The following is a 57,671-nucleotide window of genomic DNA, read 5'->3' on the forward strand; positions in this document are numbered from 1 at the left end:
AGGATAGGTAATTCAAAGAAAGTCTTCAGCTTTATTAGAGACTGGGTGAACAGGAAACTCAGAAGACACATGATGAGAAAGAAACAGAAGAAAGGCTTCGGCTGGAAGAGGTGGAGTAAGGAGGAGTTACTCAAGATCACTGGAATCTACAATGATTACAGAATAAGGTATCTCCGACAGAAAGCACTCCCGGCACGATAGGTCACATAAGCCTTGAGGTGAAGCACACAGGAAAGCCGTATGCGGGAAATCCGCACGTACGGTTTGAGGTGGCAGGAGATGGAAACGGATGAGATGACCCGCTTGAGGGGGACACTCTCCCGAAAGGGGAGTAAACAGCCTGGCCTCACAAGGTCTGTACTTACACCGCGCCATCTCTTGACCCTACCGCTCTTAAGATCGGTGGAGCGTGGAGCTGAGAGAAAGAACATCATCGAGACGTTCGCTTCGCTCACGAGATGACGAGAAGCGAAAATAGAGACTGACAAATCTCTTCATGTCTGTCCCATTTTTCGCGTCCGCCCTCTCTTCTCTCTCTTCCCAAGGAGGGCTATTGAAAAAATGGAGTCTGTCCCTATTTTTACTTAAAATGGAGTCCCTGTTTTTGGTAACAAAAATGGAGTCTGTCCCCATTTTTCATTATGAATGTCACCTGATTAGTAGTTTTTTCCTTATTAATATGATAAGGTCCCTATTTTCCGACCATAAGGAGTCCAACCCAAAAAAAGGATCCAAACTATAAACGTGTTATCATATGGGCGAAAATGTGCTAAAATCCTTTTGTTAGCTATTTATGGAGTTGTGATGATTATGAAAAAGAATACAGAAAAGAGAATAAAGCCAATAAGCCTTTCAGTAGAGCTGAAGGGTTCTTATGCTCAGAAGTTAATTAGGGATGTGAAAAAAAATCCCACGGCAAGTTCTATGAAGAAGAATGTCGCTGCCTCTAGTCTTTTGGAGGAGTTAAGAAGATAGTGAGTTCTTCAAGGATTAGTGTTGAACAGATCAAAGACGAACTTCAATTGGTTAGGTTCAGTGACAGATTTAGGATAAATGATTTCGTCTCAGGCATTGAGGAATATGACCTATTCATAAAGAAGTATGCGAAAGAATATGACGATAAAGCAATATCGGCTACGCATCTTCTAGTAAGCAAGAAAAATGCTGACATCATTTCTTATATGACCCTCTCTTCTGCTTCGATAGGCGTAACTCCTGAAGAAAGAAAGAATTCTGATATTGAAGAAATTTTTTTCAATTCCTTTCCAGCAATAAAGGTTGGAAAACTAGCTGTTGACAGTAATTACCGAACGAAATACAAAGGGATTGGTTCTCTCATGATTACTTTGGCCAGAGGCTTTGCAGTTGATTCAGTCAGATTCGGAATTGCTTGTAGATTCATAGTAGTTGATGCAGATGTTGAGAATGATCCTGAAGTTGTAGAGTTTTACCGAAAAAATGGCTTCTTAGCTAACGAGCGTTACTCTGGAAAGAGTCAAAAAACTGTCAGCATGCGCCTTGATGTATTTCTGCAATAATCTTCATATGATTTCATCGTTGGCCATCATGACAAAGCAAAAAGCTCGCATTCTTTGGTGACACAATAACCTTTCAACTACTTGCTTTCAATTATGCCAATATGAAACTGGTCGAAATCCAGCTAAGAACTGCCTAAAGTCGTGGAAAAATGGTCAGTCCTTGACCGTTCAAGGACATGAATTGGTCCACCGATTAGACTAAAAACCAGATCCCCAATCAGGTCCAGGATGACGAAGCGACCTATTTCCAAGAGTCTCTACTGGAAAGACTGAATAGGGAGTACGCGAAAAATCACGACCTGTATGAAAATGTTCGGTTACTCCGTAAGTGTTGCTTCCCGTCATGCTGAATTTGATTCAGCATCTGCGCCTTCATTGATTGTAAGTAACAGACGAAAATGGTGACTGACGATTCTCATGACGTCTGTACCGTTTTTCGCTATACAGTCGGCTCGTGATGGCCTCGTCCTGTTACCCCGTAGTGCTCTTATACTGTCATCCCGTAGTGCTCTTATACGGGATCTCGTTCTAGCAAAAATGGAGTCCCTATTTTTGCAATTAGTCCTTCGTCCCAGATCGTAAACCCGTCCTCCGATAAGATCAAAGACCAGGTCCTGACCAAGAGCACGTCAGGATGACCAATTGAGTTAGTTCATGCAACCTAACGTCCTGCCCCTAGAAAGGTTCTCCCTGCTGGCGAAGCCAGCCTTACGTCCCCGGATGGTTTTCCTGAAATTATTCTAGTCGTGATTGTGCTCTTATTTGTTTATAAACGCTTACCAACCACCAATAACGTACCACCAACAACGGCTCTGAAAAAACGAGTCTGTCCCTATTTTTGTACCCCCCTATTTTTGTACCCTATTTTTGATATAAGCTTAAGAACAAGAACCCGCTGAACGCTGTGAAGAGCCGTCCTTAGTCCTTCGTCCCAGATCATGGACCCGTCCTCCGATAAGATCAAAGACCAGATCCTGACCAAGAGCACGTCAGGATGACCAATTGAGTTAGTTCATGCAACCTAACGTCCTGCCCCTAGAAAGCTTCTCCCTCCTGGCGAAGCCAGCCATGCGTCCCCGGATGGTTTTCCTGAAATTATTCTAGTCGTGATTGTGCTCTTATTTGTTTATAAACGCTTACCAACCACCAATAACGTACCACCAACAACGGCTCTGAAAAAACGAGTCTGTCCCTATTTTTCCCATTTTTTTGCGTTCCTAAAAATGGAGTCAAAAATGGAGTCTGTCCCTATTTTTTTGGGGAGAACTTCAATGAAGGAGCAACCATGGAAGAAAGCTTAGAACGATACCGCCAGACTTATGGTTACTATCCTGAAGTGGTGCTGGTGGACAAACTGTATCGTAACCGTGAGAACATACGTTATTGCCAGGAAAGAGGGATAAGGATTACCGGTCCGAGACTGGGAAGGAAGAACCCACAGATACAGAAAGAAGAGAGAAAGATCATGATACAAGATGCAAGAGTGAGGAACGCAGTTGAAGGCAAGATTGGAGAAGGAAAGCGGAAATATGGACTGGGGCTTATCCGGGGAAAGCTGAAAGAAACAAGCGAAACCATGATCGCTTTTACGATGATTGCAATGAACCTTGCCCGCTGGTTGAGGGGCTTTTTTTTTCATTTTTCCGATGGCTATTCTGGGAAGAAATCGGAGCAATTTCGAGGGTGTTCTACGTCAAAATCCACATATTGTGAGTCAACTACTACTCTCTTGAACATGACGACCTCTTTAACTGGAACAAGGTAGCAGTTTTTCAGGAAGCCCTAAGTAATGGATCTTGCTCCCGCTCTACGCCCTCGATCCTAAACCAACGAAGAACCTAGTCGCGAAGCGTCGGAACGAGGAACTGCTCCTGTTCCTAAAAATGGAGTCTGTCCCCGTTTTTCCTATGGCAACCGCAAAGCGGTTCGTGTCGTGTTTCTTAAGCTGCCACTATGGTAGAATAATTTGGATAGAACACTAGGCAAATATTTATAATTACATAGTGTTCTATCCACTTGACTTTGTCACGACCCAGAGTGCAAAATCAGTCATAGAGCAAAAGTTGGAAAGAAAAAATGCCAAATTGCCACCACGAACAGAAGCGACTTAAATCTTATCTAAATCAAAGAACGAGTTCAGATTGTTCCGTCACATTGTTGGGAGGCTTAATTCTAAAGAGCCTCACCAACTTATTCCCAAGCGGATCCCCCTTTGTCTTCAAAAAATAGTCCTTATGATTTGTAGAAAAACCCATCACCTGTAGTGATTTGAGAGATTCCTTCAGTTTTTGAGGAGATGCATCAATCCCATTCTTTTTTGCTTTAATCTCCAATGAGCGTTCCATTAGAAAAGCCAGAAAGCACAACACAAAAAAATAATGGAGTCCCTATTTTCCTAGATAGCTGCCTCAAAGAGGATTATCCGACTGAGAATAGATGGGACTATGCTGTTTTTATCGACATTGATGCTGTTCTGAAAACAGCATTCATAGAGATTCATCCAGCAAATGAATCCGAGGTCGATGAGGTGATCATAAAGGCGCGATGGATGAAGCAATGGATCATGGATAATCAGATCAGAGTCATCACTGAGAACCGGAAGTTTTTCTGGGTTTCATCTGGGAACGTAAAGATCACCAAGAACTCACAGAAAATACGTCTTCTACACAAACAAGGAATCGAAGGCCCACAAGAACATTTGGTTGTTGACAAAGAAATGAGATTCTAATGCCCCATCCGATTATCCCGTGTCAGCCCGAAGTAATTCTATACGGGACACCGTTCTTTAAGTAATGGATCTTGCTCCCGCTCTACGCCCTCGATCCTAAACCAACGAAGAACCTAGTCGCGAAGCGTCGGAACGAGGAACCGCTCTTCTCCCGCTCTTCCAAGGACGGCTCTTGGAAAAATGGAGTCTGTCCCTATTTTTGTGTCGCCAAATCGAATAGCTCTTTGCTTTTCGCTTCCAAAAGTTCTTTCACTTCTTTCCAGCTTAAGTCTGCTTGTAATGGATCCGGGGAGTCCTCAACGTCATCGAAAAAAGTTACAGCCCGTATTATGTGGTACAGATCGACTTCTCTACCATACTTCTTGACAAAAGCGCGAAGAACTCTTTCCGGAGACTCTCTCTTCAGAATTCCAGCGAAATCGAAGTAATCTTTCTTCTCTGCTCTTGCAGCGATAGCGCTCAGCTTCATAGCGGCGATATCGATTACCGAAGCCACATCAAGCGACTTATACTTATTGAAAGGCTCAACTAAGTCGTAATGATATTCAAAAAAGCTCGCACGAACACTCTCGATCTCAGCTTCAAGTGTACCTGTCTGTATCCTTACACTCTCTATAGAAACGCCCAACTGCTTCAAATACTCCAGCAGCGCTTCTGGCCTATAAGACTCAGCTGTGAAGAAATCCAGATCGAAACTCACTCGATGTCCATAGTACATCGCCAGAGCTGTGCCCCGTGCAAGATAGAAATCGGGGAGTTTACTTTCAAGGATATTTAGAAGATTCAGAGTCTGTGATGAAAGTCTGTCGGTGCTAAGCATCTGGCTATCTCCGATTTAGGAATATCCAAAATAAGGCTCCAGAAATTGGCGGTTGGTCTGCCAATTATTCTGCTTCTTCTAACAACCTGCGCAATCTCTTGCGAATCATATTCAGAAATAAGATTGAGAACATCCTCCATCGTCCCGTATTCGAGAACCCTAGAGATAATGAAGAACTTGTCCTCTTCTCTGTCCAGTTTCTTGATATCCACATCCCAAAAACACGTAGTCCTCAACTTCAAAGCCATACACTTCACCATATCAATTTTATCATCTGAAGCCTGATAAACCTTGCTTCTTACTTACGAACCCCTCCTATGATGATCTCTCATAACTGTCATCCCGTGATGCTCTAATACGGGATCTCGCATCTAGAAGCCGCTGTACGCTGGGAAGAAGAGTCGCAAGTTGTCAGTTCCAAGTTGCAAGACTACAAATGCAATTGGGGCAGACCAGTTTCTAAGATCTCTTTTTCGCGTTACAAATCGAGATCCTGACCAGGAGCATTGTCAGAATGACGTGAAGGGTCTCGTCATCCCGTAGAGCCTGCCCTGAAAATCTCCTGTTCAGGGGTTCTGTTTGGGGTCTCCTGTTAAGGGCCTTTGCACGGGATCTCCCATCTAAGATCCGCTGCGCGCTTAATAGCGAAGACCCGCTGAACGCTGGGAAGAGCAAAACCTAGATCCCGGATCGCTGTCTAAGATGACGTCTTCTCTGCACTTATAATCCTGAATGGTTTAGAGTCACTTTTGTTCGCTAAACCCTAGACCCAAGACCCCAGAACCGTTGTCAATTTTGTCATGAACTTGTTTCAGCATCTCGCTCTTCAATACTCCGTTCTGATAAACCGCTTTCATCAACCCGATCTTTCTAACCCGCACTCTGTTACCCGCTCCTAATAACCCGTATTTCTTAACCCGCTCTTTTAACCCGATCCTTCGTTTTCCAGCGTACAGCCTTCAGCGTGTCTTATCCAAGCGGCCGTTTGCAAAAGAAGCGGGCTTTGCGCCTGTGAGATGGCTTCCCCCTCTTCGGGCGAACAGCCGTTCGCCCCTACAGAATCACCTAAGATTGTCATCCCGTAGTGTTCCTGTACGGGATCTCATCTCTTCAGTCTCTCCTTCTCTCTTATTCTCTCGCGCTCCTTAACCAAGGACGAAGAACCTGGACGCGTAGCGTCGGAACGAAGAACCGCTCTTTACAACAACAGTTCCTAAGGCTCTTGCCAGACCCTAGACCCCACAACCCTAGACCCGGCTCATACGTTCTTTTCGGCAAACGGAGAACCGTTGACGGTTGACCTGAGAGGCTTCCTGCGAAGCAGCCTCACTTCCGCTTCGGATCTTTCGAAGGACGGGTCCACGGTCTTGGACGAAGGACCAAGGACGTTTCTTTACGGCGACCAGCGTCTCTTATCCAAGCGGCTCTTTCGCCGCGAAGCGGCCATCGCGACCCGGCTCATTTTACGACGACGACGTTATCATTGTGCTTGACATGGATCACCTAAAAATATAACATATTTATACTATATGCCAACGGATGTCAAGTAACGGAGAGGAGATCAAGTGAGATTAGAACTTTTTTTGAAGAATCACCGGTCTTCACGACTCATGAACTAAAAGAATTTCTGAAGAAGAACGAAGCGAAGAGTCTTGAGCACTACAGCGTTCTTCTGAATTATCACGTTAAGAGAGGCCGTGTCCTCAAAATCTGTCGTGGTCTCTACGCAGTGGTACCCCTAAACCAGAAGGCAGAACAATTCACCCCTGATTCATTTCTCATTGCAGGGAAGAGAACAGAGGATGCGATTCTTGCCTATCATACGGCTCAGGAATTCAGTGGGAATACCTACTCGCTTTTCAGTACCAGAACATTCTTGACTATGAAGAGTGTGCATCCTTTAGTATTCAGGGAAATCGAATACATACCGACTCACCCCTCTCAGAACCTGCTTCGCTCAGACAACTACTTCCTACTCACGGAACAAGTGGATATAAAGGGTATAAACGTTCTTATAACCAGTAGAGAAAGAACCTTTGTAGATATGCTCGATAGACCCAATCTATGTGGCGGAATTGAAGAGGTCTGGCGTTCCCTCAAAATGACCGAGTATCTAAACACCGAAAACCTGCTGAAGTATCTGAGAGCGCTTGACAACTCTACCACGAGCGCCAAAGTAGGCTTCTTCTTACAAAGACATCCGAAAATCACAAACAATGACCAGACTCTATTGAGAGAACTGAAAAAAATGATCCCAGTTTCGCTGCATTACTTTGATCGATCACGAGTTGACAAAGCCAGGTTGGTAAAGGAATGGAATCTCGTGATTCCTGAATACATATTGAATGAAAGATGGGAAGAGCAATGAGAATGTCCAGGGAGACTCTGTCCAGATTATCCGGTCAGACGGGTTATCGGCAGGAGATTATTGAGAAAGTCTCTCTACTGCTTTCATGGCTTGATCGCGCATCAAATATCGATCGTCTTACAGGAAGTTTCGCTCTAAAGGGGGGAACGGCAATTAATCTATTCTTCTAGGAAATTCCAAGATTGTCGGTAGATATAGATATCAACTATATTGGATCACCCACTCGAGAAGAACTCGACCGTGACAGAAACGGTTTTGAGAACATCATAGAATCAGTATGCCACGAAGAGAGCCTGTCCATAAGAAACAAAAGGGATTCAGAAGCGGCCACTTCTTATTCATTGAGGTACGTAAGCTCCCTATCTTCTGGAGGAAACCTGTCTATTGACATAAACTACATGATGAGGGTTCCACTGTTTGAAATAGAAACAATGGATTCAAGGCAACTAGGTAGTCAAATAGCCCGCAGAGTTCCATTAATAAACAAGCTGGAAGTTTTCGCCTCGAAAATCGCGGCCTGTTTTTCGCGAGAAACAAGCAGAGACCTTTATGATGTATATTTGCTCCATAAGCAAATAGACACCCTTGATCTTGAAAAACTCCGGCTTGCCTTTACGGTTTTTGGGGGGTTGAATCGAAAGAACTGGCTCGAAATAGACGAAAAATCACTTCGAGTAAACAAGAATGATCTGAAAAAACGATTGTTGCCACTTCTAAGAGGTACACTTGACAAAGAAGAACTCGACACTCTCGCCAGTGATATCGAAAGATCATGCCAGAAAGTAGCCTCCTTTTTGTTGCCTCTGAAAGACAATGAAAGAGAATTCTTAAGAATACTAAACGAAAAAGGCGAAATCAGACCAGAAATCATTACCGATGACAAAGAATTGGTAGATAGAATCAAGAAGCAGCCTATGCTCAAATGGAAAGCACTGAATGTTAGGCAAACTCTTCAAGGCTGATCAAAGAAGTCTCGTAAACTGCAACACCCTTTTACTGTCATCCCGTAGTGCTCTATGTTCATAAAACATTGGAGAAAGAGCATCGAGAGTTTGCTTCGCTCACGAGAAACCGAGAGCGAAAATAGTGACTGATCGTTTCCTAACGTCTATTCCATTCCTCACTCCATGGATCGAGATCCTGGCCAGAAGCTCTCCAGAATGACCCGAAACGGTATCGTGCAATAATTCACCATGCAGTCATCCCGTGATGCTTTTGCATGGGATCTCGCAGCTAAGAACCGCTGCACGCTTAAGAACGAAAACCCGCTGATCGCTGAACGCTTGGAAAAGCCTAGAAAGAATATGTTCGAGCGTTCGCTGCACTCACGAGAAGACGAGATCCTAGATCCGGCTTTTTCCTTCTTGTCGGACGACGGTGGACCCTTGACGGTTGACCTGAGAAGTAGTTGTCATCCCATAATTTCCCCACACCGTCATCCCGTGATGCTTTTGCACGGGATCTCGTCCTAAGAACCGCTCTAAGCTTATAACCAAGGACCCGCTGAACGCTGTAAAAAACCGAGAAAGAGCATTTTGAGAGGCTCGCTGCGCTCACGAGAAGACGGGATCCTAGATCCGGCTTTCGTTCTTATCGGAGGACGGTGGACCTTTAACGGTCACCGTGCTTCTTCATCGCACAGCGTTTCTTGTCCAAGCGGCTCTTTCCCCGCGAAGCGGGCATTGCGACCGCCGATGCTCTTCGGCTCATTGCGCCTTGCAACTTCTTGTTGGCGGACGGAGAACCGTTGACGGCAGACCTGCTCTGACTAACGAATGTCTACGTTACCAGAATGAAAATAATCGAGTCTGTACCCAAAGGTCCGTTATCTTCTTTTCTCTTTGCATTGCTATCCTGAAAGAAGAACGATGTTACGGCAATGTAAATACTGGAGTCTGTCCCGAAAAGTGGGAGTCTGTCCCGAAAAGTGCTACTTGCGACAGCCGAACTGCTACTCGAGAGATTCTAGCGCTCTAATTGCCTTTTGAAGGCTAGCCGAACACCCTGCGGCCCGCTGCGGATTCCAGAACTCTAAGACATACTTAGCCAATGACGAATTGTATGCTGGACCAACTGTCACATGCTTTCCAGCTGAGGGAAGTATGTCTTCTTTCAAAGATCTCTTTTTGCTTCTCTTAACGAGGCTCAAAAGCTTTTCCTTCGGATCCAGCAATATATCAGGATCTTTGGGCACAAGGCGCTCACTAATTCCCAAAAAATCTGAAAACGAGCCTCTGTCAGCCATCAGCCAGCTCTCAGTTTCATGTACGGCTATTCTAAAAACAAAGCGACCTGTACAAGGAATGAACCCAAGCCAATTCAGGACTCTTGACGGAGCACATATCTCGTTATCGAGATCAGCCAATACAACGAATGGAATTTGTTGCGAAGCTTTCCAAAACCTTTTAACATTACTCTTGATGTATCCAAACCCACCATTCTTGTATACTGTCTTTACAGTCAAATCAGGCCTTACCTCGGAAAGAATTTTTCTGACGGTATACTCACTCAATACATCTTCCACTACTAGACAAATATACATATCACTGCTCCTACAAGACTTCTAGTTCACGAATATCCTTTGGAATAGTGTGAGGCGCCACAATTTCACCAACACTCATACCCGCTTCAAGAAGGGGAGCTGCTTCGTTGATTGAAGTTGCGACTCTTACTTCCGTTCCCTCTGGAGATGGTGCAAGAAGAAGAACCTCTTCGAGTGCAATACCTTTATTCATAAGCAAGTCCATGCTATGCGTACTCAATAAAACCTGACGACTCTTGCTCTTTTGAAGTTTATACATTAGCTCTGGAAGCAGCTGAATAAGTGCCTTATGAAGAGATAGTTCTGGTTCCTCAAGAAGGAGCAATGAATTGTCTTCAAGAATTACCCAGAGGAGTCCAATTAGGCGGAGCGTTCCATCGGAAAACTGATCTTCACGCTGTTTTGCACCGTGGCCTCTCCAATGTTCATACCTTGCTTCCAAATGGGGTTTCCCCATCTTATCAATCACAAATGAAAGATCTTTGAGCTGAGGCACTGCCTTCTTAAGGAGCTCTTCAACTTTTTCTAGTCGAGAACTTCTCGTCTTCTCCGGAGTCTCGGCGAGTCTCTTTACGAAAGTCTGGCCAAAAGGGTCTCCAGGCAAAGCATAACCCGAAAATGTAGTGGCGAATCGTATGAACTGAGGGACGAGATGAAGATACTGAACTCGCTGAAGAAACTCAGACACCTCCCTGAAGTCCCTATTTGCACTAATCTGTTCAAGGTTGGTCTGTGTTAGTCTTTGAGGGTCTTCTTTATCTCCTTCATTGGGTCTGTCGAGAATGAGTATGTTATCTTTCCAAACTCTCTCATGAGTCAATACTTGTAGTCGCTTACCACCTGTCTCACGAGTAATGCCTAGCGAGTATCGCCACTTCTCTTCTTTTCTTTGATCATCTGAAAGAGTGATCGAAATTTGGACATCTGAGCTTCTGCGCGCTGACAGACATCTAACTTTCGAAATGCCTCCTCGATTGGTCAATGCCTCCTGCAGGCCTCCCCCAGACTTTGCTATGTCTCTCAGAAATCTAAGCACATCGAGGAAATTGGATTTTCCCGATGCGTTGGGCCCGACAAGAAAAACTCTTCTGGTAAGATCCACATCGATCTCCCGGAAATTTCTCCAGTTCCTGACGGATAGATGCGAAACAAGCACTGAAATCCCTCCAATTCAGAAAAAGCTCAAGAAAATTATATCATCGCATTACTTTGTCATATTGTAGCAAATGGAGACCTTACTTATTATAGGCTATCCAATTTGTGTCTAGCTCGGTGGCGGATTCATTCTCCTAAGAGCATTCAAGAACGGCCATCTTGCTCCAACTACCCTCTTATCTGCAAAGCCTATGCAATTTCCTACCTGTCCACAAGAACACCTTTGCTAATCGAACCGTGATACTTATATTCTGCAGTAAAAAGAATACAGCATCCAAGTGTTCACTCTTGGATGCTTCATCCTCACCACTTCATTTCTTCTTATTCTACTATTCCTCATTTGCTTGTCCAATTCCCCTCGGGGTGAAAAAGGCAAAGAGATACGTCTTCTTGTATCACTTTTGTCTTCATCTCTCTTTGCATTGCTCTCCTGAATGAAGAACTATATTAGGCACATGTAAACAAACGAGTCCCGAACAGACACGTCTCGCCCTCCTTGAGTAAGAAAGAAGAACAAGGATATAAAGTGTCGAAGAATCGTTTTCCCCAGCGTACAGCCTTCAGCGTTTATAATCCAAGCGGTTCTTTCCCCGCGAAGCGGGCATTGCGTCCTGGCATGTTCTTCGCCAGCCTTGCGTCCACTGATGCACCTCAGTGCATTGCGACCGCCGATGCTTTTCGGCGCCTTGCGTCTTGCATGCAACTCTCTTATCAGTGGACGGAGAACCGTTGACGGCAGACCTGTTCTAAATGAATGAAGAACTACGTTACTGGAATGCAAATAATGGAGTCTGTCACGAAAGGTCGAACAACCCTCTTCCCCGGGTAACGGATTCCCTTATTCTTATGCGATACATATCATTCTTGCAGGTCCTTGTTCTCTTAATTTGGAAAGCATGGAAAATCTGCTAAAGTATAAATAGAACTATTTCTTGATCCGATACGTAAAACATAACATATCGGGTAAGGTAGGTGTATTGGAATGAGAATAGACATTCTAGACAAATTAGCCAAAAAAGGTGATGTGTTTAGTATAAACGATATAGCTAACGAATTCAATATTCAAAGAAATGTCCTTTGGGTAATGCTTTCTAGGCTGGAGAAAGGAGGCTGGATAAAAAGAATCGAGAGAGGAAAGTATCTGATAATACCTTTGGGAAGAGAAAAGGACAGATATACTGTAAATGAATTCCTTATTGGTTCATTGCTCGTAGACCCATATGCGATAGCGTATTGGTCTGCTTTGAACCATTATAGATTAACTGAACAGATACCAAACACCGTATTCATTGAAACAACTTCAAGAAAGGACATACAGGAAAAGAGAATCTTGGGTGTTAAATACAAGATAGTAAGAATAAAAGAACACAAATTCTTCGGCATAGGAAATACCTGGATCGATTACGATCAAATAAACATAACAGATAAAGAAAAAACAATAGTAGACTGTCTGGACAAACCGCAATACTGTGGTGGCATTGTAGAAGTGGCAAAAGCCATAAAAAGTGGAGAATATGATAAATACCGACTTGTTCAATACACAAAGAAAATCAATAATACAGGTGTCTTTCGGAGATTGGGTTATTTGTGTGATTATCTAGATGTAGATATAAACCTACCCGCAATCAATACAAGAAGCTATCTATATCTTGATCCAACAATGACACATGAAGGGCCAAAGGATTCAAAATGGATGCTCATAGTAAATCTGGATGAAAAAATACTGGGAGATTTGGAATGATTAGGCCACAAGAAATAGAAGAAAAATCTGCTCAATTGGGAGTACCAATTTCGGCCATAGAAAGAGATTATGTGCAGAATTGGATACTGAAGCATTTAAGAGCAATTGATATGGTTCTAAAGGGGGGCACAGGTATTAGAAAAGTCTACTTTGAGAATTATCGATTTTCGGATGATCTAGATTTTACTTTGCTAAATGAAGTAGAGATTGATGAACTCAATGAACAAATCACTAATGCTGCAGAAAGAACACAAGAGGAAAGTGGAATAAGTATCATTATCGCCCTCTCTCTTTTCTCTCGGGTTCATTAAGTAAGAAAAAAGATGCTAGGCGTGAAGTGTCGAAGAATCGTTCTTCCCAGCGTACAGCCTTCAGCGTTTGTTGTCCAAGCGGCTCTTTCCCCGCGAAGCGGCCATTGCGACCGCCGATGCTCTTCGGCGCATTGCGTCCTGCAACTTCTAGTCGGAGAACGGAGAACCGTTGATGTCGGACCTGTTCTAATTGAATGAAGAACTACGTTACTGAAATGTAAATAATGGAGTCTGTCCCGAAAGGTACGCGAAAGGTACGAGAAAGCCTTTGCGAAGTGACGAAGGAAAGCGGCTGTAGAACTCACGATATCTTCGACCTCACATTTTCTATGTGAGCACTCTTTGTGTAACTGTCGGCGTGAGTGAACCCCATTAACTTCACGTAGAGCCTGTCGACCTGTTCAGGATCAAATACATTCGGAGAACTCATCATGTCAAGCTTCACGTTTCTCAATAGACTGTCTCTCTTCATAACAAATACATTTGGCAAATTGACATTCACTTTTTTCAAGGTGCATCGCTCACTGAAAACTATATAAGACCTGTATAGTTCTGGACTTCCCAGCCCGGTCGCATGCTTCAGGGCCGTTATGTGTCCATTATTTTGCCACACTGGATTGTAGAAGTGATTCTTCTGCTTGTTCTCCAGGACATGAGTCCAGTTTCTTCCCTTTTCATCGCCAAAAATCCAGCCGCTGTAATTCTTCGATTCAAAAACATAAATCCCGGTTTCAGCTATCATCAGAATATCTATCTCCGTAGTCGATCCGTCTGACTTCCGAAGATAGACGTTCGTCAGCAGACGGTGATGTCTTTCAAGTTTCTTGAGCCCGGAAAAGATAAGAAACTCACCGTAATTCCCCTTATCGAAGAGAATCTGCAGAAAGGAGTTGCCGCTCGCATCCTTATACGAAGATTGTTTTTTGCAAGAGCGAATTCCCTGTTTTTGCAAGAATTCCAAAGAACTTTCCACCCGGGAAATTTTGTTAATGAGTTTTCATTAGCGAATTCCTAATTCTAAAGCTCTGACCTTCGAACAACAACAAATGACTGTGGTGAACAAGACGATCAATCATTGCCGAAGTCATCTGTTCATCGTAGAAGATATGGACCCACTTGCTGAACTCAAGATTTGTTGTGATTATCACGCTCCTTTGTTCATAGCATTCTGAGATAACTTGAAACAACAACTTCGATCCATCACGATCAAGAGGCACATAGCCCCACTCATCACAGATAATCAGATCGGCCTTCATTAGAGTTTTCATGAAGGCGTTTAGTTCTGACTTCTTCTGTGCTTCAGAAAGGCGATTTACCAGCGCGGCAGTTCTGAAGAAACGAACCACCTTGTCCTGTTTGCAGGCTTCCAAACCGATTGCCTGAGCAAGGTGAGTCTTTCCAGTACCAACGTTTCCGTACAGAATCAAATTCTTCTTCTCGTCTACGAAAGAAGCTTTCTTCAGTTCTTCTGGACTTAAGTCCTGAGGTAGTCGTATCTCTTCGAACGAGAAATCTTCGAATGTCTTCATGGCATAGAAGCCCGCCTGTTTTACCAGGCGGTTCTTCCTTGAGGTCTCACGGTTATCCAGAGCAATCTGCAGTATTTTCATAAGGTATTCCTGGTTGTTGTCTGCTTCTACCTCTTCAAATACATCCACTATCTTCCTTCCAAGGCGTAGCTTCTTGCAGCAGTACGCAATATGCTCTTTCATGATTGGCTACTCCTTCCCAGGAATAGATCATAGTCAAGTGCTTTGTTCTTAAGAGGCGGGAGTTCTGGTATGTCACTCGGGAGTAAAACAGGACTGAACTCGAAGCTTTCCGTGTTGAGACGCCGGAATATAGCAAGGACACTATCGCTGTCTTTTGCTCCTCTCTCTAGAGCTGCAAGGAAGGCTTCTACTGCACTCAAAAAGCCTTTATCTTCGCTCAGTTCTGCAAGGATCTTGAGAGTCTCTTTCTTGCTTGAACGATCACTCTGCTCAAGAAACTCTTGTAGTGGAGAAGGAAGCAGTCCGTATATACCCGTGTATTTCAGTGCCGCGGGTCTCCTGGATAATTGGGTGAGATAAGGTATCCAGTTCATGGATTCTCTCTTCATCTGTCCATACAGTCTGGGATGAGTGATTATCTCTTTGTAGTCCCTGTCCATTACGATAACTTCATGAGCGGTCAATCTTGCCCATATCTCGGTCTTTGCATATTTTGGAGCGCTTGAATATGTATGCCTTCCTTTCTCAAGGGTGAACTTCGCGTGAGCATCTGTGCGAACGGCCAAGAGGATCGATTCATCGTACTTGTTTGGCGGAAGAGTTAGAAGCTTTGTCCTGTCTTCTTCAAATCGCTCTCTTATCATGCCTGGCTTCGAATAGTGCGGCCTTTCCATATCATGATCACATCGAGTGAGGAGCTCTTTGTTGAAGGCCGTTAGGTCACTTATCTCTGGAACAGGAACTAGCAGGTTTCTCCTATGGTATCCCACTTTACTTTCGACGCTGCCTTTCTCATTCCCGCTCTGAGGATTACAAAAGACTGCTTCGAATCCATAGTGATTCTTGAATCTGAGAAAGTGTTCTGAAAGGACCCGGTCTCCTTCCTTCAGTATTTTGCTGACCATGGATGAGGCGTTGTCAAACCATATTCGGTTGGGAACACCCCCTATGTGGTTGAAGACATTCATGAGTCCTTCCATTAGGCATTGCTGGTTCTCTCCCTTGAAGAGTTGAAGATATCCCCCGTTGCTGTAGGGAAAGGAGACATTCAGAGTATATCCGTGACAGCGAACCCCGTTTTCCAGAAAGTCAGCTTCTCCAAAGTCTACCTGTGCTTCACCGGGTTTGTGTTCCAAAGCGAAGTAAAACTCTTTGTTCTGGCCATAAAGTTCTTTCCTCTTCTGTGCCACGTATGTTGCCACAAGACGATATGAACAGTCAAAGGAACCACCGTGTTTTTCCTGAAGCCTTTTGAATACTCTTAAAGCCGTATGTCGCTGTTTCCTTCTTTCAAGTTTGTCTTGCTCAAGCCAACAGTCAATCTCTTCTTTGAAAGGATCGAGCTTCGACTTAGCTGTTTTCTTCGTCTGTGGTGGCTGTGTATTGAAATCATCCTTCAGAATGTACTTCTTCACTGTCTTCACATCCGTCCCTGTTTCTCTTGCAATCTCCACAATTCGCTTTCCTTCATTAAAATATTTGCTTCTGATAGAATTGATCTTAGCCATTGCAACCATCCTCCTTTGTTCCTCCCCTTTATAGTGTCGTAACTACAAGGGTAGGTAATTCCGGGGGAAGTTGCAATGGCTCTTGCATTAACAGGGAATTTTCCCTGCAATTGCAGGGAATCACTCACTGCAATTACCGGTACTTATATTCTGCAGCAAACACACTAACCTTCTTCAAGGTGCAACGCTCACTGAAGACTATATATGACCTGTATAGTTCTGGACTTCCCAGCCCAGTCGCATGCTTCAGGGCCGTTATGTGGCCATTGTTTTGCCACACAGGATTGTAGAAGTGATTCTTTTGCTTGTTCTCCAGGACCTGAGTCCAGTTTCTTCCCTTTTCATCGCCAAAGATCCAGCCGCTGTAATTCTTCGATTCAAAAACATAAATCCCGGTTTCAGCTATCATCAGAATATCTATCTCCGTAGTCGATCCGTCCGACCTTCGAAGATAGACGTTCGTCAGCAGCCGGTGATGTTTTTCCAGTTTCTCGAGCCTGGAAAAGATAAGAAACTCGCCGTAGTTTCCCTTATCGAAAAGAATCTGCAGAAAGGAGTTCCCGCTCGCATCCTTATACGAAGATTTCCTGTACTTAAGATAGATGCTCAACAGATAAAGAACTGCGAAGCCAATTGCCAGAAGTACGATTACTGAAAGAAACGCACTTAAGGTCATTCATTACCTCCCCTGGGATACCCACAAAGACAATCGATACTCCATTCATACGAAAAAAAATCGACTCGCTTAGTCGAGCAGATTCCCCAGAAGAAAAAAGAAAGAAAACCAACAACAGAATTCTACCATTTGAAATTGCTGAACTTACAACTGCTCTAAGCATCACAGTAATGTCAGAAATGGAGGCAATCCCGAAGGTCCATACGGGATCTTCTCGCAGAACCGAGGACGGAAAACTGATCCAATTTAAAGAGAACTACGTTACCGGAATGTAAATAATGGAGTCTGTCCCAAAAAGTAATCGATCCTTATGTGCCTGAATTCATCTGGGAAGGAAAGACCGTTAAGACTGTCAACCTCACAGAAGAGCTAATAAAAGAGTCGGATGCGGTAATAATAACGACGGCGCATAAGAAGCTCATCAACTATCCGATGATCGTAAAGAACGCAAAATACATATTCGACACGAAAAACGTTCTCAGCAAAATGGGGATTGAAGGCGAAAATATTGAAGTTCTTTAGTACCGTTGCGTGTTGTACGTTGTTGGTTGTTGGAAGATCATTGGAGTTTAGGATAATCGGTAAGAAAACTCACATATCTAAGTAGATAACTTACGATAGACAAGGTTTTTGGAGGTTTGAACGAGATCATACAAAGAATTGAACGCATGGAAACTCAGTATGGAACTGGCTAAGAAGATCTACGACATCACTGCTACTTTTTCGGCAAGGGAAATGTGCGGATTTTCTTCTCAGATGCAGCGAGCTGCTGTGTCGGTTCCTACGAATATTGCCGAAGGTTCGGAGAGATATTCGAGGAATGTGTGCAGTTCATCTATCTTTCGCGAGGATCTCTACTTCAATTGGAAACCCAGCTTGAACTATCTAGAATGCTTGGTTAGTTAGATGAAGAGAGATGCAACGAGATTTCTAAACTAGTCACGAGAGTTCACAAGATAATCAACGGCTTAATCTTTCCACTTAAGAACCCACGCACAACCAACAACCTACAACATCGGAAGGATGGTTTTATGAAAAAACTATGTGCAGCCCTTATTGGACGCGGAAGAATAGGAACGAAGAAACATATAGAGGCCTTTCCAGCGAACAGTGATTTGACAGATCTCGTTGCTGTTTGCGATCTCGTGCCAGAAAAGGCCGAAAGAGCCACAGAAGAATAGATGAAGAGACGAGAGGCCTCGCTTGCTCACGGAGATGGAGAGAGAATAGCAGAGAAAGACGCGATGAGGAATGACCGAAAAAGATTCTCAACAACCTCTCCAGCTGCCGAGCCTAATCTTTGGCCTCCACGCGTAATCTACGACTAGAAAGAGCGCTTCTCGTCTCAGATCGATTTCGTCACTATTGCCACTGAGAGCGGGAATCACTACAAGAACACAATTAACTTTCTCTCTGCTGGCTAAAAACGTTCTCGTCAAGAAGCTGATGGCCTTATCCACAGATCACATGGATGAATTGATAAGTCTTGTAAAAGAGAATAAACTGAAGCTCGGCGCCTGGTTCGAGAATAGATTCAACCCTCCCGTGCATGAATTGAGAAAAGCGATCGAAGCCAGTAAGTCGGAAAGATCTTCTCAGTAACTGCAGGAATACTCTGGGAAAGAAACGTGGGCTACTACAAGCAGGCTAAGTGCAGAGGAACCTAAGAAATAGACGGCGCAACGCTCATGAACCACTCTTCTCATAGCCCTTCTCCAGTGGATGGCGGGAGGCAAAGTCCAAGAAATATATGCAATGACTGAAACTACAAGCACCCTTATGTAGAGACAGAGGATTTTAGGGCTGCGATCGTTAGATTCAAGAACGGCTCTATTGGTATAATTTATGGAACGGCAAACGTATATACGAGGATTTTGGAAGAGACCCTCTTGGGTTTCGGTGAAAAGGGAACGGTCGTATTAGGTGGGTTGGCCGTGAACAAAATCAAAACCTGGAAGTTCGAAGGTGAGGCATCACACCTCATGGATTTGCCAAATCCCGATACTGTGTATGGTTCGGGTCACTTAACGGCTTTTAACGATTTCGCGTGAGCGGTTATCGATGATCGGGAACCCTTCGTCAATGTGGAAGAAGGCAAGAAATCCGTAGAGATCATTCTTGGTATTTAAGTCAGCTAGAGAGTGTGTACCTGCAAAACTTTTGTTAATCAGCTTCTCAACAATGGATCTGTTGTGCAAAGATGAACAATGTCTACGGAAATTGCAATGAGATGCGATTTTAGACAATGAATCGACTCCTATGAAAAACCAGTTGAAATGATCCGGGGAAGAGGAAACTTGACAATCATCTCACAATACCTTGCTCAAATCAAAGGAAAGCAAGACTTACGGTCATGATCTCAGAGCACTGGGGAACATTATCCTCAAAATCGCATTCTCCATGTTGTCAAAGATGAAAGAATACGATGAAACCTTGTTCCTCAATGCCAAAGGAATTAAAACCACTCAACAAAATAATACAATAATTCCTGAGGCTTTCACAAATCCTGAATACTCCCAGGATGCTCATCCATCCTTAGCTGCCACTAAGGATGTGGTCGAGAACTTGAATGTCACCTGAGTAGTAGTTTTTTCCTTATGAATATGATAAGGTCCCCAAAGGTCTTCCCAAAGGTCTTTATAAAGGTACAGAAAGTCTCTGGGATCTACAAAACCTCTAAACTAGGAAGACATGTGAAATTCTCACTGGGCAGTTTCTCGACGATGGAGATGATGAAAGAGCATATATGACAAATTTGCACACTCATACGGATCCTTGTCTTGGTCTTCGCTTGCGAGAGAATACGCTAAAGACATTACTCATATAGCCTGTAATAGTTTTCATGACTTCATTTGACACGATTCTAGATAGCAAGTAGAAAGAAACAGCGAAAGCAATAAAACCAATTAAGAGTTGTATAAATAGATTATCAAATGATAAATACAGTAGCATAGAAAAACTTCCAACTACTATTGAGCTTAAAGCAATGCCAGAAAAGAAAGAGAAAAGCGGAAACACATCGGAGAACCGCCGGCCCTTTGTTATATTTTTTGCTTGTATGATTTGAAGCATCATGAGTATAAACGTCGATAAGACAGTCGCCAGTGAAGCTCCAATATAACCCATGATCTTCACTAGCAGGATATCTAGGACCAAATTGACTCCAGCAGAAAGAGTGGTGTTAAAGAGGTAAAGTCTTGTTTTTCCTGATGCGACGAAAAGTGCGGAGTAAGAGAAGATTCTTATTACTCCCATCGATTGATAGATCATGAATACTGGTATAGCAGCAAGATACTTATCAGAGTACAAAGTGATTACTATTGGTCTGGCAAAGAACACCATTACGCTTGTGATGGAGATCATTATCGGAATCAGAGTTTTGCCAGCCCTAATCCAATCTGTTCGAATATCTTCGAATCTTTCTTCAGAGAATGCTTTCGACAGTCGAGGTGTTATGACAGTAAATAGCGAAGCCGTTATCAGTCCAATAAAAGGTATTTCATAAGCTCCGTTAACAAAAACCGCGAATTCCTCGGTTGTCAACATAGATCCGACAACAAATTTGTCGGTATATAGCATTATTGATCCAACTATGGCTGATAACCCCATCGGTAAGGAAAACTTCATTATGGTACTTACCTGCTTCCAACTAATCTTGCTGAAGCTGAATATTTCTCCGCTATTCAGCAAACCTATCAGTAAATCAATTAGCGGTCTGATCAAGAGGGCGAAAACATATGCTTCAAGAGAAGCTTTGACGAAGACAAGAATAATCAGCAGACCTAGCCACGCAATATTGGGAACAATTGAGAATAACACAATTGCTTTTCTGTTCTTTCTGACAACAAACAAATTGGGAAATATTTGAATGAAAAGAGATAGAGCCACACTTAATGTAAGCAGATACTCGTATCTAAAAAGTGCATCATTACCAAAAAGCCGGGATACAGAAAAACCTATTAGCGGGGTTGCCAACAAAAGAACTATACCCACCGTTGATAATGACGCTGCAATATTTGTCATCCACGAAATCTCTTCATCTCTATTCTTAGCTCTTGGAAGAAAGTAAGTTATTGCTGCAGGAAACCCGAGTGTAAGTATGCTCGTTAGAAAAGTGGTGACAACAATCCACTGCCTATACAACCCATAGTCTTTTACGTCGAGGAATCTAGAAAGAAGAGCTACAGCGAATAATCCAGAAAGACCGGAAATCAGTCGTGCCACAAAGAGGACTATGCTATCCTTCTTAAGGCTCAATGTTGTCACCAAGATTCCTGATTACTCTTGCAGGATTGCCTGCTATTATGCAGTTTCCTTCAACGAAGCTTCTTGTAACAACACTTCCAGCTCCAACAATAGTATGGGGACCCAAAACTACTCCAGGAAGAATAACTGAATTCATGCCTATCCAGCAACCCTCGCCAAGAACAACATCTTTGCCGGGAAGATGCTTATCAAGATCAAGAGGATCATGATTAGCAGTGATTATACCAACGTTTGGAGCAATGTAAGTTCCTCTTCCCATCACTATCTTTGCTGAGAAATTCTGAAAGTAGTTTCCAAAACCCTGAAAGTTATTTAGATCATCTGGGTGGAATGCGATATTAACCGCACTGCTAACACGAATTTGTGGAGAAACCGGCCAGGGAATGTTACGGTTGAATTTATGAATCTTCTGCCACCAAATTCCTTTCCAGGCCCACAACCATCCCGCCGCACTTTCTTCGAACCACTTGCCAGATAGATATTTTCTCTTGTAGAAAAGAGGTATTACAAGGCGTGATACGGCTACAAACACACTCTTCAAGAAATTCCGTATAGCTCTCTTCAAAATAACCTCTCCCATATCTCCTGCAGTATTTTCCTGCCACACGGCCTTGTCCGTAGCAGTGTGAAGACTCAAATAAATGTATGATACCCCATCTAAGGCTGATATGTGTTAAATGAACGTCCTTATCAAGTCTGTTGTAAACCCCGGCACTTTAGCCGGGGATTTTTGCTGTTTATTCACTTTTCTTGCTGAGTTTGGATGCTGTCTCGTTCGGAAAACGGAACGTGAAATACACTGGTTTTGTTTGTGTTCTTTTCGCGCATAGACATTGCGTTTCTCAATGTTATCTGCAAATAACAATTACTTCACCAGCACCTTCAACGCCGTCTTCCAAAGGCCTCTGTTAAGAAACATTACGACGAGGTCTATCAGGACATCCAGGATGAAGTCGAAGAATTCCGGATCGATCTTCCATTGCTCATCTGGAAGCGCGTCCTTTATCATCTGCTTCACTTTCTCTTTCTTCTCCGGTCCGTTGCCGGGGGATTCTACGTAACTTGCGAAGACTGTGATTAGGGATAGTAACTCTTTTATCCACGACATATTATCACTCCTTTGAGCGTGAGTAGATGTTAGAGGCCAGAGGTGAGAGGTATGAAGATCAAGAGCTATAATAGAGGATCACAGTCACTGTTATAGGAGGTATCTATGTTTGGAAACTTCAGAAAACTGCAGCTGTGGAAATCTTCTATGAATCTGACGACTGAGATCTACAAGCTAACCAGAAACTTCCCCGACCATGAACGCTACGGATTGTCGTCTCAAATGCAAAGGGCCTCGGTATCTATCCCTTCCAACATCGCAGAGGGGTTTGGAAGAGAGTCTACGAAAGAGCTTCTGAGATTTCTCTACACTGCCAGGGGTTCTCTGATGGAGCTTTCTACACAGCTCGAAATCTGCAACAATCTGGGCTACCTTTCAGAGGAAGAACACTCTTCTATACAGAGGCTTGCAGACGAGGTCAACAGGCTCCTAAATGGTCTCATATTCTCGAAGAAGAAGCTCAGATCTTCATCCGGTACTTAGAAAAGGGGACGGGGTAAGAACCCCATCCCTTTCTAACCTCATACCTCTATCCACTTACATCTATATGAGGTTAAACAACTCATTCTTCTGAGTGTCGATCACTGCTGCATAGTCTACCGCATAGCTTGAAGGGATCACCTTCAGAGTTATGAGGTTTCCCATAACAGTCTCGACCTCAGCCTGAGTCAGAGTCTCCTTAGGCTCCTTAATGTAGAAGCCCTTCGACTTCTTAGCGGTTGAATCGTACCATCTAACGCTCAGGTTTCTCATTTGAGTTCCTCCTTTCAAATTGTACGGGGCTGCGGGTTGGGGGTTGCGGGTAGGTAAACCATTTCAACCCGAACCTCACTCTTTAACCGCTACCCCGGACTATCTGCTCTTACGGACCTGCTACCTGCCATCCGCTACCGCGGTTGTCAGTCAATCGGTCCGAGGGTCTGGGTTTCGATCAGTCTAATGTCGGCGATGATGTAATTGGTGAGGCTTGCGATGTTATAGGCTGCATCGTACGCCTCCTGAGCAGTCATTGCCGAATCGACCTTGAGAGTCTGTCTAGAGAGGACTGGTTTGTCGTCCTCAATGACGCCGGTATCCCAGGTGATCGAGAGTGACTTCTCGGTACCAACTACCATCACAGTTGCTCCTAATCCCATCAAAATTCCTCCTTTTCCTGGAGGCGGGGTCAGAGGTAGGGGGTTTGAGGTATGAAAGATCTTACCCACCCGCTACCGCGTACCCGCAACCTCCGTTTTCTTCTTCGTGGCCACGTGAAATGAATATATACCACCGGATCAAAAAACACCAAGCTCAGGTGAAAAACACCTGAGTTTGGCTCTGGAATAACGGCTATGTATAATCAAAATAGAGAAGCAAAGGCTCTTTTATTCCGATTGAAAGCTATCGCATTCATGTGTGAGCATTATGAAAAAACGAAAGAAAAAAGGCGATTTGAAAAGAAAGAGAACCTAATATAAAGAATGATTTGAATAATCAAATCTATTTGCCGATAATTGGGAATAATAAAAAATAATCGCTCCCGGTTTCTCAATACTGAAAAGCTCATGAACAGTTCTTGACAGCGTTTATGAGGGTGATATAGAATATATACAACCAGTTTTGATTGACTTGCGGAGCCGATGGAGGTTTTTCAAAATATGGATGGTTTTGGAAATACTGTTTTTCACTTTTGTTCTCTTTGTTTAGGAATTTCTTTCTTCAAGAACTCATCTTCAGGTCTGTCGCCTTAATGAAGGCATGATAATTTTCCACTGAACGGGAAGAGTCTGCGCAAGTTTAGCTAAAGCTACAGCGTTCAAACAGCTCAATTTTGTTCACAAGAATATGAAAGTTAATCTAGAGTATATCCAGGGCTTCATAGCCGTCCCATTCAGACAATTCAGTTCTGAATAAACTAAATCCATGGAGAGAGGAGGTGATTTATGGGCAACCTGCGCGATGAGAGAATCATGAGAGAGCTCAGCCAGAGGGAGCTCGGGGAGGTGATAGGCAAGGACCAGAAGTACATCTCCGAGGTCGAGCTGGGAAGGATAATTCCCGGTTTCAGGAACGCGGATACTCTGGCCCGTTTTCTGGGCGTTCCGGTGGAGAGGATCTTTCCCTGCTTCACAAGGACTTCGAGATTTCCCGGCTATAAGGATCTCATGTATCTCTACAGTCTCGGTTACGACATCGCCGTATATGAGAACGCCATGAGAGAACTGACAACAAAGGAGGCGCAAAATGACGGATGAAAAAGGTCATCGGTCAACGGTCCACCGTCCTCGGAGAAGACCGGTTGCAAGTTGAAAGATCCAAGCTGCAAGCGACTGGGTTCCGTTGCAACTAATAACTTGGAACTTGGAACTGAATTCAAGAAAGGAAGGTGATTCGCCATGAATCCGGCAGTAAAAAACGAGAACGGATCTCCTGCCAGAGACCCGCTCTCAACACAAAAAGCAAACGTGGAACATCTAAATATTATCACTTCCAGAAAGTTGGTTGGTAATCCCACTTACTCTTTCTGTAAAAGTGATATTACTTCGGAAGGAAAATCAGTTTCAACAGAGTGCAGGTCCGGAAGAACCGGTTCTGCATTCTCGGAGAAACTAGCTCTTGAGAAATCCCAAAGTAGAGAACGGCTGACGGAGAACGGTCGCCCGTTCCCACTATCCTACTCCCGAATCAAGTCCTTCGTAGAATGTCCTCACAGGTTCTATCTCCGCTATTTCGAGGGACTTCCCGAAGCTCAGGGAGAGGGAAGAAAACACAACGGCCTAATCCTGAGGGCGATGTTCAATTCTTATCTCGGTAATTCTCCCACTCCTCTCCTCTTTGGAGAGAACCTGAAGAAGGATCTCGACCAGATAGAGTTCGGCGTTCAATTCCTCAAGAGCAAAGATGTTGTAGCTATCAATATTCCTTTCGCGCTGGATAGATTCTCCAATCCCGTGCCATTTAATGAACCCGAAGTGGTGTTTAGGGGAAGAGCGCAGTGTCTTTACACTGCGCCGGGGTCGGGGGCAGGTGGTAGCGGGTTCGTAAGATCAAAATCCAGTTCAAATGGAGAATGTGATGATAAGGCAGCGTCTTCCGATGTCCGTTCACCGTTCGCCGAAAAAGCTGTAAAAAGCCTTGAATCTGCCTTTCTCCGTCTTTCGGAGGACGGAGGACCGGGGACGGTCAACCCGGCTCTTGTTCTCTGCCACTTCAAGGCAGGATTTGGAGATCCCGACTGGGAGAGGCTCTTTATCTACGCCTGGGCTCTCTCGAGACAGGGATACGAGATAGGAAGGATAGAGTGGGTCTCTCTTTCTGCGGGAGCCTCGATTTCTAAAGAGGTGACAAAGGAAAACCTCGAAGAGGCCGGGATAAATCTCTACGCCTGGATAAGCCAGATCCTTCAGAGCGACTTCAAACCGGAAGCGGGAGACCATTGTTCTTACTGTCTTTATCATTCCTTCTGTCCCTTAATGGAGAAGCTTGGAGAGGATCTCATGATAACGGATAGTGATTCATTGAAGAGTACTCTTCAGAAGACAGTAGCCTTTCAGGAAGGGGCGAAGAAGATGAAGAAGCTCGCGGATGAATTCATAGACAGGGAAGGAATAGGAAAGGTAGAGCTTCAGGGCTACGAGTATGCCAGTGATGAGGCTCCGACTCAGATAAGGCTTCTGGATAGAGAGGCGGCTCTGGATACCGTCGTAGGCCTCCCCGACCCATTCAAATTCATCACATTCAGAAACTTGTCAGAGCTGGTCGACTATCTTCCCGAAGATGCATATGAGAAGAAAGAAAAGCTCAAACCGGTGAGGAGATTCAAAAAGGCTTAGAAAAGATGTAAGAGGCCAGAGGGAAGAGGTAAGAAGAGCAATTAGATCCTGCCTTTCTAACCTCTAGCCTCATACCTCTCACATCTGTCCGATCTTTGACTGGAGGTTTTAGTGTGAATTACATAGAACTAATAAACAACTTCTGGATAGCAAATAAGATATACAAGTTCAACTCTCTTGAGACTTCTTTATATTTCTTCGTTCTCGACTACGCGAATAACGCGAGATGGCCAGAGAGTTTCGTTCTTCCGAACGGGATAGTTCAGAGCGTATATGGATGCACAAAGGGACAGCTCGCAAGAGCGAGAAGAAGATTGTGCAAGGCGGGACTCATTTCCTATGAATCGGGCGACAGATTCAACCCCGGAAAATACTCGATTTTCGCGTTCCCGATGGATACCCGACACGTACCTGATGCGTCCCTGACAGATACCCCGACGCGTGCCGAGAATCAGATTCCAAAGGCCGCAGATGACGAGGAACTGAATGCTCTCGACCAAAGCACGGCTGATCGCGATGAGAGCCCGACGAGTCCCCGATGCGTTCCCGATGCGTTCTCGACTGATCCCAATAATATAAACAAAACTAAACCAAAGAAAACTAAAGAAGAAAGTACACAATTACCTAACGGTAATTCGTCAGTGAGACTGACGGGCGAGAGTGAGATTTCCGGTGGATTGTCGGCTCTTTCCGGTGTCGAAGAGAAATCAGAAGAGGAAACGGATCGAGAAGAGCAGACGACATTTTATGTGAAAGCTGAGTCGTACGATGAAAAGGGAGTCGCCTCTTTTTGCGGAGCCCAAACGGACGACGACTCTCCGCCTTTCACATCGGATGAATCTCAGTTCCAGCGGAGATCGGCCGACTTTTGCGTGCCGTACGAGAAGATCCGTCAGGCCTTCATTGACCTCTGCCCCTCTCTTCCTGCCCCAAAGGAATCGGCAAAATGGTCGGGTTCGAGAAAGAGAAACGTCCGGGCTCGCTGGAAGCAGTATCCCTCGATAGAGTTCTGGGAAGACTACTTCAACAGGGTGGAAGAATCTGAGTTTCTCTCCGGGAGAGTCACGAGATGGAGGGCAGACTTCGACTGGCTCATGAAGCCCTCTAATTTCGAGAAGGTCCTCGAGGGGAAGTACTCCAACAGGGGAGACAGGATGGCAGACGTTCTGAGGGACTTCGTGGGAGTTGGATTAGATGGACAGAAACACATTCGCTGAGGGACTGGCGGTGCTGATGATGGCCTTCCCCGGATTCACTCTCGACAGACCGGCGGCAGAGCTCTGGTACAAGATGCTCTCCGACATCTCCGATACGGCCTTCTCGGCAGCTGTACACAGATTGGTAATGACGACCCATAGACCCCCGACGATTGCCGCGATAAGAAAGGCCGCTCTCGATGAGACAAAGAATTCGTTGACCGCTGAAGACGCATGGCAGATAGTCATAGGGGACGTGCACAAACACGGAATCTACAAAGAACAATTCTACGACGATCCAAGGCTCGAGAATGCGAAAAGGACAATAGGATGGCAGGAGTTATGCGACATGACGGGTGAATCAAGAAGGGTAGTGAGGGCTCAGTTCATAAGGGCATATGAATCATACGATTTCAAGGAGGATGACAAGGCGCTTAACGGAAAGAAAGAGGAAGTGAACAACGAGCTTCTCTCGAAACTCTTCGGCGGTGTCTTGCCTGGAGCTAAGAGCAGTTCAAGGAGCCGCTGAGAGAATAAAACACGCTTGGCTAGAAAACGCTGAACGCTGGAAAGTGTAAGGCGGCAAGAATAGAGGTCATCCGTCAACGGTCCACCGTCCTCGGGGTAAAACAAATTTCAAAAATACTGAGATTTATGGAGGTATGAAATGTCGTTCGGTTTCAAGAATCTGGAAGTTTGGAAAGTGAGCAAGTCATTCGCGAAGGATGTGTATGAATTGACTTCATCCTTTCCTTCAGATGAGAAGTTTGGTCTTGTCGCTCAGTTAAGAAGGGCAGCGATTTCAGTTATGTCGAACATCGCTGAAGGAGGAGGGAGGAAACACAAGAAGGAGTTTGATCATTTTCTCTATCTTGCGCGCGGTTCGTTGAACGAGACAGTGGCTCAGATGGAGATTTCTTTTGAGTTTGGCTATGTGAATCGAGATCAGCTTTATCTAATCGAGAGGAAGGCTGAAAGCATTAATAGAATGCTTTGGAAACTCTCCAAGTCTCTTGAAAAAACGGAGGACCGATGACGGCTGACGGAGGACCGCTATTCCAGCGTACAGCGGATCTTATGCTTGCAACTGATTGTTATCTTGTATCTAACAACTTGGAACTTGGAACTGATCTTGAAGGAGGAAAACATGGAAGAATTCGGAAGAAGATTGAAGGAAAGAATGATAGACAAGAATATGACTGAAGCCGAGCTGGCTCAGAAAACCGAACTCTGGCCTTCGATACTCACTTCGTACCTGAAGGGAGAAAGGTTCCCGGGGTACTACACCCTGCTAAGGATAGCTGACGCGTTGGACGTCTCAATCGATTTTCTTCTCGGTTTGAGGGACGAGCCCGAGCTCCATCCCGTTGTCGATAAAGCCTTTTCCGCGAAAAAGAAGTCAAGAGAAGAAGACCTCATAAGGATCACAAACAAGTACATAGGACAGATGAAATTCAAAGAGGCTAGAGCCTTCTATTTGGAACTCATGAAAGGCGAAAAAAAGCTCTCGGGATATGCCTTGTATGACGCGGCAAGACTGACGGCCTTTTTCGGAGAAAGGGAGAAGGCATTGGAGATGCTGAAAAAATTCTGCGAGAAAAACCCGGATGAAACCTGCGGCTTCTGCTCCATGGCCAACATAGAAAGATCAATGGGAAGGCTCGAAGCGGCCTCGGGAAATTACAAATGGGTTCTGAAAATGGAGCCGAAGCACTTCTGGGCGACTCTCCAGCTGGGAGAGATGGCTTTTAACGAAGAAAAGCTTACCGAGGCCTACTTCTGGTTCGACAAACTCACTAGGGATCATCCCCTAGACCCGACTGGATACTTCCAGTTGAGCAAGGTACTTTCAAAGATGGAGAGGCCTTCTGCAAGCAGGCAGAACTTCCTCGCGGGAGTTATGCTGAACTTCTCCATGGAGATCCCTAAAGTGGTAGACATAACGACAAAGGTGATGTATGACAACCTTGGAGATTCCTCTAAGACAGAGGACCTGATCGAAGCCGTCGAGTTAATACGAAAGAACGCCGACAGGCTCGAAGCCGAAAGGAAGAATGGATACCGCGAAGGTACTTCCTTTGGAGAGATTCTCCATATGCACAGAAAATTTCTCTCGTCTTCAAATAATTTGACGGACGAAGACTCATTAAATGATGAATTCGAAGAAGAGAGCACCGAGGCTCGGCTCTGATCTAAGCGATATTCGAGACTAGAAAGGATAAGAGAGGTGAAGAACATGATGATGATTATGAGACTGAACGAAATAAGAAGGCACCAGTTTCTCGAAGAAACTGAAAAGGCTAAGGAGCTTTATCTCAAGACGATTACGGAAATAGGATTGAAAGAAGATCCTAACTGGGAACTCGAGGAAGAGCCGCTGGACGAGTTCAAGTATGAGAGCGAATACCTGGTGCTAGGCAGGATTGCCGAAGATTTCGGTGATCTCCATATAGCGAAAAGGCTCTTCGAGGAATGTTACAGGAGATGGCCAGACGATATGAGAAGCGTGAAGGATCTCGCAAGAGTATACAGGAAGCTGAACCTTCCGAACAAGAGCGAGATGATGTATAGGCTCGCTCTCTCATATGATAACGACGACCGCAACACTTTAAGGGAAATGAGCGAACTTTACCTCGAACTGAACAGACCGCTTGATGCCCTTGCATGGCTTCAGAGAGCGCTGCTTCTCGATCCTCTGGAGGCGGAGAATTACCTTCTCGTCGCCAAAGCGCTGAAGAAGATTGACAAGGTCGAAGAGAGTATTAGGATGTTTCGCGCTGCGGCAATTCTGGATGTCCGACGATATGAAGCGACCCTGAGAGGAAAGATAACAGAGGCTTACGCTGAAGAGATCGGAGATGCTGAGGAGCTGAACGATATCTACGAAGTGAATGAAGAGATCATGGAATGGACAAAGAAATCAATGAAGTACTTCCACAGCAGGAAAGGGGCGAAGGAGCAGCAAAACGCCAGGGGATCGGGTGAATGATGGAGGGCGTTAGGAAAAGAAAACACGCTTTTCTAAGAAAAGCTGGGTAGAGCAAAGAGCCGCTGAACGCTTAAGACCAAGGACCCGCTGAACGTTGGGCGAAGGAATTCGTCATCTGAACTTGATTCAGAATCTCTCGTTTTTTCACTTTGGCAAGAACGAAGAACAGATCCTTGCACTTTAACGAAAAACGGTTTCGCGGATCTTTGGACGGCGAACCGTTGACTGACAACTATTTTTTCTATGGAGGTGAATGAAATGTCTGAATACAGGTGGCCGATAGAGAAACTGAACGATATTCTTCAACCTATGAGAGAAACGGACCTTATCGTAATAGGTTCGAGGCCCTCTCAGGGAAAGACTACACTGATGCTGAACATGGCCTACAGGTTCGCAAGGGATGGAATAAGGACCGCATACATAACACTTGAGAGAAGTACACTAGAACTAAAGGAAAGGTTTGTTTCGAGTCACTTCAGAGACTATGACGATGCGGAGCGCTTGAAAAAAGAGCTGAACGAGATACCGCTATTCTTTTTTGATCTTAGAGACTGGGCGATAGACGAGGTTGCGTATGAAATCGAGGAGGAGAAGGAATCACTCAATTTCGACGTCTGCTTTGTCGATTACCTGCAGCTGATTTGCGAGAGAGAGGGAGAGGTCGACTGGTTCAAAGAACTCGCCTTACTTCTCGAAATTCCGATCATTCTTGGAAGCCAGATGAAGAGGACGGTTCTGGATAATCCCGGCAACGTTCCTCAAGAGAAGGACTTTCGTGACGGTGAAGAGATAACCGCCTGCGCGGATACGATAATCATGCTTCATCACGAGCGTTCCTACGACGACAATGCTCCGAAAGAAGAGCTGCGGGTAATCGTTTCCAGAGACAGAGGAAAACCCGTGAACCGGGAAACAGTCCTTCACTTCGACTGGGAAAGGGCTATGCTTATGGAAGAAAAGCAAGAATCAATACCTAGGTAGTTTGGAGGGTGTTTGTGCTTGGATCAAGTTTTAATCAACGAAGGCTTCGAAGAACGGAGCAACCTCCAAAGTGACGGTTCATTGTCCTAGCACCATGGTATCGGGTTTTTTCCAGAGCTGAGCGTGGCTTAGCAAGCGTCCAGCAGATCTGTCCGGAGAACGGTGGACTTTTGACGGGCAACGATTTCTTCTGCTCGCAACTTACAACATAGAACTTAGAACTGCACTACTCACACACCCTAACGGCAGGAAGGAAGAGACAACCTTCCTGCTTCTTTTCTTGAAAAAAGAATGATTTCAGCGCATGGTTAGTTGTCTTTCAAAAGATCGCTGTTTAGTGAAGATAGAGAGCAAATCGAAATTGGCAGGAATATTTCAAATACCAAGTTTACTGAGGAGACGGTTTAAGGAAAGTCGTCCTTCATTGATCCTTCCAGGTCATGGACCGGTTCACCGATAGGATCAACGATCAGATCCTGAACAGGAGCGCTTCAGGATGACGAAGAGGGTTGATTCTCACAGCATAATGTCCATACCCAATAAAAGTTCTTCCCCTGGCAAAGCTAGCCTTGCGTCCCCGGATGCTTTTCAGGGCATTATGTCTTTATGAGTTGCTACTTCAAGAGAGAAGCCGTCTGGAAGAATTTCACTGTTCTCGTTCTCACTCTCGAGCTTTTCAAAATAGCATTTCCAATTGTCATACTCTGCAGGATCCATTCTTTGCTGCGATCTCTCTAGCTGCCATTTATAAGCTGGTTTTCTCTCTGATTTGGAACCGTTATGATACTTATACTCAACCGGCGCGCAAGCCATGAATCTCAGATAATCTTGATTTTCGTAGAACGAAACAAAAGACCTTTGCTTAGAACCATCGATCTTGTTATCCGCATACCAGACGGCCATCATTCCAATCTGTTCATTTACCATCGTCTTGAACCTGAAAAGGCTTTCATTGCCAGAGTAGATTGCTTCGTATTTTGGCCCCAAGAAGCCTTTGCTCAGGTTCCCATTCACGAAATACTCTATCGGAACAACAGTATAGAGTAGGTCAAACATCTCCCACTTTCTCATGAATTTCTCGAGGTCAAAATCACCGTTGACAATGAATAATTCAACAACGTTTGCTGATCCAATATCAATTACAGTGTAATTCTTCTTCGCTCTGAACTTTCTAAGCTGGGTGCTTTCCCTCGAGACTCCGATCTTAAGAAACGGTATTGGGAATTCGGGGCTGGATATTGGGTCTGCCATCTTCACAATGGGGAAATCATAGTACTCGTGAGGCTCAGCGAGTCTTTTGAAGTGAAGCTTTGAAGGTTCATCGCCTTTTCTGTTATGATATGTAATCTCCCAGTCCTTCAGATGAAAGTTCTCATCATGTGGCTTCCAAAAGCATTTCTTGTTCATACGGTACATTCGCAGCTCATAGTCATTACCAACCACGCTGATCTTGAAATCATATTCGCTCCCGGCTGGAAATGGGATGATTCTCAGAAGATCAAAGTCCTTATATCGAATGCAAACTCTATTAGCCATACTAGTAACTCCTTGAAAAATACCTCAAATAAGCTTCCCATAAACGTCTTACGCTTAAAAGGGATCGCCGTTTCGAACACCAAGAGCAATTAACCGACTTGCCATTGTTACACCTTCTCAAGATAGAGAGGATTCATGATTCAGGCGAGGTCCTAATCAAAACTATGCTGCAACTATGAACTTCTTCCGCGTGACCAAGAAACTTGTAATACTGATTACTTTGTTTCAGAGAGCTATTATGGTATACCTAAACCATCTACAACTGAAAACCCACGATGATTTCTGCTATTTTCTTTCCAGCTCTTCCATCTCCATAAAGGTTTGCTGGAGCATTAGCTGGAGCTTCGTGACTGAAAGCTTTGTCAATGATCAGATCTTTATCAGCATCCACAAGAACATTCCAGTCCGCTTCAACAAGTTCTATCCAACCGGTATCGGGCATCATTACCAGAGCCGGTACCCCGGCAAAATAAGCTTCTTTCTGGAGACCGCCGCTGTCGGTGATTACCTTCTTCGAGCCGATGAGCAATGACATCATATCGCTGTATGGAAGTGGATCAAGTATCGTGATGTCTTTTGTCAGATCTTCATAACCATTCACAGATATTGCCTTTCTTGTTCTGGGATGAATCGGCAAGACGACTTTGATCTTTTTGCTCACTTCATTCATAGCTTCGAGGATATTTTTCAGCCTTGATCTATCATCTGTGTTGAAATCGCGATGCAGCGTTGCCAGAATATACTTTTCTCTGACTAACGAGTAATTGGACAGAGTCTTGCTGATATCGAGACTCTCTCTCATCTTTACGAAGAGATCGTACATTACATCGCCGACGAAGTGAACGCCTTTGGTTATTCCCTCTTTCTCTAGATTATCAACAGCTTTCTCTGTTGGACAGAATAGAAGCGAAGAGATATGGTCGGTAACGACCCTGTTTATCTCCTCAGGCATATCCTTAGGGTGTTGCCTCAGTCCGGCTTCGACATGAGCTACTGGAATCTTCAATTTGGAACCGACAAGCGCTCCTGCAACAGTCGCATTTGTATCGCCATAGACCATTATCATATCTGGCCTTTCTTTCAGAACAACTTCTTCGAGCCTGAGCATCGTTGTTGCAGTCTGATAAGCATGAGAACCAGAACCTACTCCTAAGTTGTAATCGGGAGTCTTGATACTCAAACCTTCTATAAAAACATCTGACATGTTCGCATCATAATGCTGGCCGGTATTGACAAGCACTTCATCAATACCTGCTTTTCTAAGTTCTGCTCCTACGATCGCTTCTTTAATGAATTGCGGACGAGCTCCAATCAGAGATAGTATGCAGATAATTACAGGCCTCCTTTCGATTGTTCTTCAATCCATCGTATCTCATTATCAATTCGTTCATCCCAAGTGCCCAATTTACTAAGAATTAGATTTCTTGCTGCCGTTCCTAGAGCAGTTTTTACATCAGGATTGTCGATCAAGTATTCTATAGCAGTAGCAGCTTCGTCGCTATCTTCGACAAGTTTTGCTGATTTCTTATCAAAAAAAACTGTTGTCATACCGTTATTTCTTAATACTGGAGTTAGTCCGTAGAGACACGCTTCAAACGTTGTGTTACCTAACTGGCCTAAGTCCATCATTGATATATATATATCTGATAGTCCTAGCCACAATCCCATTGTAGATCTATTGACAGATCCTATGAAAGCAGCTTCATTTCCAACAGAATCCTTTACTCTATCTTTCATAGAATTTAGCAAGGGGCCATTTCCAACGAAGAGAAAGAATACATCCTTTCTCTTTCTATCTAGAACAAGTGTTTCTAGCGTTTTAATCGCGAGATCATTTCGCTTCCATTCGGCAAATCGATTTGTGGAAATCACTACCGTCACCCCGTCAGTTCTGAGTTTGGAGATGAATTCATACATCTGAAGATGCTCGTTACTCAAAGAATCTTCAGGAACAACATGTTTCTTCGAGAAATCCTCTACACCATTCTTGGAGAAAAAGAGACTTCTGTAATCAAATCTCATTGCTTGAATTAACGAGTCCCCTCTGGTACCGTCATCAGTAATTACTATTAGAGGTCGACGCCTCTGTGAATTTCGAGAAAGTCTCACAAATGATAAGTACTCAAACAAATGCTTAAGAATTGAAGATAGTTCAACTTCTCCTTTCTCATTCGACATAAGATTCACTCCCATGAATCTCCAAATCTGGGGAATTTCTGAGCATTTTTTTGCAGCTTCAATTCCCATAGGTGAAACCGCATATATCAAGGCTGGATTATAGACAGCCGACAATTCAGCAAGCATTGACGATGCTTTCTCATGCCATTGGGTCTTTTCTCTTAGCCACAACAACTTATTCGCACGCCGTTCATATATTGACTTGAATGCGTCAAATTCCTCTGACTTATCATATCGCCGGATCGCAAACTGATATATCTTAATGCCATCATGATCAAAGACTACTTCTTCAGTATTTGAGCCAATTACTAGCTTGACATTATACCCATTACGAAGGAATCCTTGCATTGTATAATATAAAGTTGGCATCCCCACGTGTTTTCCATCTGTCCAGAGCCAAGGACTAATGAATATGACTTCTTTCTTCAAAATGTCTCTCCTATGATAATTGCTGACCTGCCTTAGTATCTTTGTTTTCGGCCAGTGTAATCGCTAGAAACATTGACACTCCCATCATATTATAAAGCCAACCTATGTCTCCGAGGAAAAATCCGAGGCCTAGCCACATAAGAAAAACATATAGACTCTTTCGACACATGTGAAGGGCACAAGACAGAAGTGCAATCCATGTGAAAAAACCCGCTATACCTATATTGGAGAGGAGGCTGGGTAAAAAGCCATGCGCATTTGTTGAACCCAGCCCGATCCCAAAGATGGGACGTTCTAAAAACTGCTTAAGAGAACTTTGTATGCTATAAAAACGAACTGATTCAGACCCTAATGATGGTCCAACTCCAAGCAAACCTGCAGCTCTAGACACGTAATAATTGAGCAAAGGAATATAGTCCAAAAGTACCCTGATAAGACCTGTTACCACGAGCAACACAACTCCAACACGAAGCAGACTTTTGAGTTTCCCGTATCTTGATGTTACGATGAACCTGTAAAACCTCAAAACGAACCAGTAAGCTACTATCATAAACCCTGCCAAAGATCCACTAAGCAGAAGAATCACGACTGATGATATCTGCAAAACCAGAAACATGATGCTCTGTGAAGTGCTTAGTACAAGAACTGTCAACCCAGGAATGAAACTCATAGCAAAATGTGAAGGCTCTTTCATGAATGCCTGCAAAACGTAACTTCCCGCCCTAACGGCAATTCCGTGAAACTGAGAAGCCCCGCTGCCAAAGAGATTTAGACACAATGTTTGTAAAGCAGGCCTATGTAGAAATTGCTTCAATGCTAGATCGATAAAACCCAATGCGGTTTGAATTGTTGTAATCATTATAATAGCTCTAACAAGTTCTTTTCTTTCGCGGTTTTTGTTTGTGAAATCAGCCAAAGCAACCATTACCAAAACAAAAAGGACAACGCAAAGCAATCTTTCGCTGTTCTTCGAGGAAAACTTCACAGGCTCAAGAACGAAAGCTCCCGCATAGAGAGAATCCCAATTACCGCTAATCGGCATAACCAAAGTATTCAATGGTTCCATTACAAGAAAATATTGGCCAAAAGCTATGGCAGCAAGAAACAGCATTGCTCTCAAAAGAAGATTGCTATTTATCCTACCGAAGCCCCCGGAAACGAGCCATGTAGCTATGAAGCAGATCATTAGAATCTCCTCATATTCTAGAACTACGGAACCTACTTTTATGAAGTATCCGCTATTTACAAGAAGTGCAAACGCAAGACTATCTAAAAGAAAGTAGAAGGACACTCTTCTGAGATCCTTCAAATAGAACAGTTGAAGACATACGATTATAGCCACCAAGAACGTGCCAGGTTTGACCATTGCTTTCCCTTCCTGTGCTAGAATTTGACGACCAGAAGCATCTACATACCTTGTGTTAGTCTATTCGTATAACCCGCATGGAATGTTGCTTCTTCCGATTCTGCAAATGACGGCCATAATGAGACTGATTAATTGCTTCCAACCGTCTGAATTATCTTGATTTAGAGGATCATACTGTACTCTTTTGCCCTCGAAACAGCGGACAACTGCTTCCAACCATTCTTCAACATCCTCTTCTAAGAACGTCGCTCCACTATAGCTTTTAAGAACATCATGTGAATATACTTTGTCGAGTACAAGAACTTGTTTTCCCAATGAAGCGGCCTCTATTAATGGCAATCCAAAGGTCTCAAGTTTTGATGGGAAGAGAACTATGTCTGATTGAATATACTCTCTAAGCATTTCATCTTTGCTTAGGTAGCCCTTCCACTCAATTCTCTCATCAACAGAAAGTTTTTTGGACAGACGATAATAGTATTTCGTTATTCTATTATCATCAGGATTGCAGGTGAATGCGAGTGTAATCCTAGGATATAGCTCTGGCTTTTTCTTTTTTATTGTCGATAGTACTTTGATAAGCAACTCATGATTTTTGTACGAAGCACTTGCAACTGCCGGATAGAAAAGATAGTAACTCTTGTTGTTTACGCACCGCAATTCTTCTCCAGCTAATGGTTCAATATTTGGCCTAATGACATGAATCTGGTTCTTTGAAATCCTTAGTTTCTTGCTCACTGCTTCTTTCATCCAGTTACTTTGAACAACAATAGTTGAATCTCTCTTTATTGACCACATCATCCATTTTTCGATTCCCCAAGTGTACAACCTAGTCTTCCATTCAAACCACTTGAAATCATTGAAATCACCATAAGGTAGAGATTGATGAATATAAATTATCTGGCAAATTTTAAGGTAACGAAAACCCACACTCATTAATGATACAGCTAACAAGGGCTTAATATGACGGTCTTGCAGCCACTTACAAATGCCGTATGTATCCCACCAGATACGCTTTCTCCATTTTTTCGCGTTTACCTTTACTATTTCAATGTGCTCACTATTGAATTCATTAACAAGATCGTTTGAGACAAATACAATCCATCTATATGATTTTGCCATTTCATTGTTTTTAAGTTCAGTTAGAAATTGTCTAAGAATAGACAGTGCTCCACTCGTAGAAGCTGCAACGTCATTAACAATTATTGTCTTCAAATTAACTATTAATCCTCCTTTAGCAAAGCCCTAGACTGTCAATCAAGAACCGACTCTGAATTATTCTGAACCTTTTTCGTGAAACATTTTATCCAGACAATACCCAGACATAGCATCATTTATCGCCATGATTTGGCAACCATATTATGGGTACTATCGATCATCTAATCTCAATAGTATTCGATCACAAATACATTTCTGGCTAAACTACGCCTGCAATATCAAGATAAACCTTGTCTCCTTCCCTTCGAAGTACTTTAATTGCTTCAAGGAGATCTAGTATTCCTTTTGAGTCCATTAAGTTGCTCGGATAAGCAATCCTGATTGTATTGTCGGTTTTGTATTTCTCAATTTTCTGCCTTATTTCTTCCTCAGTAGCAAAAACCTCATCCTCTACACCATTCTCGCAAACAAAGATCTTTTCATCAGGAGCAAGACCCTCAAACATACACCGCAAAGAAGGACCCAAAATTATTGTCCCTGCTAGGTCTCTCAAGCTTTTATCAACGATTCTTTTCTTCCATCCTCTAAGTCCATTATACATAGTTCGGAAATATCCCCCATGGATGTGGATATAGCGCGGGATCTTTCTAATGCGTGCCGCCCACATGAATGGAGTGTATTTCATGTAACCAAAAACGCTTTGACCAGGTGTAATGTAGACTACTTCCAGATCCTTCGAAAAGAGAATCTTGAAGCTTCCTTTAAACAATTGGACTAAGGAAAACAGTGACTTTCGCCATGTAAATTTCCCCTCATCTGCAAAATTGCCCATTCTTTTCAAGATATTAGTATTGAGCCAATGAACGTTATTTTTCTTTGACATTCCTTCCCAGAGCATATTATTCGCATTTGTCATTCCATTGACTGGTGGAGGAAACGGCCCAATAATATGCACATTCAATACAAGTACCTCCCTTAAGGAAGAAATCTAGTCTATTGCGTTTTTTGAATTCGTCAAAGCTTGTCACACCACCCGAAATGTGGTCGAAAGCGTTCAATAAATCTCTCGTAATTTGTTTCTTTGAATCCATCTTTACTATCCAATGCAGTTATTCTTATGCTATCTGATAGAAATCTGGTTAAGGGTAAAGAGCTCATGGAAAAGGCATGCCTAATTGTTGGAATCTTAGAAGGATCGAAACCCATCAATATAGCACCCGTGAAATCAAGAACAGCGGGATTAACAGAGAAGAGGAGCACTCCGAAAGGTTTTGGTGTTGGTTCCATTGGTCCATCATCTTCTCCAGCGATAATGCCATCGCTAATGCAGACGTACTTCTGCCTTTGAACTGTTTCGGAAAGTGATCCGTCAAGTCTCGAATAAAGAAACGCTCTCTGGATATCTAGAGTCATTCGCCAGACAGTATCGTTACCCCACCAATTACCACCTCTTATTGTCTTGCTTGAATCACCAAATACTTCTTTTCCAAGTTTCTTTAGCAAAGTAAGAGGTATGTTCATTGGATATGGAACAAGAGTCACAAACCTTCTGTATAAACTAACACTTTTTCTCTCGATGCTAACCTTGGTGGTTTTTTCTGGGAATTCATCTCCTCCATCTTCTGGTGAGCCTTCTCTGTGATGGGGCAAATAGTTTTTGTCACCGTTTATTCCCACAAAGTTTTTCAGAGCAAGGGTTATTCCTCCCTTTTTGTGAGTCTTAATCTTCGAAATATTTACAACCATGTCTGCTGACAAAACGGATCTGCTTAACAAATACTCGTGAATTCCGCTCTTGTGATGTTTTCTCAGTTCTTCGACATCGTAATCAGCACCATAAAGATTAGTGCAGTCCTGGTCAGCAAATAGACTTTTGTCGCCAAGATTCACAATGGAATACCCTTTAGGGTCTCCACTCAGTTTCGTTCGCTTGACTACAGTTCCATTGACCAACTTCCATTCCTCTCTTCTAAGGTCAAGGAATGTGAAGCTGATTTTCGGAAAGAGTGAACGCAGGTCATCAAGATAGTTCATCAACTTTGTGTTTCGAAGGATTGCTTGCATAGATGAATCAGTTTGGGGAGCATCGGCAATAACTATTTTCCCGCCTCTTCCTAGACTTTCTGCTACTAAGTATGCAGTGGCCGCAATTATCGAAGGATGTGTAAGAACTGACTCCCACTCCCCTTTGATCTTGAGGTTCTCTTCTTTCACAAAGTTGGGTTTAATCAGAACGGTCATACCCGGCTCAACAATGCCTAAAAAAGGGTTTTGATATTCAGTTCCCAACACCTCTGACAGGCCACTTCTTAGACCCTTCATAAGTTCCGAATTTTTCCAGTCAGATGGGTACTTGGAATCTAGATTCCCTATCACCACGCTTCTCGGATTGTCAATTATATCCATCGAAATCTCCCCGAACAAAAGAAATCACGCCTCTAATCTTACCGGAACGGTCCTGCTCCAGATGTTTAACTTCTTCAAATGTGACTTCTGTTGAATCACCAAGCCGATCCTTTATTTCACTTTCAATTTTTTGTCTTGAATCGAAACGTTTCCCGTTAAGGACGTACTTTATGAGAAGCTTTCCAAACTCTTTCTGAACAATCTGAGCACCAGCCAGATCCTCAGCATCCTTGAATATATGATCTAGCCTACCGACAGGTCTTTTGTCCTTAGTATAAATAATGTCGTCTCTGCGACCAATTATCCTCTTTATAAAAGCCCCTGGCCTTCCGCAACCACAAGGCCTGTCATCAATCTCTACAAAGTCATCGGTCTTGTATCTTATTAGGAAGATCGAATCGTTCAAGAAACTAGTACCCAAGATGTGAGCCATGGAACTCTCTTGCGACTCGCCAAGCGGCTCAAACTCAGCGTATGAATATTCATAAGCATTGTGGTACGAGCCTTCACTACACTGATAAACTAGCGCTGACTGCTCACCATTTGTGTAAGAATCATACACTTTGCAGCCGAAGGCTTTTTCAAGAGATTCACGTTGCCACTCATAAAGGCTTTCAGAAGAGGGAAAAACCGCCTTCAATCTAATCTCTTCGCCTACACTGAGCATGTAATTTGAAATCACTGTAATAGCTGAAGGATATCCTACAATGAAATCGTACTCTCCATTCTTGAGTTCTTCAATGTAATGGGGAAGATAGTCTTCACGAAAATGGAAAATCGAAAACAGAGTCTGATTCATTGGTTCATTAAACCTCCAAAATGGTGGTGAAACCTGTTCAAAAGGAACGATCTTGTTTCCATTGAACGTACCATACTTAGATCCAAAAGTCACAGCGTGATACCTTCTAAACCAAATGAAAGCAAACTCAGCAGCAATAGCGTCATTTGACCATGGAAAGCGAAACCCAGCTCCAGTTGTTCCGCTGGTGTGAACCATTTCATAGTCCTTCTTCCCTTGCTTTCTATTTAGGAAGGCCCTCTTATTCTTAAGAACAAGCTGTTTATCAATCTTTGGGAGCGATTTTAAAAAGATTTCAGGATCCCTTTTGATGCACTTCAGTGGATCTATACAAATCTTTTTCATTTCTTGTTCCCAGAAATCACTGCACAAAAAAGCTTTCATAAGATATTCCTCAAGCTTACTTCTTCTATACTCCTTCAAAGACTCAGATGACCATCTTGCTGAGTTACTGAGTAATGTTGCCCAGTGAAGAAACCTGGTGTTGAAATAACGGCTTCTCATTCTTCGCTTTCCTTCTAATGAAACAACCATGTTTTGCAATCTGAGGGGCAGCACTGAATACAGATTCATCGAGATTCAGGTCTCCCAACAGTCATTAAAGAAGCTAGGCTAGTCTCGATGTCTTGAGAAATGTCAGATCTTTCTGATTTATCCAACTGCATTGTTTTCGCCATTGAGTAATACTCCTCAACAAATCCCTTGTCCTGTTCCATTTTTCTAAGTTTCTTCTTCTTGTTTCCATATACAGTTGCAGATACAAAGTTGTCTATCTCGCCGACATTTCCGTTGCAAAATACAGTTACCCTTTCTTTTGGGAAGGATTTTGAACCCATGGCTGTGTATATTATGTTGGCTACCGATCCGTTCTTGAATGTCACGTTTATGGATACATTATCGGAACTAGAGTAATAATCAGTGTTCCCTATAATAGCGGCAGTGTTCACTGATTCTGGTAATGAGCCAGTCAGGAAAACTGCGAGATCGATGAAGTGGCACACCTCGCCGATTATTCTTCCACCTCCGACTTCCGGGTCTTGCGTCCAGTGTTCTTTGGGAATATATCCCGCGTTTACTGTGTATTGAATAATGCAGGGATATTTGTTGGTACTCATATTTTCTTTTATGAACTTGGCAAACGGTGAATGCCTTCTGTTAAAACCTACAAAGACATGCTGGTTGTTTCTTTCATAAGCTGCCTTGACTTCTTCAAGTTGTTCCATCGTTATCGCCAGAGGCTTTTCAACATACACATGCTTCCCGGCATCAAGAGCCTCTACAGTGAATTTGGCATGAGTATTGTGAGGAGTGGCGACAACAATAAGATCGATATCTTTGTCTTCCAAAAGCTTTTTATAATCTGTTGTCGAGTACTTGAATCCAGTATTCTTGATAACCTGGCCTGCTGTTGTACCGGATGTCGTTGCCAAGCCAACAAACTCATATTCTGGAATCTTCGACATATTTGGGATTATTACGGCTCTCGCAAAGTTACCTGCCCCAATTAATCCGACACCGATTCTTCCTGTCGTTTTCTTGAAAGTCTTTGATTTGGAAAGCGCAATAGTCCTGTTTGTCTTTTCTGCTCTATCTGGATATTTTATTAGTACTCCTACATATTTCTCATTATTAGGATTATCCGTTATAAGTTCATATGCTTTCTCAGCGTTTGTAATCTCAAATTCATGGGTGATTAGTTCATTGACAGTAATTCTCCGACTGGATAGCATATGGATGAACTCTTCCATGTTTCTCTTCTCAGTCCATTTCACGTAACCAATAGGATAGTCTATTCCCTTTTCTTCGTAATTAGGATCATATCTCCCAGGGCCGTATGAACGAGAAAGCCTGAAAGAAAGCTCCTTCTGATAGAAAGGTCTTCTTGGTATATTCATCTCGGTTACACCAACCATAGATATAATAGCCCTGTCACGCGCTATTTCTGCTGCGAACTCAACAGGTTGATTTGAATTAGCAGCTGCAGTAATAACTACCGAGTCGGCTCCATGTCCAGTTACTGCCATTATTTCATCGACCGCATTATCGGAACCGCTATTAACAAAGGCGTCAATGTATCTATCTTTTTCAGTAAGTGCGAGATTGGCTTTAGATGAATCGATGTCTACTCCAATAACCTTGCAACCGGCCGCTTTAAGAATTCTTACTGCCAACTGACCGAGTAATCCGAGTCCGATAACTGCGACCCAATCACCAAAGCTCACTTCTGCCTGCCTTATTCCTTGCATAGCGATTGCTCCAAGAGTTACAAAGGCCGCTTCCCTTACGTCAGCAAACTCCTTCGGGATCTTGACTAACAGATTCTTAGGAACATAGCACACTTCGGAATGATTGGCTGTTTGACCAGCGCAGGCTACTATATCGCCGATTGCTATATCGCTCATATTGGAGCCAACCTCTATTACCTTGCCAACCATACTATAACCAAGTGGTAAAGGTTCGTCCAGTTTTCCAAAAGCCGCTTTGACAGTTGTCAACACACCATCTGTTTTCATCTTGTCGAGAACTTTCTTTACCTGATCGGGTCTCTCTTTTGCTTTTCCTATCAAGCCCTTCTTGCCAAAATCCATGAGCATTCTTTCGGTGCCGGCTGAGACTAAAGAGTAGAGTGTCTCGACAAGAACACCATCTTTCTTGCAAGCTGGAGCTGGGACTTCCTGTATAAGAGGCTTTCCTGTTTTAACGTCCATGAAGACTTCTTTCACTTCATCTCACCAACCGCATCGAAGAATGGTTTTTGTTTTATTCTGTCCTTGTATCCGTCTTTGAACTGATTGTGTGGCACTGCATAAACTAGATAATCAGAATGATCGATCAGTTCATCTAATTTCAGGTTTGCTATTGAGTTTATCTCAGACTGTTCTGAATTAGGTTCACATGCAATTACATTATACCCGAGTTTCTTAAGTTCTTTGGCGATTTCAAGTGCCGGGCTTTCTCTCAGGTCGTCAATATTCGATTTGTATGCAAGGCCAAGTACTCCTACAGTTATCTTCTTGCCTAAGAATGTTTTCTGGATATCCTCAACTACTTTCTTTACTATCCATTTTGGTTTGTAATCGTTCGTCTCTCTCGCAGTCCTAATTAGTCTAGCAGTCTTCGGGAATTTCTCAACAATGAACCAGGGATCGACCGCAAGACAGTGACCACCGACACCGGCTCCTGGGCTGAGTATATTCACTCTCGGGTGCTTATTTGCCAGTTGAACGAGTTCCCATACATCTATTCCCAGTTCATCGCATATCATGCTCAGTTCATTTGCAAAGGCTATGTTTATATCTCTGAAGGTGTTTTCTACAAGTTTGCACATCTCGGCAGTAATGGTATCTGTAAGGTAGATATTGCCTCCGGTGACTATGGAAGAGTACAGTTCTTTTGCCAATTCTCCTGCCTTCTTGTTTGAAACTCCAATTATCCTGTCATTGTTTCTCAGTTCATGGAGTATCTTTCCCGGAAGGACTCTTTCGGGACAATGAGCTACAAGAAAGTCTTCGTTTATCTTTAGGCCGGACTCTTCTTCGAGAGTCTTTCCCATTATGTCATCTGTAGTTCTTGGAGGGACTGTTGATTCGAGGATAACAAGATCGCCTCTCTTCAAGACTTTTCCGACTTCTCTCGATGCTGACTCAACATAAGAGAGATCGGCGAACTTTTCTTCGTGATCTTCTTTGAAAGGTGTGGGAACACAGATGATAAATACATCCGATTCTTCAAGAGTGTCTGTTGGAATCAGATTGCCTGAATCAAGGACACTTTTGAACAAACCCTGGAGATCAGGCTCGACTATGTGTATCTTTCCTCTCTTGAGAGTGTCTATCACTCTCTTGTTCACGTCAAAACCTTTTACATTGTAGCTAGCAGCGGCGAACATCGTTGCCGTTGGCAGTCCTATGTAGCCCATACCTATGATTGAGATTTTTGTGGATCTATTTATTGTATCCATTGTATCCTCCGACTCTATTTGAACTGGAATTCTGCTTCAATATTTATCTCTTTCCGCGAGCACTTCTGTATTTCAATTTGCAGAGTTTTTTTGCTAGAAAGATTGCCATAGCGTTCTGAAAATGGCGTATCAAAGATCTTGGTTATTAAGGTTTCGTTAGTGTTTAGTCGCACACTTCCCAGCAAACCTTCTTTATTCAAGATACTGAACTCGTTTTCTCCGGTCTTCTCCAGAGAAAGCTCAGGTGAGAAATGCCAGAATACCTTTATCGTACCTGTCCCTTTCCCTTCGATGCAGTCGTTGACCATTAGTGTCTTCAGATCTGAGGAACCAAATATCCTTCTGCTATGAACTAGGTCAATACGCCTGTATCCATCATGCGTTCCAAAAAACTCGAAACCCTTGGAGTTCTCGTCAAGATTCCACTCCGTCACTCTGGCTGGCTTATGCCATCTGAAGGTTGTCCATTGTTTTGTTTGATCTAAATCGTTGATGCTGATCGTGTTATGAGCAGCAGTGCTTCTGAAATATCTCCTTTGCTCAGGTACGTTGTTGTATCTGTATGTTCCACTATCTATTAGTACGTTTTGACCGTTTATTGAAAGTTCTATATGAAACAGATCTGAGTGTGCATGCCAGTTGTGCGGTCCAAACTTCACCACAAAATAGCTATCGTCTCGATTCCAACCGGTTCGATATGCAAAAAAACCGCCTTCTTTGAAGAGATAACTTTTCTTTGGTTCAAGTTCTTTGAGACTTGCCCATTTTGAAGCAGCATCCTTTACGAGCAACTCCGCCTCTGTAGACAACTCTTCAGCTCCCATTTTGAAATCCGGCCGGTCGAATATCACTGCCAGAACTGATAGGACTGCTTTGTAATCGCCATTTAATACATCGTTGTGCAGTCTAAAAACACAGCCTAAGTCATCATCACCGATTGATGACCAAGAACCGTCGGGCTTTTTAAGAGCCAATACGAAATCTCCAGCCTTTTCGAGCACAGGTGCTTCAATACCGAGGAAGAGATTAGCCAAAAGAACAAACTCAAGAGAAAACTTATGATACCTAACTGATTGTTCAACATTAACACCATCCGTATAGAACTGTTTTTTCATTTCTTTCTCAACTCTCTTTGAGAGTTTAACAGCATCCTTTCTATTCATCATTGTCGAAAGAATGGCAAGGGCAGTCAGTTCTCCGAGATAGTGATTGTTTCTGATCGCATTTTTCGATAACCAAAGCATTTTCTTGAGATACAGATAGTGATTGTACAGGTGGTCTTCGAGTTTCTTCTTACCAGTAATACTAAAGATTAAGCTCAGGTTTACGGCTCTTATAGCTACATCTAGACCAACGGCCCACGCCAGGCCATTAGGATATGGGTTCTGATCTAGCCATTTGATAACTTTTTCAATGACCTCGCTTCTTTCTGTTTCACTTTCCTTGACTAAAACTGCGGGTAACAACTGCCAACCCCTTGCGATTTCCCAGAAATCTTTCGGATCAAAGCCCTTCCAGGATGCTTTCCAAAAGGGAACAGAAGATTGTGAAGCATTATCAAGGCTTTCATCAGTAATTTGCGTTCCAAATACCCATGAGTTGCCACTAATTTGTTTCAACGAATCTCTATTTTTCAGCTCATGAATCTCCAGCTTCTCAAAATGCGGTTCATTGGTATTACTGTACTTACGATATATTACAGAGTAAACACCTGTTTTTCTGAATACCTTATCGATAGCCTTTGCTGAAAGAGTTCTTATCATTCAACTGATTCCTCAATTTCGTCTGCGAATCGATTACTAAGAACACTCCTCAAATATTTTTCTTTTAGTTTTTCGGTACTTTCAAGTCCATTCAGTTTTCGTGGATTTTTAAGCGCCTCATGAAGAACATCGAGTGATGCCAGAAGGGAATGTACATCTCCCGGTTCAAACGCAAGATACGGCCCCTGAAGCTCATTCATGATCTCTTTTGCTACTCCTTGAAGACCGTATAGAACTGGTTTGCCCGTGGCAACGTATTCAAATATCTTAGATGGGATTGTCTTCTTAAACATTTCTATGTTCTTCAAATGCACGAAAAACGCATCAGTTTCTGCATAGTATTTAGCCAATTCCTCACGACGTACTGGTTCGATGAGTTCAATATTGTGAATACGTGATTCTCTGATTGCAGACACAATCTTTGCCTTCTCAGATCCGTCACCAATTAATCTGAATCTGAAATTACCATTACACTTTTCTGCGGCCCTTAATAACACTTCGAGATTTTGTGCTATTCCTAAATTCCCAGCATAGGTGATTGTAAACGGTTCTTTTGCGACTTTCCTGCCAGTGTTCTGTAGCTCACTGAAAAGCTCATCGTCGATTCCGTTTGTTATCAACACGGGAGACTTATTTGAGATTTCTTTAATATGTTCCTCGAAGGCTGGAGAATTAACAATTATTCTGGTTGACTGTTGATAGCATTTCTCTTCAACTCGCTTGAGAGTCTTATAGACGAAGGACCTTCTCGTTGCAATGTTAAGGTCAATCATCACATCAGGCCAAAGATCCCTGATGTCAAGAACAAAAGGTTTCTTACCTTGCTTTGCTGCCTTCGCCGCGGCATAAGCAACAAGAAGCTGAGGTGATGTCGCAACTATTACATCACAATCTTTCGCTAGTTTTTTTGCTTCTTTCGTCGCTTTTCTGAAAAAACCAAAGTAGCTCAATCCTCTTTGAAGGAGATCCTGCTTTTGCTGAGGGACAGGAATCCTGATTATTCTCTCACGGCTCGAGTTGTCCCCTGAACTGTCCTTTCCGATAGAATCATATCTGTTTGGTGTACCAGAAATCACAAACACCTCATGACTTCGCGAGATTAAGGTACTTACAAGAGCCTTCATTCTGAATGATCCTGCACCTAGATCCGGAGGATAGTTTTGGGTAATAACTAGAATTCTCAATCTACTTACTTCCCCTCATTCCGAGCATTGTCTCAATCGTTTTTAAGGTGATCTCAAGATCAAGTCTGAAGCTCTGGTTTTTTATGTAGTATAGATCGTATTCTGTCTTTCTCTTGTAATCCTCCATAGTCGATGTGTGTGGATAATTTATTTGCGCCCAGCCGGTGATTCCAGGTTTAAGCCTATATCTATATGAATAGTAAGGTATGCTCTTCAGCGCCTTGTTATGATAGTTTTCCATTTCAGGCCTTGGTCCAATGATTGACATGTTCCCTTGGAATACGTTAAAGAACTGAGGAATTTCATCTAAGCGGGTCTTTCTAATGAACTTCCCGATCTTTGTCACTCTACCGCCAATAGTCTCGTTTGGATCTTCAAGTTTGTTCAGATCTTCTTCGGAAACGTTTGTAAGGCTTCTGAACTTCTTGAACGTAAAAGGTTTCATGTGAAGCCCTATTCTCTTTTGCTTAAATACAAGGGGCCATCCAGACTCTATAGGAATAGCTACAGAAAGGAATAGCAATAACGGAGAAGTAATAGTCAAACCGATTGCCGAAAGTATCAAATCAAAGACTCTCTTTTTCTGAGAAATGTGGATATCAGTAAATGCCACGTCATAGTAATCTCTGAAAATGTCTATCAGCTCGAGTGGAATACGTTTTAGCGAGCTTTCAACTACAATCGGTAAGTACTCTATAGTGTAACCATTTGCTTCACCTTGGCCCAAAGGATCTTCGACACTTCTGGCCAACTTTGGATCGCCTATGAGTATCGCATCGAAGGGCTTCACATCTTCGAAAGAGATAGCCTCTGTGAGCGTCGCTACCGATGGGTTCATGTAGGAATAGATTTCGATCTTGCCCATCGAGGCCTTTTTGACTTCTTCGAGTATCGGGCCGAGCTCTTCTTCTCTGCCTATTACTAGATATCTTCTCGGCGGGAGATGCTTTATCGTGTATCTCATAAGCACGCATGATAGGAAGGGGAAGATTAATCCTGAGACGGCTGCTGTCACGAAGAATGTAAGCCTAGGGAGGCGCGGGGTGAAGAAGACTATCGGGATGAGAGCAAAGAGAACCCCGAGAACTGTGCCAGAGATATATGAGACGATGCATGAGTTTAGAGAGTAGGTCGTTAAATTATCGAAGCCTCTGAAGGCGTATATGCCGAGCATGATAGCTACATTGAGTATAAGAGCTTGAAAGGCAAATCTGGGAGTCCATGTGAGTGTAAGTGACTGGATGAAGAAAAGGGCAGCGAACAGAAAAGAAGCGACAAGGTACTTCAGTCTTGCTATTCTTCTTGACACAAGTACCCCCTCCTGATTTTATTTAATCTAGTGATTAAATACGGTAAACAAGAAGAACGAGGATTTCTCATTGTTCGCCTTACGTGTTGTTAATACTCGGTTTGCAAGCTATTCGATTTGCCTTACGTATGTTAACATTTCACAATCTTATTCGCAAGTAATTCGACATCCGTTTATCGCTGATTAGGTTCATTTATTATCCTTGACAATCAATTATAGATTCTATCCGTAGATGAGTCAATATTGTGGCAGAGAAGGGAATGTAAAGATTCTTGTGGAGATGACGCAAGGCTGCCTTTGGCGGGAAGCATCTCAAGTCCACCGTCAACGGTCCGCCGTCCTCCGCACGTCAGTTGCAAGTTCCATGATGCATGTCATAAAAGCAAAAGCTAAAAAAACTGTTCTTCCAGTACGCGAAAAATGGGACAGACCAAAGGAAGCGGTCAGTCCCTATTTTCGCTTCTCGTCTTCTCGTGAGCGAAGCGAACGTCTCCACAGTGCTCTTTCTCGATCGAATGGTCTTAGCGGTGAACGGGTTCATGATCTTGAACGGTCAACGGCGAATCATGTTTTAGAGCGTTCAACGGGTCTTCGTTTTTAAGCGTACAGCGGTTCTTCCAGCGATCAGCGGGTCCTTGTTCTTAAGCGTTCAGCGGTTGCTAAGTGCGAGATCCCGTGCAGGTGCATCACGGGATGACTGAAGAGGCGCTCATCAGGGCAACCTCAAGGGATGACACTCCTTCGCGTCATCCTGGCGTGCTTCAGGCCAGGATCTCGTTCTTGAACCGAGAACGAGAGAACGAGAAGACGCTTTGAGTTTGAGATGAAGCTTGGCGCTAAGAGCGGTCATTGGTGATACGTGGTTGGTGGTTGGCCAAGAACAAGAGCTAAAGTTCCTATCAAGTAAACAATAGCGAAATCCGGTTTGTCAAAACCAACTCAGTTCGTCGGCCTGACAATTTTCTGGGAAGGGTATGCCATGCTCTGGCAATATGACCTTGACCAAGAACAAATAACAGATCCTCGCTTTGGAACGAAGAACAGATCTTTCCTCTTGAACGGTCAACGGCGAACCATGTTTTAGAGCGTTCAGCGGAACTTCTGGCGCTCAGCGGGTTCACCGCTTTTGAGCGTACAGCGGCCTTTTCGGTGAACGGGTTCATGATCTTGAACGGTCAACGGTGAACCATGTTTTTAAGCGTTTAGCGGTTCTTCTGTCGACCCGCGAAAACTGGATCTTCCGGTTCACGACTATGCTCAGTAGTCTCTCGTAGCGAAATGCTTCTCATGTAGGCTTATTTCCCGGCCTACTTATCTTATAGTTTGGGAAGACCTCACTCCATTTTTCTGTTGTCAGCACAAGTACGTCATCAATGTACTTGATTTTCCACGGGACTTCCGTTTCTTTGTTCAATCTCTGTCTTAGACGATCCTGAAACCCTAAGATGAGCGCAGAATCAAAACTTTCATCATATTTCTCCATTCCAAGAATGACTATATATAACAATCTTCTCCGGATTTGGTTCATAAGATGAAGATAGGTGTAGGAATCTCTTCCTTTTGGGACCAGCGACTCGTTTATGAGTGTGTTTTGCTGAATCTGTCTGAGGAATTCCTCTCTCTCTTTGGCCGTTGCTCCCTTCTGGGATGGGTCTTTGACTTCGATCAGAATCGTCCTAGATTCTTCGTAGACTACGAAATCAACGAATGACATACCAATTGGCAGAGATCGCCCCTCACTATCCAGTTTTTCTACTTGGACTGCTCCGAAGTCAAATTCATAACCGCCTTCAAGGTATCGAGTCAATTTGAACACCCATTGTCTTCATAATCTGTTCGTGATACATCTTCTCATATGTAGCCAATATTGAATTCGAACCCAATTTATCGTAACTATCTTCACTCTCGCAAACTATCTCCTTTGTCTCTTTTCTTTTCAAGGAGTGGTATCTGATCCTGTCTTCCTCTTCGGCTTGAAGATCGAACTGCTTCAGTACTACATAGTCATGGGTAGCGAGAAATATTTGCACTCCTAGTCTTTGGAGTCTCAGCAGAATTCCCACAACTGAAGCTATCATTTCTGGATTCAAGTTGCTCTCTGGTTCATCCCAGAAGAGAATGGAGCCTTCCAGCAAAGTACCATTCTGGATCAAGAGCCACAGAAGCGCTAACTTTCTCAAACCTTCAGCAAGCAGAGAGAACTCGAGGTTTCCTTGTGTGTTCTTTAGGAAGAACTCCTCGTCCTTCACCGTCACTCTTCCATCCATACAGTCCTGAAGCAAAGTCAGAATCTGTTGTCGATCTTGATCGACGCGCCCTCGCAAAATAGGTTTGTAAGCTCTGTCGATGATATCTGGATAGATTTCTTCAAAATGAATCTCTCTGCTGTTATACAGTGATCTAAAACCCGGTGCGTGCGCAAGCATCTCTTTTACCGGGATGTATGCACATTCAATGGGCGTCTTCAACCACTTTTCCTGCCCCTTCACACTAGCCGACGAAGAGCTTTTGACGTGGTTAGAAAAGGAAAGCTCAATCTTGTTCTCTTTCATGTTTTCCACAACAATTGATGCGCGGCTGCTTCTCTGCTGCCTTCTCACCAGTCTACCAAGTTTCATTCCGTAAGGCAGGAAGACCCTCATAAGTTTGCTTGCAAAGTCCTCTTTTGTTCGTGTAATATCGCAAGACGCATAGATGCACTTCAAGATATGAGTTTTGCCTGTTGCGTTGGATCCAATTAAGATGTTTATTCCAGGCGAGCACTCCAGATCAAGTTTTCGAAATGCCGTGAAATTGGTGAGTGTGAGTCTTTTTATGGCGCCTTCCAACTAGCTCACCCCCTTGTAGCCAACTGATTGTATTATAGCAGAAAGCCTTAGTGCAAACGGCGGCGAAGGGCGTCGGCGATCAATTCATGACGTGATGCTGCTGCGCAGGAAGCCTCTCAGGTCAACCGTCAACGGTCCACCGTCCTCCGCATATTTCACGCAGTTGCAAGTGTCACGCTGCATGTTATAAAAGCAAAAGCTAAAAAAACTGTTCTTCCAGTACGCGAAAAATGGGACAGACATAAGGAGCCTGTCAGTCCCTATTTTCGCTTCTCGTCTTCTCGTGAGCGAAGCGAACGGCTCGATATTGCTCTTTCTCGATTGAATGGTCTTAGCGGTGAACGGGTTCATGATCTTGAACGGTCAACGGCGAACCATGTTTTTAAGCGTACAGCGGCTCTTACATTCGAGATCCCGATCAGTTTCATATCGGGATGACAGTCCTTCACGTCATCCTGAAGTGCTCCTGTTCAGGATCTGGGCTTGGGTCTCAGCGAAGGACGGGTTCATGATCTGGGACGAGTCACGAAGGACGGTTCTCCACAGCGCTCAGCGGGTTCACCGCTTTTAAGCGTACAGCGGAACTTCAGGCGTACAGCGGATCTTTGAGCGAGAAGACGCTTTGAGTCTGAGATGAAGCTTGGCGCTAAGAGCGGTTATTGGTGATACGTGGTTGGTGGTTCGCCAAGAACAAAGAGCTAAAGTTCCTATCAAATAAGGAGTAGCGAAATCCGGTTTGTCAGAACCATCTCAGTTCGTCGGCCTGACAATTTTCTGGGAAGGGTATGCCATGCTCTGGCAATACGACCTTGACCAAGAACAAAGAACAGATCCTCGCTTTGGAACGAAGAACAGATCTTTCCTCTTGAACGGTCAACGGCGAACCGAATTTCGCGAACTTGTGGATTGAGGCTCGACAGGCAAAGATCATGTTCGGCAATTCATTTCAGTTTTCCTCAGTCTGAAGTATTTCACGTATCCTCGCTCGAAGAGAAGGTAAGTCACTCACAATAACCGCCCACACTATGTCATAGTTGACACCTGAGTAGTCGTGAATCAGCCGGTCTCTTGTTCCAGCTAGTGCTCTCCAAGGAATATCGCTGTGAGCTACTGTGAAGGTATATGGAAGTTGTTTTGCTGCTTCTCCTATTATCTCAATGTTTCTGATTACTGCATCCTGAGTCTTCAAATCTGCCATGAATTCATCATATGACATATTGTCTACATAGGCTGTGATTCGTTCTATGCTCTCGACTATATCCTCAAGGATCTCAGCTATTTCTCTCCTAGACATATCTTATAGACTGCTCTATATCGTGCCTAATTCTGGCGTTTCGTATGCTTTTCAATCCACGAGGAGTTAGTAAATCAACCTTCTTTCGTACGATTCGTTCAAGCTGCTCCGCGAGCTCCATGAATTTTAAACCAGGCACCCTATCAAACTCTATGTAGATATCAACGTCGCTGTCGTCGTTCTGATTTCCTTTCACATACGAACCAAAAACCCCTATCTTCGAAACAGAAAAACGATCTCTTAGTTCGGGAAGGCTTTCACGCAATGCTTGTATAACGTTTTCTAGGTCTTGCATAGTATCACCTCACGGAAATTCTATCACACTCGCCGGAACGGTTGAGAAGAACTGTCGAAGAAACTTCAGGAAGTGATGCTAATTGATTAGACGCAAGGCGCCGAAGAACATCGGCGGACGCAATGCCGGCGAAGAACATGCCGGGACGCAAGGCTGGCGAAGATCACGCCAGGTCGCAATGCCCGCTTCGCGGGGATGAAAAACCGCTCTAAGATCAGACGCCTTGCACTGAGGAGCATCAGTGGACGCAAGGCGCCGAGAAACATCGGCGGACGCAAGGCTGGCAAGGATCATGCCAGGACGCAAGGCCCGGAAAAGCATCCGGGGACGCAAGGCTGCCTTCGGCAGGAAGCTAAGAACATAGAAGATGAACGAAAAAACACCTACTTGAAGGGGGGATTCTTCAGATGATATATTATCCTCAGCTTATTATGAGGAGGATAGATGATGGATATTGAGAATCTTGAAATCTGGAGACTCGGAGTCTCACTTGCAAAGGATGTGTATGTTATCACCGAAAAGTTCCCAAGAAGAGAGGTTTATTGCCTTACCGATCAGATAAGAAGAGCAGCGGTTTCTGTTCCCTCCAATATTGCTGAAGGTAAAGGAAGATCAACCGCAAAGGACTTCGTTCATTTTCTCAATACTGCTAGAGGTTCATTGTATGAACTGACTACTCAGCTTTACGTAGCTCGAGAAATTGCTTATCTATCAGAAGAAGACTTTTCTTCTTTACATAAACGAATCGAAGATCTATCGCACAAGATTGTTGCGATGACGAAGTACCTTAGAAGTAAGAAGTGATGCCCGGAGGAACATCCGGGGACGCAAGGCTGGCAAGGATCACGCCAGGAAGCAACAAAGCCCGCTTTTCGCTGAGCGCTGAACGCTGGGTAGAGCAAGGACCCGCTGGCTTCGCCAGGAAGTGATGCTGCTTCGCAGGAGGCGACAAAATAGCCAGTCAGGCTACGCCAGGCCAGTCTTTGCTTCGCAAAGGCCAGTTCCCCTTCGCGGGCAAAGATCAAGAACGAGTGAGAACCACTTCGCTTGTAAAACAGCGGCTCGCGAGAAAAGACTGCAAAAAACCTTCAAGCCAATTTGCCCGCCCGTCGCTTTTCGCTAGCGAACAACCAGCAACGGGGTTGTTTACCAATCCGTTCGTCTGCGTTTCTTGTAGGTTCTTTCGAGTATTGTGTAGTATATTGCACTAAGGATTGTAAGAATGTAGATGGCGATTACTACGATCCACAATTTCGGGTTTGCTTGAAGAACTTCGCCTTTTGTTAACACGCAGTAAGTCATATAGATGCTTGCTACTGCCATGCCAGCGGTAAATACAAGAAATGACAGCTTCAGGTTTTTCAACTGTGATCTCCCTCTTGGAATCAATTTCAAGACCCCTTCACCCCACGAATACTTACGTTAGTGGATAATCAATCGTTTTCTTACCCACCGAAATGAATTATATCAAATGTTGGTCGTGAAACAAATTCGAACATAAAAGAGTTACAACATCGCCGAAGAACATCGGCGGACGCAATGCCGGCAAAGAACATGCCGGGACGCAAGGCCCGCTTCGCGGGGATGAAAACCGCTCTAAGATAAGACGCAATGCCCGGAAAAGCATCCGGGGACGCAAGGCTGGCGAAGATCACGCCAGGTCGCAATGCCCGGTTCGCGGGGATGAAAACCACTTCTAGATCAGACGCATTGCACTGAGGAGCATCAGTGGACGCAAGGCGCCGAGAAACATCGGCGGACGCAAGGCTGCCTTCGGCAGGAGGCGAGGCCGACTTCGTCGGGAAGTGATGCCACCTTCGGTGGGAAGTGATGCTGGGAAGTACATCCCAGGAAGTGATGCTGGCGCTTTCGCGCCAGGAAGCTCAAGAACAAAAAAAGGAACCCCATGAGAATACTTGAAGGGTTCATCTTCAGATGATATATTATCCTCAGTTTATTTTGAGGAGGATAGTTGATGGAGATCGAAAGGCTTAATATCTGGAAGCTTGGTGTTGAGCTTGCAAAGGATGTCTATATTCTCACGGAGAAGTTTCCAAAGAAAGAGGTCTACAGCTTAACCGACCAAATACGAAGAGCTGTCGTTTCTGTTCCTTCTAATATTGCGGAAGGGAAGGGTCGCTCATCAGCGAAGGATTTCATTAACTTCCTGAGTGTTGCCAGAGGGTCGCTATATGAATTGGCAACTCAATTGTATATTGCAACGGAGATTGGACACTTATCTGAACAGGACTTTTCATCACTGAGTAACCGAATCGAGGATCTTTCACATAAGATTATAGCGATGACGAAGTACCTTAGAAGTAAGAAGTGATGCCGACTTCGTCGGGAAGTGATGCTGCTTCGAAGGAAGCCTCTCAGGTGAACCGTCAACGGTTGACGTATCAACTGGAGCTTTCTCGTGAGCCGCAGCGAGTGTCTCAAAAATGTTCTTACTCGATTGATCTTGAGGATGATCAGTAAAAGCTACAAGTGTTCTACCTCACGTAGCAGTTGTTATATAATTTGTGTGATGGCGGATAACGAGAGGCGGTTTAGATGAATATAAAGAGAATCCATATAAAAGACTTCCGAGGGATTGAAGAACTTGAGCTTGATCTTGTTAATCCATCTGGAAATTCTCTTGATTTAGTCGTGTTTGCTGGCCCTAATGGGTCTGGAAAGACGAGTGTTTTGGAAGCCTGCCTTCTCTCTCTGGGGAGAAGCGATCTATTTGGAGAGAGAACAGACAGTGACATTAGATCAGGTGCAGCAGATTTCGAGATTTTTCTGCAGATGGACTCAGGAGAAAAACTCGTGGCTTCCTCGAAGAGTCGAGAAAAGCAGATATCTCGCACTCTTCAAGGCATTGGTGTTGAGTATTTTTCTTCGTGGCGTGAGTCTAAGCTGATGGGCAGTCTCCCGATTACTGCTGGAAAGAAGGGGAAGCGTCCAAAAGCTACTGAGCAGAACCGCCTCTGGTTAATCAAGCAGCATCTTATAAACTTGAGAGCAAGAAGAGCTTTTGAATCTCAGCGGATGTTTTCAGATATCGAACCCGCGGTCTTCCAGTTGATAAATGATAGTTGGAGGGAATTCTATCCGGAAAGTGAGAACCGTTTTGAAGTTAGACCTGTCAGCGAGTCTATAGATGAAGGTTTTGATCTTTTCATTAGGGATGTCCATACTGGAGGGTTGATTCCTGTGGACGCTCTTAGCTCCGGAGAAATCGAAGTATTGACTATGATAGGCTGGTTTGCAACAAGGGAAACAGATACACATTTTCTGTTCATCGACGAGCCGGAATTACATCTCCATTCAACCTGGCATCGTGTTGTGTTAAGGGTGCTGAGAAAGCTATTACCCAAGACACAGATTATTTGCGCCACGCATTCAAAAGAAGTTCTTGATTCGGCGATGAGCTATCAGCGCTTCACATTGTTACAGCCGGATGATCCGCGAATAAAGTTGAAGGGAAAGGATTATTTGAAGTGAAAACTGTTTCAACTGAACTCGAGTCGTTGTTGCTGACCGCACCTGTTGTTTTTCTTGTCGAGGACGTCCTAACTAAGGAATATTTGATACGGATCTGGCAACCAGATGATAAGTACTTCTATATACTTGTTGCTTATGGAAGAGAATCTGTCAGAGCTGTCACTCACGATCTTAGGACTGCGGGCTTTAGAAACGTATTTGGCCTTATCGATCGTGACTTTGGAA

57 protein-coding genes and 1 pseudogene (1 of these 58 running past the window's edge) are annotated in these 57,671 nt (G+C 43.8%); 27 read left to right on the forward strand and 31 right to left on the reverse strand.

The window, feature by feature from the left end; genetic code table 11:
• The 4 genes from RJ60_RS11645 to RJ60_RS11660 form a co-directional block, all read left to right on the forward strand.
• A partial coding sequence (locus RJ60_RS11645; protein WP_308410917.1) for a group II intron maturase-specific domain-containing protein occupies positions 1–201 on the forward strand: 201 nt, incomplete at its 5' end.
• Between the two features lie 609 nt (positions 202–810).
• The gene (locus tag RJ60_RS15620; protein ID WP_180979943.1) at positions 811–975 is read left to right on the forward strand and encodes a hypothetical protein; all 165 of its coding nucleotides are present in this window, start codon (positions 811–813) and stop codon (positions 973–975) included.
• Positions 975–1,538 (forward strand): GNAT family N-acetyltransferase, encoded by a 564-nt coding sequence (locus tag RJ60_RS11655; RefSeq protein WP_103134790.1) that lies wholly within the window; start codon positions 975–977, stop codon positions 1,536–1,538. Before RJ60_RS15620 ends, RJ60_RS11655 begins: the two co-directional genes overlap by 1 nt.
• 1,186 nt (positions 1,539–2,724) lie before the next feature.
• A complete protein-coding gene (locus RJ60_RS11660; RefSeq protein ID WP_258006304.1) occupies positions 2,725–3,303 on the forward strand; it encodes a transposase in 579 nt (192 codons plus the stop codon).
• Between the two features lie 1,156 nt (positions 3,304–4,459).
• Here RJ60_RS11660 and RJ60_RS11675 read toward each other — a convergent pair.
• Positions 4,460–5,086, reverse strand: coding sequence for a nucleotidyl transferase AbiEii/AbiGii toxin family protein (locus RJ60_RS11675; RefSeq protein ID WP_103134792.1), 627 nt, complete (start codon positions 5,084–5,086; stop codon positions 4,460–4,462).
• Positions 5,050–5,334 carry a hypothetical protein gene (locus tag RJ60_RS11680; RefSeq protein ID WP_103134793.1) on the reverse strand — a complete coding sequence of 95 codons (285 nt, stop codon included), beginning with the start codon at positions 5,332–5,334 and terminating at the stop codon, positions 5,050–5,052. Before RJ60_RS11680 ends, RJ60_RS11675 begins: the two co-directional genes overlap by 37 nt.
• Before the next feature lie 1,322 nt (positions 5,335–6,656).
• Here RJ60_RS11680 and RJ60_RS16290 point away from each other — a divergent pair.
• The 4 genes and pseudogenes from RJ60_RS16290 to RJ60_RS11690 form a co-directional block, all read left to right on the forward strand.
• A pseudogene (locus RJ60_RS16290) lies at positions 6,657–6,809 on the forward strand (transcriptional regulator); the annotation flags it as partial.
• 6 nt (positions 6,810–6,815) lie between these two features.
• Positions 6,816–7,454: a transcriptional regulator gene (locus RJ60_RS11685; RefSeq protein ID WP_258006296.1), complete on the forward strand. Its 639-nt coding sequence runs from the start codon at positions 6,816–6,818 to the stop codon at positions 7,452–7,454.
• Positions 7,455–7,456: 2 nt separating this feature from the next.
• Positions 7,457–7,624 (forward strand): hypothetical protein, encoded by a 168-nt coding sequence (locus RJ60_RS16295; RefSeq protein ID WP_258006297.1) that lies wholly within the window; start codon positions 7,457–7,459, stop codon positions 7,622–7,624.
• Between the two features lie 12 nt (positions 7,625–7,636).
• Positions 7,637–8,416, forward strand: coding sequence for a nucleotidyl transferase AbiEii/AbiGii toxin family protein (locus tag RJ60_RS11690; RefSeq protein WP_258006298.1), 780 nt, complete (start codon positions 7,637–7,639; stop codon positions 8,414–8,416).
• 989 nt (positions 8,417–9,405) lie between these two features.
• Here RJ60_RS11690 and RJ60_RS11695 read toward each other — a convergent pair.
• Both RJ60_RS11695 and RJ60_RS11700 read right to left on the reverse strand, forming a co-directional pair.
• Complete coding sequence (locus RJ60_RS11695) at positions 9,406–9,996, reverse strand: hypothetical protein (RefSeq protein WP_103134796.1); 591 nt, start codon at positions 9,994–9,996, stop codon at positions 9,406–9,408.
• A 10-nt stretch (positions 9,997–10,006) separates the two neighbouring features.
• The gene (locus tag RJ60_RS11700; protein ID WP_103134797.1) at positions 10,007–11,152 is read right to left on the reverse strand and encodes an AAA family ATPase; all 1,146 of its coding nucleotides are present in this window, start codon (positions 11,150–11,152) and stop codon (positions 10,007–10,009) included.
• A 981-nt stretch (positions 11,153–12,133) separates the two neighbouring features.
• On the opposite strand from RJ60_RS11700, the gene RJ60_RS11705 reads away from it, so the two are divergent.
• Together RJ60_RS11705 and RJ60_RS11710 are read left to right on the forward strand one after the other, a co-directional pair.
• Positions 12,134–12,892 (forward strand): type IV toxin-antitoxin system AbiEi family antitoxin domain-containing protein, encoded by a 759-nt coding sequence (locus RJ60_RS11705; RefSeq protein WP_103134798.1) that lies wholly within the window; start codon positions 12,134–12,136, stop codon positions 12,890–12,892.
• A complete protein-coding gene (locus RJ60_RS11710) occupies positions 12,889–13,203 on the forward strand; it encodes a nucleotidyl transferase AbiEii/AbiGii toxin family protein (RefSeq protein WP_103134799.1) in 315 nt (104 codons plus the stop codon). The genes RJ60_RS11705 and RJ60_RS11710 overlap by 4 nt, the downstream gene beginning before the upstream one ends.
• 301 nt (positions 13,204–13,504) lie before the next feature.
• Here RJ60_RS11710 and RJ60_RS11715 read toward each other — a convergent pair whose 3' ends face one another.
• The 4 genes from RJ60_RS11715 to RJ60_RS11730 all read right to left on the reverse strand — a co-directional run bounded on the left by RJ60_RS11715 (position 13,505) and on the right by RJ60_RS11730 (position 17,099).
• Entirely contained in the window at positions 13,505–14,164 is a 660-nt protein-coding gene (locus RJ60_RS11715) for a nuclease-related domain-containing protein (RefSeq protein WP_180979944.1), read from the reverse strand.
• 25 nt (positions 14,165–14,189) lie between these two features.
• Positions 14,190–14,915 (reverse strand): IS21-like element helper ATPase IstB, encoded by a 726-nt coding sequence (gene istB / locus RJ60_RS11720; protein WP_103134801.1) that lies wholly within the window; start codon positions 14,913–14,915, stop codon positions 14,190–14,192.
• Positions 14,912–16,423, reverse strand: coding sequence for an IS21 family transposase (gene istA, locus RJ60_RS11725; protein WP_103134842.1), 1,512 nt, complete (start codon positions 16,421–16,423; stop codon positions 14,912–14,914). The genes istB and istA overlap by 4 nt, the downstream gene beginning before the upstream one ends.
• 133 nt (positions 16,424–16,556) lie before the next feature.
• A complete protein-coding gene (locus RJ60_RS11730) occupies positions 16,557–17,099 on the reverse strand; it encodes a nuclease-related domain-containing protein (protein WP_103134802.1) in 543 nt (180 codons plus the stop codon).
• A gap of 300 nt (positions 17,100–17,399) precedes the next feature.
• Here RJ60_RS11730 and RJ60_RS11735 point away from each other — a divergent pair, with 300 nt between their 5' ends.
• The 4 genes from RJ60_RS11735 (at position 17,400) to RJ60_RS11750 (ending at position 19,679) form a co-directional block, all read left to right on the forward strand.
• Positions 17,400–17,621, forward strand: coding sequence for a UDP binding domain-containing protein (locus RJ60_RS11735; protein WP_258006305.1), 222 nt, complete (start codon positions 17,400–17,402; stop codon positions 17,619–17,621).
• A 138-nt stretch (positions 17,622–17,759) separates the two neighbouring features.
• Complete coding sequence (locus RJ60_RS16565; protein ID WP_103134803.1) at positions 17,760–18,005, forward strand: four helix bundle protein; 246 nt, start codon at positions 17,760–17,762, stop codon at positions 18,003–18,005.
• Positions 18,006–18,130: 125 nt separating this feature from the next.
• A complete protein-coding gene (locus RJ60_RS16300; RefSeq protein ID WP_258006299.1) occupies positions 18,131–18,280 on the forward strand; it encodes a hypothetical protein in 150 nt (49 codons plus the stop codon).
• 1,231 nt (positions 18,281–19,511) lie between these two features.
• Positions 19,512–19,679: a hypothetical protein gene (locus tag RJ60_RS11750; protein WP_258006300.1), complete on the forward strand. Its 168-nt coding sequence runs from the start codon at positions 19,512–19,514 to the stop codon at positions 19,677–19,679.
• A gap of 183 nt (positions 19,680–19,862) precedes the next feature.
• Here the strand turns inward: RJ60_RS11750 and RJ60_RS11755 are convergent, their stop codons facing one another.
• From RJ60_RS11755 to RJ60_RS11765, 3 genes are all read right to left on the reverse strand, one after another.
• Positions 19,863–21,365: an oligosaccharide flippase family protein gene (locus RJ60_RS11755; protein WP_180979945.1), complete on the reverse strand. Its 1,503-nt coding sequence runs from the start codon at positions 21,363–21,365 to the stop codon at positions 19,863–19,865.
• On the reverse strand, positions 21,346–21,945 hold the full coding sequence (locus tag RJ60_RS11760) for a DapH/DapD/GlmU-related protein (protein ID WP_103134843.1): 600 nt from the start codon (positions 21,943–21,945) through the stop codon (positions 21,346–21,348). The genes RJ60_RS11755 and RJ60_RS11760 overlap by 20 nt, the downstream gene beginning before the upstream one ends.
• A 285-nt stretch (positions 21,946–22,230) precedes the next feature.
• Complete coding sequence (locus tag RJ60_RS11765; protein ID WP_103134805.1) at positions 22,231–22,473, reverse strand: hypothetical protein; 243 nt, start codon at positions 22,471–22,473, stop codon at positions 22,231–22,233.
• 105 nt (positions 22,474–22,578) lie between these two features.
• On the opposite strand from RJ60_RS11765, the gene RJ60_RS11770 reads away from it, so the two are divergent.
• Positions 22,579–22,956 (forward strand): four helix bundle protein, encoded by a 378-nt coding sequence (locus tag RJ60_RS11770; RefSeq protein WP_103134806.1) that lies wholly within the window; start codon positions 22,579–22,581, stop codon positions 22,954–22,956.
• Positions 22,957–23,016: 60 nt separating this feature from the next.
• Here RJ60_RS11770 and RJ60_RS11775 read toward each other — a convergent pair whose 3' ends face one another.
• Positions 23,017–23,226 carry a DUF2922 family protein gene (locus tag RJ60_RS11775; RefSeq protein WP_103134807.1) on the reverse strand — a complete coding sequence of 70 codons (210 nt, stop codon included), beginning with the start codon at positions 23,224–23,226 and terminating at the stop codon, positions 23,017–23,019.
• Between the two features lie 146 nt (positions 23,227–23,372).
• Positions 23,373–23,609 carry a DUF1659 domain-containing protein gene (locus RJ60_RS11780; RefSeq protein WP_103134808.1) on the reverse strand — a complete coding sequence of 79 codons (237 nt, stop codon included), beginning with the start codon at positions 23,607–23,609 and terminating at the stop codon, positions 23,373–23,375.
• 786 nt (positions 23,610–24,395) lie between these two features.
• Here RJ60_RS11780 and RJ60_RS11785 point away from each other — a divergent pair.
• The 8 genes from RJ60_RS11785 to RJ60_RS11820 all read left to right on the forward strand — a co-directional run bounded on the left by RJ60_RS11785 (position 24,396) and on the right by RJ60_RS11820 (position 31,451).
• Positions 24,396–24,707, forward strand: coding sequence for a helix-turn-helix transcriptional regulator (locus tag RJ60_RS11785; protein WP_099772673.1), 312 nt, complete (start codon positions 24,396–24,398; stop codon positions 24,705–24,707).
• Between the two features lie 141 nt (positions 24,708–24,848).
• Positions 24,849–26,285 (forward strand): PD-(D/E)XK nuclease family protein, encoded by a 1,437-nt coding sequence (locus RJ60_RS11790; RefSeq protein ID WP_103134809.1) that lies wholly within the window; start codon positions 24,849–24,851, stop codon positions 26,283–26,285.
• Between the two features lie 113 nt (positions 26,286–26,398).
• Complete coding sequence (locus tag RJ60_RS11795) at positions 26,399–27,502, forward strand: hypothetical protein (RefSeq protein WP_103134810.1); 1,104 nt, start codon at positions 26,399–26,401, stop codon at positions 27,500–27,502.
• On the forward strand, positions 27,480–28,010 hold the full coding sequence (locus tag RJ60_RS11800; protein WP_103134811.1) for a hypothetical protein: 531 nt from the start codon (positions 27,480–27,482) through the stop codon (positions 28,008–28,010). Before RJ60_RS11795 ends, RJ60_RS11800 begins: the two co-directional genes overlap by 23 nt.
• Positions 28,011–28,148: 138 nt before the next feature.
• A complete protein-coding gene (locus RJ60_RS11805; protein ID WP_103134812.1) occupies positions 28,149–28,517 on the forward strand; it encodes a four helix bundle protein in 369 nt (122 codons plus the stop codon).
• Between the two features lie 111 nt (positions 28,518–28,628).
• Entirely contained in the window at positions 28,629–29,672 is a 1,044-nt protein-coding gene (locus RJ60_RS11810) for a helix-turn-helix domain-containing protein (protein WP_103134813.1), read from the forward strand.
• Between the two features lie 45 nt (positions 29,673–29,717).
• Positions 29,718–30,470, forward strand: a complete 753-nt coding sequence (locus RJ60_RS11815; RefSeq protein WP_103134814.1) for a hypothetical protein — start codon at positions 29,718–29,720, stop codon at positions 30,468–30,470.
• Between the two features lie 258 nt (positions 30,471–30,728).
• Positions 30,729–31,451 carry a DnaB-like helicase C-terminal domain-containing protein gene (locus RJ60_RS11820; RefSeq protein WP_180979946.1) on the forward strand — a complete coding sequence of 241 codons (723 nt, stop codon included), beginning with the start codon at positions 30,729–30,731 and terminating at the stop codon, positions 31,449–31,451.
• A gap of 588 nt (positions 31,452–32,039) precedes the next feature.
• On the opposite strand, the gene RJ60_RS11825 is transcribed toward RJ60_RS11820, so the two are convergent.
• The 17 genes from RJ60_RS11825 to RJ60_RS11905 form a co-directional block, all read right to left on the reverse strand.
• Complete coding sequence (locus RJ60_RS11825) at positions 32,040–32,987, reverse strand: hypothetical protein (RefSeq protein WP_103134816.1); 948 nt, start codon at positions 32,985–32,987, stop codon at positions 32,040–32,042.
• A 256-nt stretch (positions 32,988–33,243) separates the two neighbouring features.
• Positions 33,244–34,338 (reverse strand): non-hydrolyzing UDP-N-acetylglucosamine 2-epimerase, encoded by a 1,095-nt coding sequence (wecB, locus tag RJ60_RS11830; RefSeq protein WP_308410918.1) that lies wholly within the window; start codon positions 34,336–34,338, stop codon positions 33,244–33,246.
• Positions 34,320–35,594 (reverse strand): glycosyltransferase, encoded by a 1,275-nt coding sequence (locus RJ60_RS11835; protein ID WP_103134818.1) that lies wholly within the window; start codon positions 35,592–35,594, stop codon positions 34,320–34,322. The genes wecB and RJ60_RS11835 overlap by 19 nt, the downstream gene beginning before the upstream one ends.
• A gap of 10 nt (positions 35,595–35,604) precedes the next feature.
• Positions 35,605–36,960: a hypothetical protein gene (locus RJ60_RS11840; protein ID WP_103134819.1), complete on the reverse strand. Its 1,356-nt coding sequence runs from the start codon at positions 36,958–36,960 to the stop codon at positions 35,605–35,607.
• Between the two features lie 60 nt (positions 36,961–37,020).
• Positions 37,021–38,172: a glycosyltransferase gene (locus tag RJ60_RS11845; protein ID WP_103134820.1), complete on the reverse strand. Its 1,152-nt coding sequence runs from the start codon at positions 38,170–38,172 to the stop codon at positions 37,021–37,023.
• Positions 38,173–38,374: 202 nt separating this feature from the next.
• Positions 38,375–39,076, reverse strand: a complete 702-nt coding sequence (locus RJ60_RS11850; RefSeq protein ID WP_103134821.1) for a hypothetical protein — start codon at positions 39,074–39,076, stop codon at positions 38,375–38,377.
• Positions 39,077–39,129: 53 nt separating this feature from the next.
• Positions 39,130–40,521, reverse strand: coding sequence for a DUF362 domain-containing protein (locus tag RJ60_RS11855; RefSeq protein WP_103134822.1), 1,392 nt, complete (start codon positions 40,519–40,521; stop codon positions 39,130–39,132).
• The gene (locus tag RJ60_RS11860) at positions 40,508–41,704 is read right to left on the reverse strand and encodes a phenylacetate--CoA ligase family protein (RefSeq protein WP_146028919.1); all 1,197 of its coding nucleotides are present in this window, start codon (positions 41,702–41,704) and stop codon (positions 40,508–40,510) included. The genes RJ60_RS11855 and RJ60_RS11860 overlap by 14 nt, the downstream gene beginning before the upstream one ends.
• Positions 41,705–41,889: 185 nt before the next feature.
• Entirely contained in the window at positions 41,890–44,043 is a 2,154-nt protein-coding gene (locus tag RJ60_RS11865) for a bi-domain-containing oxidoreductase (RefSeq protein WP_103134824.1), read from the reverse strand.
• Positions 44,040–45,281 carry a UDP-N-acetyl-D-mannosamine dehydrogenase gene (wecC, locus tag RJ60_RS11870; protein ID WP_103134825.1) on the reverse strand — a complete coding sequence of 414 codons (1,242 nt, stop codon included), beginning with the start codon at positions 45,279–45,281 and terminating at the stop codon, positions 44,040–44,042. Before wecC ends, RJ60_RS11865 begins: the two co-directional genes overlap by 4 nt.
• Positions 45,282–45,295: 14 nt before the next feature.
• Positions 45,296–47,044 carry a heparinase II/III-family protein gene (locus RJ60_RS11875; protein WP_103134826.1) on the reverse strand — a complete coding sequence of 583 codons (1,749 nt, stop codon included), beginning with the start codon at positions 47,042–47,044 and terminating at the stop codon, positions 45,296–45,298.
• Positions 47,041–48,228, reverse strand: coding sequence for a glycosyltransferase family 4 protein (locus RJ60_RS11880; RefSeq protein WP_103134827.1), 1,188 nt, complete (start codon positions 48,226–48,228; stop codon positions 47,041–47,043). The genes RJ60_RS11875 and RJ60_RS11880 overlap by 4 nt, the downstream gene beginning before the upstream one ends.
• Position 48,229: 1 nt before the next feature.
• A complete protein-coding gene (locus RJ60_RS11885; RefSeq protein WP_103134828.1) occupies positions 48,230–49,537 on the reverse strand; it encodes a sugar transferase in 1,308 nt (435 codons plus the stop codon).
• Between the two features lie 1,285 nt (positions 49,538–50,822).
• Positions 50,823–51,353 (reverse strand): hypothetical protein, encoded by a 531-nt coding sequence (locus RJ60_RS11890; protein ID WP_146028920.1) that lies wholly within the window; start codon positions 51,351–51,353, stop codon positions 50,823–50,825.
• A complete protein-coding gene (locus tag RJ60_RS11895; protein ID WP_219725886.1) occupies positions 51,328–52,365 on the reverse strand; it encodes an ATP/GTP-binding protein in 1,038 nt (345 codons plus the stop codon). Before RJ60_RS11895 ends, RJ60_RS11890 begins: the two co-directional genes overlap by 26 nt.
• 946 nt (positions 52,366–53,311) lie before the next feature.
• Positions 53,312–53,659 (reverse strand): DUF86 domain-containing protein, encoded by a 348-nt coding sequence (locus RJ60_RS11900; protein ID WP_103134830.1) that lies wholly within the window; start codon positions 53,657–53,659, stop codon positions 53,312–53,314.
• On the reverse strand, positions 53,652–53,954 hold the full coding sequence (locus RJ60_RS11905) for a nucleotidyltransferase family protein (protein WP_103134831.1): 303 nt from the start codon (positions 53,952–53,954) through the stop codon (positions 53,652–53,654). Before RJ60_RS11905 ends, RJ60_RS11900 begins: the two co-directional genes overlap by 8 nt.
• Before the next feature lie 444 nt (positions 53,955–54,398).
• On the opposite strand from RJ60_RS11905, the gene RJ60_RS11915 reads away from it, so the two are divergent.
• The gene (locus tag RJ60_RS11915) at positions 54,399–54,758 is read left to right on the forward strand and encodes a four helix bundle protein (protein ID WP_258006302.1); all 360 of its coding nucleotides are present in this window, start codon (positions 54,399–54,401) and stop codon (positions 54,756–54,758) included.
• A 342-nt stretch (positions 54,759–55,100) separates the two neighbouring features.
• Here RJ60_RS11915 and RJ60_RS11920 read toward each other — a convergent pair whose 3' ends face one another.
• Positions 55,101–55,319: a hypothetical protein gene (locus RJ60_RS11920; RefSeq protein ID WP_258006303.1), complete on the reverse strand. Its 219-nt coding sequence runs from the start codon at positions 55,317–55,319 to the stop codon at positions 55,101–55,103.
• A gap of 610 nt (positions 55,320–55,929) precedes the next feature.
• Between RJ60_RS11920 and RJ60_RS11925 the strand changes: the two genes are divergently transcribed.
• The 3 genes from RJ60_RS11925 to RJ60_RS11935 all read left to right on the forward strand — a co-directional run.
• Entirely contained in the window at positions 55,930–56,286 is a 357-nt protein-coding gene (locus tag RJ60_RS11925; RefSeq protein ID WP_103134835.1) for a four helix bundle protein, read from the forward strand.
• Between the two features lie 224 nt (positions 56,287–56,510).
• Positions 56,511–57,446, forward strand: a complete 936-nt coding sequence (locus RJ60_RS11930) for an AAA family ATPase (RefSeq protein WP_103134836.1) — start codon at positions 56,511–56,513, stop codon at positions 57,444–57,446.
• Positions 57,443–57,671, forward strand: partial view of a DUF4435 domain-containing protein gene (locus RJ60_RS11935; protein ID WP_103134837.1) — the 5' end (the start) only. 620 nt of this gene lie beyond the right edge of the window; 229 of the gene's 849 nt are visible here — the first part of the coding sequence; the start codon lies at positions 57,443–57,445; its stop codon lies beyond the right edge, outside the window. The genes RJ60_RS11930 and RJ60_RS11935 overlap by 4 nt, the downstream gene beginning before the upstream one ends.

The organism is Mesotoga sp. B105.6.4 (genome assembly GCF_002896535.1).
GTDB lineage: Bacteria > Thermotogota > Thermotogae > Petrotogales > Kosmotogaceae > Mesotoga.

Bases quoted from the DNA above. Each gene is read 5' to 3' on its own strand.
- RJ60_RS15620 (WP_180979943.1), top strand. From the start codon at position 811: ATGAAAAAGAATACAGAAAAGAGAATAAAGCCAATAAGCCTTTCAGTA.
- RJ60_RS11675 (WP_103134792.1), bottom strand. From the start codon at position 5,086: ATGCTTAGCACCGACAGACTTTCATCACAGACTCTGAATCTTCTAAAT.
- RJ60_RS11680 (WP_103134793.1), bottom strand. From the start codon at position 5,334: ATGGCTTTGAAGTTGAGGACTACGTGTTTTTGGGATGTGGATATCAAG.
- RJ60_RS16295 (WP_258006297.1), top strand. From the start codon at position 7,457: ATGTCCAGGGAGACTCTGTCCAGATTATCCGGTCAGACGGGTTATCGG.
- RJ60_RS11695 (WP_103134796.1), bottom strand. From the start codon at position 9,996: ATGTATATTTGTCTAGTAGTGGAAGATGTATTGAGTGAGTATACCGTC.
- RJ60_RS11705 (WP_103134798.1), top strand. From the start codon at position 12,134: ATGAGAATAGACATTCTAGACAAATTAGCCAAAAAAGGTGATGTGTTT.
- RJ60_RS11710 (WP_103134799.1), top strand. From the start codon at position 12,889: ATGATTAGGCCACAAGAAATAGAAGAAAAATCTGCTCAATTGGGAGTA.
- istB (WP_103134801.1), bottom strand. From the start codon at position 14,915: ATGAAAGAGCATATTGCGTACTGCTGCAAGAAGCTACGCCTTGGAAGG.
- istA (WP_103134842.1), bottom strand. From the start codon at position 16,423: ATGGCTAAGATCAATTCTATCAGAAGCAAATATTTTAATGAAGGAAAG.
- RJ60_RS11730 (WP_103134802.1), bottom strand. From the start codon at position 17,099: ATGACCTTAAGTGCGTTTCTTTCAGTAATCGTACTTCTGGCAATTGGC.
- RJ60_RS16300 (WP_258006299.1), top strand. From the start codon at position 18,131: ATGAAAAAACTATGTGCAGCCCTTATTGGACGCGGAAGAATAGGAACG.
- RJ60_RS11750 (WP_258006300.1), top strand. From the start codon at position 19,512: ATGAAAGAATACGATGAAACCTTGTTCCTCAATGCCAAAGGAATTAAA.
- RJ60_RS11760 (WP_103134843.1), bottom strand. From the start codon at position 21,945: ATGGGAGAGGTTATTTTGAAGAGAGCTATACGGAATTTCTTGAAGAGT.
- RJ60_RS11765 (WP_103134805.1), bottom strand. From the start codon at position 22,473: ATGTCGTGGATAAAAGAGTTACTATCCCTAATCACAGTCTTCGCAAGT.
- RJ60_RS11770 (WP_103134806.1), top strand. From the start codon at position 22,579: ATGTTTGGAAACTTCAGAAAACTGCAGCTGTGGAAATCTTCTATGAAT.
- RJ60_RS11775 (WP_103134807.1), bottom strand. From the start codon at position 23,226: ATGAGAAACCTGAGCGTTAGATGGTACGATTCAACCGCTAAGAAGTCG.
- RJ60_RS11780 (WP_103134808.1), bottom strand. From the start codon at position 23,609: ATGGGATTAGGAGCAACTGTGATGGTAGTTGGTACCGAGAAGTCACTC.
- RJ60_RS11785 (WP_099772673.1), top strand. From the start codon at position 24,396: ATGGGCAACCTGCGCGATGAGAGAATCATGAGAGAGCTCAGCCAGAGG.
- RJ60_RS11790 (WP_103134809.1), top strand. From the start codon at position 24,849: ATGAATCCGGCAGTAAAAAACGAGAACGGATCTCCTGCCAGAGACCCG.
- RJ60_RS11800 (WP_103134811.1), top strand. From the start codon at position 27,480: ATGGACAGAAACACATTCGCTGAGGGACTGGCGGTGCTGATGATGGCC.
- RJ60_RS11805 (WP_103134812.1), top strand. From the start codon at position 28,149: ATGTCGTTCGGTTTCAAGAATCTGGAAGTTTGGAAAGTGAGCAAGTCA.
- RJ60_RS11810 (WP_103134813.1), top strand. From the start codon at position 28,629: ATGGAAGAATTCGGAAGAAGATTGAAGGAAAGAATGATAGACAAGAAT.
- RJ60_RS11815 (WP_103134814.1), top strand. From the start codon at position 29,718: ATGATGATGATTATGAGACTGAACGAAATAAGAAGGCACCAGTTTCTC.
- RJ60_RS11820 (WP_180979946.1), top strand. From the start codon at position 30,729: ATGTCTGAATACAGGTGGCCGATAGAGAAACTGAACGATATTCTTCAA.
- RJ60_RS11825 (WP_103134816.1), bottom strand. From the start codon at position 32,987: ATGGCTAATAGAGTTTGCATTCGATATAAGGACTTTGATCTTCTGAGA.
- RJ60_RS11840 (WP_103134819.1), bottom strand. From the start codon at position 36,960: ATGGTCAAACCTGGCACGTTCTTGGTGGCTATAATCGTATGTCTTCAA.
- RJ60_RS11855 (WP_103134822.1), bottom strand. From the start codon at position 40,521: ATGGATATAATTGACAATCCGAGAAGCGTGGTGATAGGGAATCTAGAT.
- RJ60_RS11860 (WP_146028919.1), bottom strand. From the start codon at position 41,704: ATGAAAGCTTTTTTGTGCAGTGATTTCTGGGAACAAGAAATGAAAAAG.
- wecC (WP_103134825.1), bottom strand. From the start codon at position 45,281: ATGGATACAATAAATAGATCCACAAAAATCTCAATCATAGGTATGGGC.
- RJ60_RS11875 (WP_103134826.1), bottom strand. From the start codon at position 47,044: ATGATAAGAACTCTTTCAGCAAAGGCTATCGATAAGGTATTCAGAAAA.
- RJ60_RS11900 (WP_103134830.1), bottom strand. From the start codon at position 53,659: ATGTCTAGGAGAGAAATAGCTGAGATCCTTGAGGATATAGTCGAGAGC.
- RJ60_RS11905 (WP_103134831.1), bottom strand. From the start codon at position 53,954: ATGCAAGACCTAGAAAACGTTATACAAGCATTGCGTGAAAGCCTTCCC.
- RJ60_RS11915 (WP_258006302.1), top strand. From the start codon at position 54,399: ATGATGGATATTGAGAATCTTGAAATCTGGAGACTCGGAGTCTCACTT.
- RJ60_RS11925 (WP_103134835.1), top strand. From the start codon at position 55,930: ATGGAGATCGAAAGGCTTAATATCTGGAAGCTTGGTGTTGAGCTTGCA.
- RJ60_RS11930 (WP_103134836.1), top strand. From the start codon at position 56,511: ATGAATATAAAGAGAATCCATATAAAAGACTTCCGAGGGATTGAAGAA.